At 64.2% G+C, this 46,230-nt stretch carries 40 protein-coding genes and 1 pseudogene (1 of these 41 cut by a window edge); 23 read left to right on the forward strand and 18 right to left on the reverse strand.

The window, feature by feature from the left end; all coding sequences use genetic code 11:
• A protein-coding gene (locus AC21LY_RS13240; protein WP_489046952.1) for an NAD(P)/FAD-dependent oxidoreductase crosses the window boundary here: on the forward strand, positions 1 to 1,046 show its 3' portion. Its footprint begins 142 nt before the window's first position; the window shows 1,046 of its 1,188 coding nt (coding positions 143–1,188); its start codon lies beyond the left edge, outside the window; it ends in the stop codon at positions 1,044 to 1,046.
• An 86-nt stretch (positions 1,047 to 1,132) separates the two neighbouring features.
• Here AC21LY_RS13240 and AC21LY_RS13245 read toward each other — a convergent pair whose 3' ends face one another.
• From AC21LY_RS13245 to AC21LY_RS13265, 5 genes are read right to left on the reverse strand one after another with little or no spacing between them, the layout of a single operon-like run.
• The gene (locus AC21LY_RS13245) at positions 1,133 to 2,692 is read right to left on the reverse strand and encodes an ABC transporter substrate-binding protein (protein WP_489046953.1); all 1,560 of its coding nucleotides are present in this window, start codon (positions 2,690 to 2,692) and stop codon (positions 1,133 to 1,135) included.
• On the reverse strand, positions 2,689 to 3,573 hold the full coding sequence (locus tag AC21LY_RS13250; protein WP_489046954.1) for an ATP-binding cassette domain-containing protein: 885 nt from the start codon (positions 3,571 to 3,573) through the stop codon (positions 2,689 to 2,691). The genes AC21LY_RS13245 and AC21LY_RS13250 overlap by 4 nt, the downstream gene beginning before the upstream one ends.
• Entirely contained in the window at positions 3,570 to 4,568 is a 999-nt protein-coding gene (locus AC21LY_RS13255) for an ABC transporter ATP-binding protein (RefSeq protein WP_489046955.1), read from the reverse strand. Before AC21LY_RS13255 ends, AC21LY_RS13250 begins: the two co-directional genes overlap by 4 nt.
• Positions 4,561 to 5,478: an ABC transporter permease gene (locus AC21LY_RS13260; protein WP_489046956.1), complete on the reverse strand. Its 918-nt coding sequence runs from the start codon at positions 5,476 to 5,478 to the stop codon at positions 4,561 to 4,563. Before AC21LY_RS13260 ends, AC21LY_RS13255 begins: the two co-directional genes overlap by 8 nt.
• A gap of 21 nt (positions 5,479 to 5,499) precedes the next feature.
• Positions 5,500 to 6,651: an ABC transporter permease gene (locus AC21LY_RS13265; protein WP_489046957.1), complete on the reverse strand. Its 1,152-nt coding sequence runs from the start codon at positions 6,649 to 6,651 to the stop codon at positions 5,500 to 5,502.
• A gap of 243 nt (positions 6,652 to 6,894) precedes the next feature.
• Between AC21LY_RS13265 and AC21LY_RS13270 the strand changes: the two genes are divergently transcribed.
• From AC21LY_RS13270 to AC21LY_RS13305, 8 genes and pseudogenes are all read left to right on the forward strand, one after another.
• Positions 6,895 to 8,097, forward strand: a complete 1,203-nt coding sequence (locus AC21LY_RS13270) for an acyl-CoA dehydrogenase family protein (RefSeq protein WP_489046958.1) — start codon at positions 6,895 to 6,897, stop codon at positions 8,095 to 8,097.
• 53 nt (positions 8,098 to 8,150) lie between these two features.
• The gene (locus AC21LY_RS13275) at positions 8,151 to 9,299 is read left to right on the forward strand and encodes an acyl-CoA dehydrogenase family protein (protein ID WP_489046959.1); all 1,149 of its coding nucleotides are present in this window, start codon (positions 8,151 to 8,153) and stop codon (positions 9,297 to 9,299) included.
• 32 nt (positions 9,300 to 9,331) lie between these two features.
• A complete protein-coding gene (locus AC21LY_RS13280; RefSeq protein WP_489046960.1) occupies positions 9,332 to 10,915 on the forward strand; it encodes an AMP-binding protein in 1,584 nt (527 codons plus the stop codon).
• Between the two features lie 59 nt (positions 10,916 to 10,974).
• The gene (locus AC21LY_RS13285; protein WP_489046961.1) at positions 10,975 to 11,718 is read left to right on the forward strand and encodes an alpha/beta fold hydrolase; all 744 of its coding nucleotides are present in this window, start codon (positions 10,975 to 10,977) and stop codon (positions 11,716 to 11,718) included.
• Positions 11,719 to 11,783: 65 nt separating this feature from the next.
• On the forward strand, positions 11,784 to 13,511 hold the full coding sequence (locus AC21LY_RS13290; RefSeq protein ID WP_489046962.1) for an N-acyl-D-amino-acid deacylase family protein: 1,728 nt from the start codon (positions 11,784 to 11,786) through the stop codon (positions 13,509 to 13,511).
• Positions 13,512 to 13,870: 359 nt separating this feature from the next.
• Positions 13,871 to 14,380: a helix-turn-helix domain-containing protein gene (locus tag AC21LY_RS13295; RefSeq protein ID WP_489046963.1), complete on the forward strand. Its 510-nt coding sequence runs from the start codon at positions 13,871 to 13,873 to the stop codon at positions 14,378 to 14,380.
• A gap of 60 nt (positions 14,381 to 14,440) precedes the next feature.
• Complete coding sequence (locus tag AC21LY_RS13300) at positions 14,441 to 16,084, forward strand: IS1634 family transposase (protein WP_489046964.1); 1,644 nt, start codon at positions 14,441 to 14,443, stop codon at positions 16,082 to 16,084.
• Between the two features lie 20 nt (positions 16,085 to 16,104).
• A pseudogene (locus AC21LY_RS13305) lies at positions 16,105 to 16,788 on the forward strand (IS630 family transposase); the annotation flags it as partial.
• Here AC21LY_RS13305 and AC21LY_RS13310 read toward each other — a convergent pair.
• The 9 genes from AC21LY_RS13310 to AC21LY_RS13350 form a co-directional block, all read right to left on the reverse strand.
• Positions 16,785 to 17,909 carry an NDMA-dependent alcohol dehydrogenase gene (locus AC21LY_RS13310; RefSeq protein WP_489046965.1) on the reverse strand — a complete coding sequence of 375 codons (1,125 nt, stop codon included), beginning with the start codon at positions 17,907 to 17,909 and terminating at the stop codon, positions 16,785 to 16,787. The pseudogene AC21LY_RS13305 and the gene AC21LY_RS13310 sit on opposite strands and share 4 nt — an antisense overlap.
• A 29-nt stretch (positions 17,910 to 17,938) precedes the next feature.
• Complete coding sequence (locus AC21LY_RS13315; RefSeq protein WP_489046966.1) at positions 17,939 to 19,450, reverse strand: aldehyde dehydrogenase; 1,512 nt, start codon at positions 19,448 to 19,450, stop codon at positions 17,939 to 17,941.
• Positions 19,451 to 19,493: 43 nt separating this feature from the next.
• The gene (locus AC21LY_RS13320) at positions 19,494 to 20,345 is read right to left on the reverse strand and encodes an alpha/beta fold hydrolase (protein WP_489046967.1); all 852 of its coding nucleotides are present in this window, start codon (positions 20,343 to 20,345) and stop codon (positions 19,494 to 19,496) included.
• Between the two features lie 132 nt (positions 20,346 to 20,477).
• The gene (locus AC21LY_RS13325; RefSeq protein ID WP_489046968.1) at positions 20,478 to 21,800 is read right to left on the reverse strand and encodes an aromatic ring-hydroxylating oxygenase subunit alpha; all 1,323 of its coding nucleotides are present in this window, start codon (positions 21,798 to 21,800) and stop codon (positions 20,478 to 20,480) included.
• Between the two features lie 49 nt (positions 21,801 to 21,849).
• Complete coding sequence (locus AC21LY_RS13330) at positions 21,850 to 22,563, reverse strand: dienelactone hydrolase family protein (RefSeq protein WP_489046969.1); 714 nt, start codon at positions 22,561 to 22,563, stop codon at positions 21,850 to 21,852.
• A 107-nt stretch (positions 22,564 to 22,670) separates the two neighbouring features.
• Positions 22,671 to 23,477, reverse strand: coding sequence for an SDR family NAD(P)-dependent oxidoreductase (locus AC21LY_RS13335; protein WP_489046970.1), 807 nt, complete (start codon positions 23,475 to 23,477; stop codon positions 22,671 to 22,673).
• Positions 23,474 to 23,995, reverse strand: a complete 522-nt coding sequence (locus AC21LY_RS13340) for an aromatic-ring-hydroxylating dioxygenase subunit beta (RefSeq protein ID WP_489046971.1) — start codon at positions 23,993 to 23,995, stop codon at positions 23,474 to 23,476. The genes AC21LY_RS13335 and AC21LY_RS13340 overlap by 4 nt, the downstream gene beginning before the upstream one ends.
• A 129-nt stretch (positions 23,996 to 24,124) precedes the next feature.
• The gene (locus AC21LY_RS13345; RefSeq protein ID WP_489046972.1) at positions 24,125 to 25,732 is read right to left on the reverse strand and encodes an AMP-binding protein; all 1,608 of its coding nucleotides are present in this window, start codon (positions 25,730 to 25,732) and stop codon (positions 24,125 to 24,127) included.
• Positions 25,729 to 26,787: an amidohydrolase family protein gene (locus AC21LY_RS13350; RefSeq protein ID WP_489046973.1), complete on the reverse strand. Its 1,059-nt coding sequence runs from the start codon at positions 26,785 to 26,787 to the stop codon at positions 25,729 to 25,731. Before AC21LY_RS13350 ends, AC21LY_RS13345 begins: the two co-directional genes overlap by 4 nt.
• A 341-nt stretch (positions 26,788 to 27,128) precedes the next feature.
• Here AC21LY_RS13350 and AC21LY_RS13355 point away from each other — a divergent pair, with 341 nt between their 5' ends.
• Positions 27,129 to 27,854: an SDR family NAD(P)-dependent oxidoreductase gene (locus tag AC21LY_RS13355; protein WP_489046974.1), complete on the forward strand. Its 726-nt coding sequence runs from the start codon at positions 27,129 to 27,131 to the stop codon at positions 27,852 to 27,854.
• A gap of 18 nt (positions 27,855 to 27,872) precedes the next feature.
• Here AC21LY_RS13355 and AC21LY_RS13360 read toward each other — a convergent pair whose 3' ends face one another.
• Both AC21LY_RS13360 and AC21LY_RS13365 read right to left on the reverse strand, forming a co-directional pair.
• Positions 27,873 to 28,682, reverse strand: a complete 810-nt coding sequence (locus AC21LY_RS13360) for an IclR family transcriptional regulator (RefSeq protein WP_489046975.1) — start codon at positions 28,680 to 28,682, stop codon at positions 27,873 to 27,875.
• Positions 28,683 to 29,118: 436 nt separating this feature from the next.
• On the reverse strand, positions 29,119 to 30,600 hold the full coding sequence (locus AC21LY_RS13365) for a hypothetical protein (protein WP_489046976.1): 1,482 nt from the start codon (positions 30,598 to 30,600) through the stop codon (positions 29,119 to 29,121).
• Between the two features lie 193 nt (positions 30,601 to 30,793).
• Between AC21LY_RS13365 and AC21LY_RS13370 the strand changes: the two genes are divergently transcribed.
• The 5 genes from AC21LY_RS13370 to AC21LY_RS13390 all read left to right on the forward strand — a co-directional run bounded on the left by AC21LY_RS13370 (position 30,794) and on the right by AC21LY_RS13390 (position 35,231).
• Complete coding sequence (locus AC21LY_RS13370; RefSeq protein ID WP_489046977.1) at positions 30,794 to 31,459, forward strand: vWA domain-containing protein; 666 nt, start codon at positions 30,794 to 30,796, stop codon at positions 31,457 to 31,459.
• 161 nt (positions 31,460 to 31,620) lie between these two features.
• Entirely contained in the window at positions 31,621 to 32,598 is a 978-nt protein-coding gene (locus AC21LY_RS13375; protein ID WP_489046978.1) for a protein phosphatase 2C domain-containing protein, read from the forward strand.
• A 35-nt stretch (positions 32,599 to 32,633) separates the two neighbouring features.
• Entirely contained in the window at positions 32,634 to 33,227 is a 594-nt protein-coding gene (locus AC21LY_RS13380) for a CD225/dispanin family protein (protein WP_489046979.1), read from the forward strand.
• A 247-nt stretch (positions 33,228 to 33,474) separates the two neighbouring features.
• Positions 33,475 to 33,966 carry a hypothetical protein gene (locus AC21LY_RS13385; protein WP_489046980.1) on the forward strand — a complete coding sequence of 164 codons (492 nt, stop codon included), beginning with the start codon at positions 33,475 to 33,477 and terminating at the stop codon, positions 33,964 to 33,966.
• A gap of 56 nt (positions 33,967 to 34,022) precedes the next feature.
• Positions 34,023 to 35,231 (forward strand): DUF7373 family lipoprotein, encoded by a 1,209-nt coding sequence (locus tag AC21LY_RS13390; RefSeq protein ID WP_489046981.1) that lies wholly within the window; start codon positions 34,023 to 34,025, stop codon positions 35,229 to 35,231.
• 90 nt (positions 35,232 to 35,321) lie between these two features.
• Here AC21LY_RS13390 and AC21LY_RS13395 read toward each other — a convergent pair whose 3' ends face one another.
• Together AC21LY_RS13395 and AC21LY_RS13400 are read right to left on the reverse strand one after the other, a co-directional pair.
• Positions 35,322 to 35,702: a DUF4189 domain-containing protein gene (locus AC21LY_RS13395; RefSeq protein WP_489047153.1), complete on the reverse strand. Its 381-nt coding sequence runs from the start codon at positions 35,700 to 35,702 to the stop codon at positions 35,322 to 35,324.
• A gap of 56 nt (positions 35,703 to 35,758) precedes the next feature.
• A complete protein-coding gene (locus tag AC21LY_RS13400; RefSeq protein ID WP_489046982.1) occupies positions 35,759 to 36,544 on the reverse strand; it encodes an SCO4651 family lipoprotein in 786 nt (261 codons plus the stop codon).
• Positions 36,545 to 36,819: 275 nt separating this feature from the next.
• Between AC21LY_RS13400 and sucC the strand changes: the two genes are divergently transcribed.
• The 8 genes from sucC (at position 36,820) to AC21LY_RS13440 (ending at position 46,138) form a co-directional block, all read left to right on the forward strand.
• The gene (gene sucC, locus AC21LY_RS13405; protein ID WP_489046983.1) at positions 36,820 to 37,983 is read left to right on the forward strand and encodes an ADP-forming succinate--CoA ligase subunit beta; all 1,164 of its coding nucleotides are present in this window, start codon (positions 36,820 to 36,822) and stop codon (positions 37,981 to 37,983) included.
• Positions 37,984 to 37,999: 16 nt separating this feature from the next.
• Complete coding sequence (gene sucD, locus AC21LY_RS13410) at positions 38,000 to 38,902, forward strand: succinate--CoA ligase subunit alpha (protein WP_489046984.1); 903 nt, start codon at positions 38,000 to 38,002, stop codon at positions 38,900 to 38,902.
• Positions 38,903 to 39,113: 211 nt separating this feature from the next.
• Positions 39,114 to 40,355, forward strand: a complete 1,242-nt coding sequence (locus tag AC21LY_RS13415; protein WP_489046985.1) for a DUF5336 domain-containing protein — start codon at positions 39,114 to 39,116, stop codon at positions 40,353 to 40,355.
• A 58-nt stretch (positions 40,356 to 40,413) separates the two neighbouring features.
• Complete coding sequence (locus AC21LY_RS13420; RefSeq protein ID WP_489046986.1) at positions 40,414 to 41,859, forward strand: cell division protein PerM; 1,446 nt, start codon at positions 40,414 to 40,416, stop codon at positions 41,857 to 41,859.
• Positions 41,860 to 41,941: 82 nt separating this feature from the next.
• Positions 41,942 to 42,556, forward strand: coding sequence for a phosphoribosylglycinamide formyltransferase (purN, locus tag AC21LY_RS13425; protein ID WP_489046987.1), 615 nt, complete (start codon positions 41,942 to 41,944; stop codon positions 42,554 to 42,556).
• On the forward strand, positions 42,553 to 44,100 hold the full coding sequence (gene purH / locus AC21LY_RS13430; protein ID WP_489046988.1) for a bifunctional phosphoribosylaminoimidazolecarboxamide formyltransferase/IMP cyclohydrolase: 1,548 nt from the start codon (positions 42,553 to 42,555) through the stop codon (positions 44,098 to 44,100). Before purN ends, purH begins: the two co-directional genes overlap by 4 nt.
• Positions 44,101 to 44,270: 170 nt before the next feature.
• Positions 44,271 to 45,059 carry a class II aldolase/adducin family protein gene (locus AC21LY_RS13435; protein ID WP_489047154.1) on the forward strand — a complete coding sequence of 263 codons (789 nt, stop codon included), beginning with the start codon at positions 44,271 to 44,273 and terminating at the stop codon, positions 45,057 to 45,059.
• 215 nt (positions 45,060 to 45,274) lie between these two features.
• Complete coding sequence (locus AC21LY_RS13440) at positions 45,275 to 46,138, forward strand: DUF559 domain-containing protein (protein WP_489046989.1); 864 nt, start codon at positions 45,275 to 45,277, stop codon at positions 46,136 to 46,138.
• The last annotated feature ends 92 nt before the right edge of the window (positions 46,139 to 46,230 follow it).

Raw genomic sequence — 46,230 nt, forward strand, 5'->3', positions numbered from 1 at the left:
CGCTCGCAGTGCGCGATTCGACAGAGCCTCCGGCACTCTTATCTTCCGACGAAATGACCGAACTGAAACTGACAACTCACCTGGGCTCCCGGGCGACAGGTCTGGACCCGGTGCGGTGCCTCGTAACGCTCGACGACTCCACCGGTATCGAGTATTCGAACCTAGTCATTGCGACAGGTGTTCGCCCGCGTAGCCTGGGCGAGGCGGAAGGTTTTCGCGGGGTCTACACGCTGCGGACTTGGGAGGACGCACGGGCGATCCGAGCGGAACTCGCGGCGGCGACCCGTGCGGTCGTGATCGGCGCCGGCTTCATCGGCGCAGAATTCGCCTCGGCGGCTCGCAAACATGGAGTTCAGGTGACCATTGTCGAGGCCCAGGAGGTGCCGCTCGCGCACGTGCTCGGCGAGACGGTTGGCCGCGAGATCTCGAAACTTCACGGGATCAACGATGTTGATCTGGTGACCGACGCGCATTTCGTACGATTTATCGGTGACGCTCGGGTCGAGGCGGTTGCACTCGCTGACGGGCGAATCTTGCCTGCGGACCTGGTAGTCATCGGGATCGGAACAGTGCCGGCAACAGAGTGGCTAACCTCGTCCGGATTGCCGATAGCTGACGGTGTCCGGTGCGACGAAGACCTCCGGGTATACGGGCACCGCCACATCTTCGCGGCTGGCGATGTTGCGCGGTGGAGTCACCCCTTCTACAAGGTACCGCTCCGAATCGAGCACTGGACCAATGCGAATGAGCACGCAGCGCTGGTCGCCTCGGGCATTACGGGTGTCGACCGTCCTCAGACGCAAGTTCCGTACGTCTGGTCAGATCAGTATTCGCGGCGCATCCAGATCGTCGGCTTGCCTCGGTTGGGTCAGGCGGCGGTGATGTCGGGGAGTGCCGAGAGCGATACCTTCTTGGCGGTCTACACGGATCAATCTGACATCGTGGTCGGCGCTGTCGCCATCGACAGCCCGCGGGACGTCATGCGCTGTCGCCGGGCCGTTGCGGCTAGATCGGTGCTTAGTGAGCTAGCGAACGGGTTGGTATGAACGCTGTTTCGCTCCTCGGATGAAAGGACTGTGCCCCACTCGTCTTCCGCCGAGACGAGTGGGGCACAGTCGTTTGGCCCGTCGGACTAGCCGGCAACTCCGACCCGGCGCACGTCAAGTACCCCAGCGGTCTGACGGCCGTAGGATATCGCGTCGATACCGGTGACCTTGCCAGATGAACCAAGGGAGATCGGCATATTGGCGAACGGAACGTGCGCGGGCTGTTCGGCGAGAGACTTGGACAGCGCGCGGTATCGCGCGTCGCGTTCAGGTCCGATCGGAGTGGCCGCCGCCCTGTCCGCCGCCTCCTGAAGATACGCCGGAATACCGAACCCGCGACCCGGGGTGGCCAAATTCGCATCAATACTCGTCTGCGATTCGATGGCGGGTACCAACGAGGTGAGAACGCCATCGGTTTTACCCTCGACGAAGTCCTGTGATTGCTGCGAAGACGGCACTGCTTGGAAATCCATCGTGATGCCCGCCCGTCCTAGCTGCTGTTGGATGATCTGACCGGCATTGGCCAAAGCCGTTGTGCCAGCGCCGTAGGTCACGTTCAGTCGCAGGTTGGAACCGACACCTGCTTCGCTAAGGAGACGCTTGGCCTCGTCAATATTGGGCTTTAGTGTGCTGGGGTCGTCTAGAGAGTCCACCCATCCACCCACGCGGGGCGGAAAGAGCTGCTGGGTGGCTCGCCCCAGCCCGTCGAGGGCCCCTTGGGAGATCGCGCCGCGGTCGATGGCAAGGCTGATCGCCTTCCGCACCCGAGGATCAGCGAGCTTACTCTTCGTGTAGTTCAGCGCGAGGGCAAAGATGTAAGGGGTTTCGTTGAACGAGATCAAAGTGGCCGTCGATTCCACATCTCGCCGCTGGTCTGGACCGATATAGATAAGATCCAGTTGGCCCGACCGCAACCCGTTCACACGCGCCGCTGGATCGGCGATGGTACGCAGCTCAATGCGCTTCGCCTTGCCAGCTGATACATCCCAATGATGATCAACACGCTCGAGCGCGACCGCGGATGAAGACGCGCTGATCAGCGAGTAGGGCCCGGATCCCTTAGGGGCCGTGCTCAGTCCGGCATCGCCGAAGGCGCGGGGGTCGACGATGGAGGACGCGCGAGGGTCCTGTGCCAAGAGAAAGGGCAGATCGAACGTGGGCTGTCTGAATCTGACAGTCACGCTAGTCGGTCCCTGAGCGCTGACGTTTGACACGGCCCGCAGGACAGTATCGATTCCGGGCGCCCGACGCGCCCGGTCGAGGTTCGCCACAACAGTCGCGGCATCGACCTTGGTACCGTCGGAGAACTTGGCATCATTGCGTAGCTCAAACGTCGTCTGCATTCCGTCGGCAGCGGTGGTCCAACTCGTGGCTACCGCGGCCTTCGGGGTCATATCGGGTCCGAGCTCTACTAGCTGATCGTAGACCAAGGTAAGGAACGGAGCTGCCGTTACTGAGGAGGCGTACTTCACCGGGTCCCAGGTGGTAGGTGCCAGCGTGTGCCCGACTCGCAACGTCTTGGACGTATCTGGCGTTCCGCCTTCGCGTGCGGTGCGCTCGGTACCTCCTGAACCGCATGCAGAAAGCGTCAGCGTGACGGTTGCGATAGCCGCCATCGCTCCGATTTGTATTGCCGTCTTCTTCACTTATTTCCTTTCAATGTCGATTGCGCTGCGATCTGCGCGTCCGATTCGCTCGATTGCGCCGGGTTTCGGCCAACGGCGAAAGTGCGTCTCCGCGGATCTGGGTTCGGCACTGCCTCGAGCAGGGTCTTGGTGTAGTCCTTCTGCGGGCGCTCGAATACTTCGGACGTCGATCCTGACTCAACGATCTGTCCGCGGTGCATGACCGCCACGCGGTGCGCAATCATCCGAACCAGGGACAGATCGTGCGTAATGAAAAGCAGTCCGAGCCCGTGCTCTTCCTGCAGGTCACGCAGCAGATTGATCACCTGGGCCCGAATCGACATGTCCAGGGCGGCGACCGGTTCATCACAGACAATCACCGAGGGATTCGTTGCGAGCGCGCGTGCAATCGCCACCCGCTGAAGCTGGCCACCCGACATCTCGCGTGGATACCGACTGAACTGGTGGTCGGAGATGCCCACACGATGCAGCAGACCGCCGGCATGCGCTCGCCGAGCGGCCTTGCCACGGACCAGGCGATGAACCAATAGCGGCTCGGCGACCTGGTCGACAATCGAAATTCGGGGGTCGAGCGAGGTGAACGGGTCCTGGAAAATCATCTGCGCGGAGCGCCGAAAATTGCGTTTGCGGCGGCGATCGAAATCCGCGACATTGCGCCCCGTAGAAAGTACCGAACCCGAGTCCGGCTTGATTAGGTCCAGTAGTAGCCTCGCGAGCGTCGACTTCCCCGACCCTGATTCACCAACGACGGCCACGGTTTCGCCGGCGGCGAGGGAAATGCTGACATTTTCGACGGCGTGAAATCGAGTCGTTACTCGCCCGACGATGTCGCGTGAGGTCGGATACGACTTCGACAGGTTGACCCCCTCTAGAAGTGTCATCGGAATCCCTCCGCTAGTTCCAAATCGTGGAGTCGCAGACACCGGGAGTACTGATCGGATCCGGTATCGATCAGCGGTGGGTGATCCTGGTCACACAAGCCGATCGACCAGGTGCAGCGAGGACCGAACCGGCAACCCATTGGCCGGTCGTGGGGGGCAGGGACTGTCCCGCGAATCGACCGCATGCGGCGACTCTCCGATTGTTGATAAGCAGCGCCGAGCAGGCCAGCCGTATAGGGGTGCCGCGGCTGTCGGAAGACGTCGAACACGGAGCCGTGTTCAACGACTTCGCCGGCATACATCACGTTGACGCGATCGCATGTCTCAGCGACGACCCCTAGGTCGTGTGTCACGAGCAGGACCGTAAGGTTCATTTCGCGACGCAGCTCGTCCAGGAGGCGAAGTACCTCGGCCTGGACCGTGACGTCGAGCGCCGTGGTTGGCTCGTCGGCGATGATCACCCGCGGGCGGCAGACCAACGCGATGGCCAACATGACCCGCTGACATTGACCGCCGCTGAACTGATGCGGATAGTCCGAGGCCCGCGCGGCGGCGCTCGGGATCCGTACTCGGTCAAGCATCTCAACGGCCGTGCGCCAAGCTTCCTTCCGAGAGACGGAACTATGAGCCCGCACAGCCTCGGCGACTTGATCTCCGATCGAGAAGCACGGGTCAAGGCTTCGACGCGGTTCTTGGAAGATCATGCCGATGTCATTACCGCGGACTTTACGCATCTCTTGCGGGGTAAGCGAGTCGAGGCGTCGGCCGTCGAGGACGATCGATCCACGAGAAATTCGACCGTTCTCCGGTAGCAGCCCGATGATCGATAAGCCAGTAACTGTCTTGCCAGAGCCTGATTCCCCGACTAATCCGACAATCTCTCCCGGATATAGGTCGAGATCGACACCGTCAACGATGGTCGTTTGTCCGCGCTTGGTGGTGAAATTGACGGTAAGGTCACGCACCTGGAGCAGGGCCTCGGACGGGTCAATCATCGGATGCCCCTTTCGCCAGGGCGTCGCGCAGGGCGTCCCCAAGAATGAACAGTGCAAGCACTGTGAACGCGATCATTGCACCGGGTGGGATCAGCTGAAAGGTGTTTCGGGAGAGAGTGTCGAACGCCGTTCGGAACATGCTTCCCCAACTGGCGTCGGGGAGTTGTACGCCGAAGCCCAGGAAGCTCAGACTTGCCTCGGCGCTGATCACCACGCCGATGGCAAAGGTTGCTTGTACGAGTAACGGTCCGCTGGCGTTGGGAAGAACATGACGCCAGATGATCCGGAACTCGGAGACGCCGGTGGCTCGACAAGCCTCAATATAGTTCTCATGCCGCACGCCTTCGGCGGCGACACGAGAAACGCGAAAGAAGCGCGGCGCGATCACGATGCCGATCGCTAGCATCGCGTTGGTCAAGCCAGGGCCCAGGATACCGATGATCGCGATCGCAAAAATGATCGGAGGTAAGCTGAGCAAAGCGTCGAAAACACGACTCAGTACGCTGTCGATTACTCCACCGAAGAAGCCGGCTATCAGCCCCACGGGCACACCCAGAAGCAACGCGACGCCCAAACCTTGGGAAGCTGCTAGCAGCGTAATGCGTATCGCATACAGCAATCTGCTCAATGTGTCCCGACCGAGCGCGTCTGTGCCAAGCAAATGCGCAGAGGCGATCTCAGAGTGCGCGTTGGCCGTGTCAAGATGGTTCGGATCGTAGGGAGCGATGACGGGGGCGAAAGCGGCTGCCGTCACAAGTAGGATCAAAAATACCGAAGAAGCGAGCACCGCCTTGCTCTGCGCGATCGATTTGAGTCGCAGGTTCCATTTGTGACGTTGCGGTTTACGCGCGATCGAATTGTGTAGTTCTACTGGCGTCGTGTTCATCTCGTCTTCTATACCGATGATCATCTTCATTCTTTCTGGGCCCGATTACTGCGCCCGGAGCTTCGGGTTGAGGTAGCCGCAGACCACGTCTACGATGAGATTGGTCGCAATCACAATTACGGCCGAAACCAGTACTATGCCTTGAATAAGAGGGAGGTCGTGAGCCGTCACAGCGTTCACAGCGACCTGGCCAAACCCGGGAAGGGCGAATACGACCTCAACAAGCACCGCACCGCCGATGATCCGGCCCACCTGGAGGCCGAGAACGGTGACGACGGGAACAGCGGCGGTTCGAGCCGCATGCTTACCTAAAACTAGGTGGTTTTGGACGCCCTTCGCTCGGACGGTTCGAATGAAGCTCTGATCAAGAACATCAATCATTCCTCCGCGTATCTGCCGTGTTAGCTCGGCTGCCGATACGATGGCCAGCGTCGTCGCTGGAAGCACGAGATGAAGAACCCACTTTCCAGGATCGTCAGCGAGTGGCGTGTATCCCGTCGCAGGGAAAACTGATGTTTGGATCGCCAGCGGAACCACGAGCACCAACGCCACTAAGAATGGCGGGAGAGCAATGGCGAGCGCAGATGCCGAGGTGATCAAATAGTCTTGCCATTGTCCTTTCCGAACAGCCGAGACCATGCCGGCCGGAACGGATAGGAGGACGGCGAACGCCAAAGCGAGGATTCCCAGCGACAAAGTTACTGGAAGCGCCTCGGCTAGAATGTCACCGACCGGACGGGAGTCTTGCAGCGAGGTGCCGAAATCCAACCTCGTAACGTTGCCGAGGAATGTGCCGTACTGCTGAATAAGCGATTTGTCCAGACCCAATGCTCGCCGGACCTCATCCACATGCTCCGCTGACGCGCTCTCACCGGCGATCATTCGCGCAGGATCGCCTGGGGTGAGGTGGATCAAAAAGAAGCTCAGCAAACTGACCAGTATCAAAACCGGAATGGCAAGAAGTAGGCGGCGGACCACGAGTCTGAGCATGATTTCAGGGCTCCATCGTTGATTGTATGAATGGCCTCGGAGGCCAATTTGCTTCGAGTCTGCCGCAACCTCGGTCGAAGTACCTGCGGCCGTCGCGCGCAGTATCTCCGTAGCCTGCTTCGCGCCTCCGAAGTGGCGGTCGTTACCGTTGCGCCGCTGGCCCGTGGGAGACAAGTAGGTGTTCCATCGGCTGGAATCTCGGGTCACGGCACTTCGTCGTCGAGATGACACGTGACCCCTTCGGCTTCGCCAAAGCGAAGGAGCTAGTCGGGATTTCCGGCCCATGGAACCGCCGGTTGCCTCCGCTCTCCGACGCTCGCACGATGGTGCATCTAGGAATGCATAGCGCCGAGGGTAAGGCGATATCGCCCTTCGGCTATTGCTGTACGCGAGATGGTTTAGGCATGTATCAGTTGAGGCCGCTTCGCCTTACCGGATAAGGATGGGGATATGACGCAGACGTTCAGGGTCTCCGATGAGACGCAGAATCTGGTCGACGAGGTTCGTAATTGGGCACTCACCTATGGCCGCCCTCTGGCTAGGACCGCTGACACGATCGGTGGACTCCCCGAGGGCTGGAAAGAGGTATCGGAGAAGTGCCCGCTCCAATCGAGTCCACTTTCCGGCCATGCGTATGACCCGGTCGAGAAGGTAGCGATCAAGGACAAGTACGGCGATGGCGCGACCGTAGTTGCCGGAGCGGTGATGGAGGCGGTCACGTACGGCGATGCATGGCTGCAGGAATCGTTTACTGGAAACGGTATCGGTGCGAAGGTTGTACGGCTCATGGGTACCCGCGAACAGATCGACCGGTGGGCGGGTGACGCTCTCAAGTCTGGCTCCATCCGTTACACGGCGTTCGCTCTGACCGAGCCTCAGTCTGGATCTGATGCGTCCGCATTGCGGACCACCGCGGTGCGTGACGGTGATCACTGGGTGATTAATGGCGCGAAAGTCTTCTGCTCTGGCGGCGCCTCCTGCGATTACGCGGTGGTATTCGCTACGGTCGACCGGGCCCGGGGGGCCGACGGGATCCGGGCCTTCGTCGTGGACCGGGACACCCCTGGGTACCAGGTGGTTCGTGCAAACGAAGCCAAACTCGGCCTCCGCTCCTGGCAGACCTCCGCGCTCGCTTTCGAGGACCTCCGAGTGCCACTAGATCACTGTCTCGGGTACGGCTCCGACAAGGAGGCCGGATATCGCGGTGCGATTCATTCGCTCGCGAGTAGCCGACCGATCGCCACCATGATGGCGAACGGCATTGCCCGCGCCGCCGTCGACACCGCGCGCGAGGTCACCGAGCAGCAACAACTGTACAGCGGCCATAGACGGCGCGCGGTTGCGCGTGAGTTCGACCGACTGGATGCTGCGCTGGGTCAAGTACGAATGATGGCGCTCCATGCGTGTCAACTGCTGGATCAGGGATCGAGGGCGCGGCTAGAGTCTCCGCTGACAAAGGCATTCGGACCACCTCTTGCCGAGCGGGTAGTGCTCCGCGCCATGCAGCTGATGGGGTCTGCGGGCTATTCACAGGAGTACCTGGTCGAGAAATACTACCGGGACCTGAAGATCTTCGACATCTTCGAAGGCACCGGAAACATTCAAAGGATGATCGCTTCTCGCCATCTCGCTGGCGACTCACACCGGAATTGATGGGTTTCGGAAACTAGCCAGTTGGCGGCCCTCTTGACAGACGGGAACTCGAAATGTTCGACCTCACGATGACAACGGATCAGGAAGACGTGGCAAAGCTGTGCGCATCGTTCGCACACAGCCGGCTCCGGCAAACCGCGGCCGAGGCGGAGCGCGACGAGGGGCTGGCAGAGCGGCTGCTGGACGAGATCGCCGACCTCGGTATGACCGCCCCGGTCTCCGAGAAGTTCGGGGGACAGGGGTCGATGGACCCAATCACCTATCTGATCGCGGTGGAAAAGCTGGCGGCCGGAGACCCGGGGCTCGCCTACGGTGCGGTTGCCGCGGGCCATGCGGCCATGGTTATCGAGGCGTGTGGATCGCCAGAACAACGATCGACGTTCCTTCCGCGACTGATGGATCGGAGAATGCGTGGAAATCTTCTGGTCCAGGAGGCGGGTGGTCGGGGCTTCCTAGACACGGAGGCCGTGGCTGCGCGAGTCGACGGAGGATGGCGGTTGCACGCTCACAAGGTGAATGTGATCAATCCGTCTACCGCCGATGTGTCCCTGGTGATCGCGAACGAGTCTGCGTCCGGGACACTGATGGGCTTTTTGGTCGCCGGGCCGAGCGGCGCCGGCATCCGCGTGACACGTGACGATCGGGTGTCGGGAAAGATCGGGGCACGGGCAGCTGCAACGGGCGAGGTCACACTGCGGGACTGCCCAGTTGCTGACTCGACGGTGCTCGGCGGCAGCGACGCCGACCCTGCAGCGCTCACACGAGCGCTAGCCACGACATACTTGGGTGTTGGCGCCGTAGCTCTGGGTACCGCCCAGGCAACGGTTGAATACGCCACCGCTTATGCCCGGGATCGGGAGGCATTCGGGCAATCGATCTTCGATTTCCAGAGCGTATCGTTTAATCTTGTCGATCGCCAGATCGAATGCGATGCGACGCGCTTTGAGCTGTGGCGCCTGGGTGATGAACTGTCTGCATCGCTGGGGGCGTCGCTCAACGCGGTGACGGAACTCGCCCGGGCTGTGCAAGGGGCAGTAGCCCGGGCGACTGATCTGGCGTCGTCGTCGATCCGGCATGGGATCAATATCCTTGGCGGTCATGGATTCTTGGAGGATCACCCGCTGGAGCGGTGGTATCGAGCGGCGGCAACCCTTTCTGTGTGCTACTTCGATCCGCTCGCGGTCGATCTTCGTCTGCTGTGACAGAACTTAGAATATTAAATGGAGGATAGAAAATGGAAGCGATTCCACTCAAAGATCGAACCGTCACGGCCACACTACGGAAGGCTGTGTCGGCGCGTCCAGCGCATCCGGCGTTGTGCGATGAGAACATGTCACTGAGCTATGCGGAAACCTGGCAGCGCGCATCCGAGTTTGCCGGTGGATTCTCGGCGCTGGGGGTCGAACGTCAGGAGCGGGTGCTGTTGATGCTCGACAACCATGTCGAGGCAGTGCTGAGTTGGCTCGGACTCAGTTTTGTTGGGGCTGCGGAGACGCTGATCAATACGGCGTATCGAGGCAGCGTACTAAGCCACGTTATCAACGACTCAGGAGCGAAAGCCGCGGTAGTCGAAGACCGTTATCTAGATCAGTTCCTTGAGGCAGCCGGGGAGACGGTGACTACCGTCGTAGTACGGTCTACATCGGGAGTTGCGGTCACCGAGCACGTGCGCGAGGGACGTCTAATTCTGCCCTTCGGTGCAGTGGCGGAAGGCAACCCGATAGAGCCTGTAGACGTGGCACCCCACGAACTGGTAGCGGTCCTCTACACCTCGGGTACGACGGGCCTCGCCAAGGGAGTACTGTTGCCACATGCGGCCGCCCACGCGACAGCGGAAACCGTAGGTAACACGACGGCGGACGATATCCGTTTCGTCGTCCTTCCGCTGTTTCATGTCGCCGGCCAGTGGGGTGGGGTGTACCGCGGCCTAATCGCTGGGGCCACGGTGTTTATTGCCAGTGCGTTCCGAGCGTCGTCGTTCTGGGATGAGATCCGGGCGGTCGGTGCGACTACTGTCCAAATTGTCGGTGCCATGGCTGACTTTCTGATGCGGCAGGAACCGAAGCCGAACGACATCGACAACCCCATCAGGGAAGTTCACATGATCCCCGTTCTCGCGGACCTCGAGGGTTTCCGTAATCGATTCGGGGTATCCGTCGTCACCGCGTGCGGTAGTACGGAAGCTGGAACCACCTTCCTCGACTCGGATCCGGAGAAGGTGAAGTCGGGGCGAGTCGGCGAGCCGCACCCGCTGTTCGAGGTGATGCTGGCAGATGCGAACGACATGCCGGTGAACGACGGTGAGATCGGTGAAGCGCTGGTCCGTCCGCGCGAACCCTGGCTGGTGGCGGTCGGCTACCAAGGACAGCCTGAGAAGAGTCTTGAGGCATGGCGAAATGGTTGGTTTCACACCGGCGATGCCTTCTATCGTGGCGCCGACGGAGCATACTACTTCGCCGACCGTATCGATGATGCCCTGCGACGTCGCGGAGAGAATATCTCGTCGGTAGAACTCGAGCGTGAGGTAAACACACACCCTGACGTTATTGAATCAGCAGCCGTTGGTGTGCCCAGCGAGTACACCGAGGACGAGATCAAGATCGTGGTCATCCGGCGACCGGAGTCCACTCTCACCGAGGAGGCGTTGGTCAGGTATCTGATTGATCGCTTGCCCTATTTCATGGTTCCCCGGTACGTGCAATTCTCCTCTGATCTGCCGCGTACACAGACGACAAAGGTGCAGAAGTACGAACTGCGCAAAGCGGGCATCGCCGACTGCTGGGACCGTGAGTCGGCGGGAATCGTAGTCACCCGATGAGGCTTGCACGAGACCGCATCGCGGTCCACGACCTCGGAGGAGCCGGACCCGCACTGCTCATGGCCCACGCAACCGGTCTGCATGGTCGATGTTGGTCGGCCGTGGCTGAGCGACTCGGCGAGTACTTTCACTGCTGGGCAATGGATTTTCGTGGACATGGAGATTCGTCGGCGCTCACCGCAGACCAGCACACCTGGCAAGCGCTGGCCGATGACGTAGCCGCTGCAGTAGACGTGATCGGTGACGGTATGCCGTATGCGGTCGGTCACTCGCTGGGCGGGGCGATGATGGCTCAAGCTGCCACGGTCCTCGGTGTCGAGTTTGCGGCGATGTTTCTGTATGAGCCGGGGATCGTCTCCGATGAGACCAAGCAGTTCCGGGGCCCTTTCGTGGAGGCAGCCGCTCGCAGGCGGGGTCGGTTCGCGAGCCGTGCCGAGGCCCTTCTGACCTACCAGAACAAGTTCCCGACCTGTCTGTGGGACGACGCCGTCCTGCGGAGCTACGTTGAGTTCGGGTTCCGAGACACCGTAGACGGCGCTGTAGCGCTGAAGTGCTCGCCGGCAACCGAGGCCGAAATCTACGCCCAAGGGGTCACCGAAGACGAGGTCTTCGGTCGGATCTCCTGCCCCCTCACGATCGCGCGGGGATCCGAATCATCGATCTTTCTTGACGAACAGGCGCGGCGATTGTCTGAGCGGCTCGGAGCCGAGAACTACCTCGTGATGGAAGGCCTGCAGCATTGGGGGCCGCTTGAGGACCCAGGACGGGTAGCGGAGCAGGTGATCGACGCGCTGGTCCGCTGAGTATGGCCGATGCCTACGGCCACGAGACCTTTCCGTATGTGGGAAGAATAGAAAGGGAGAATCAAATGAGCGAAGCGCTCTACGACCTGGTGATTCGCGGCGGAACCGTTTATGACGGCACGGGCGAACCGGGCACCATTGCAGATATCGCTGTATCGAATGGAAAGATCGTCGAAGTTGGTACTGTAGCTGGAACGGCCACCGAGGAGATCGACGCCTCCGGCCGCATCGTTACGCCCGGATTCGTCGATATTCATACCCATTACGACGGGCAGGCGGTCTGGTCGGATCGCATCACACCTACCTCGTGGCACGGAGTCACTACCGCGGTGATGGGCAACTGCGGTGTCGGCTTCGCTCCATGCAAGCCTCAGGACCGTGAGGGTCTCGTCGCGCTGATGGAGGGCGTCGAAGACATCCCGGCGGCAGTCATGGACGAGGGCTTGACCTGGGAGTGGGAGTCGTTCCCTGAGTATCTGGATGTGGTCGACTCGATCCCGCGTGACATCGACCTCTGCGCTTTGATTCCGCACGCCCCGATCCGGGTGTTCGTCATGGGTGAGCGTGCGCTGCGACTCGAGCCGGCCACCGCCGCCGACGTCGAGCAGATGCGCACGATCGTCGCCGAGGCGATCGCGGCGGGCGCTTTCGGGGTCTCGACGTCGCGCAGCACGGCACACAAGAACCGGGCTGGCGACTTCACCCCAACCCTCCTCGCGCGCGAACGGGAGATCTCGGCGCTGATCATGGGCATGAAAGATTCCGGTCGAGGCGTGTTCGAGCTGGTCGCCGAGACTGGTGACCCTGATGTCATCGGTGAGTACGAGATGGTCCGCCGAGCGCTGGAGAAGTCCGGGATGGCCGGAGTGTTCAGCCTCATCCAAAGTGGTGAGCAACCAGAGAAGTGGCGCGAGCTGATGGCGTTCGCCGACAGCGCGATCGACGACGGCATCAATCTGCGGCCCGTCGTGGCACCGCGAGCCATCGGCCTACTGCTGGGCCTGGAAGGCAGCCAGAACCCATTCTCTGGTACCGCGACGTACCAAAAGATCGCGGGCTTGCCCCTAACGGATCGAGTAGCAGCAATGAGGGATCCCGCAGTCAGAGCAAAAATCTTGTCGGAAGACCCCACTGAGTTCAGTACTTTCCCCCTAATGAGCCGGATCGAGTACACAAACATGTTCCGGTTCGGAAACCCGCCCGACTACACGCCTGCGGCCAGTTCTTCAGTCGCGGCGATCGCCGAGCGAGAAGGCCGTAGCCCTGCGGAGATCGCCTACGCTATCATGCTCGAATCGGATGGAATGGGGTTCATTTACGTCCCATTCGCGAACTACGCCTCAGGCGATCTGTCAGAGTGCGAGGAGATGCTTGCTAACCCGAACACGATCATGGGGTTGGGAGACGGCGGCGCCCATGTAGGCTTTATCCTTGATGCGGGCTTCCCAACATGGCTCCTCACCTACTGGGTCAAGGAGAGGCAGCGATTCAGCCTGGAAGAGGCGATTCGTCGGCTCACTTCCGACACGGCAGATTCGTTTGGACTGTCCGACCGCGGAAGAATCGCAGAGGGACTCCGAGCTGATCTGAACATCATCGACTTCGAACGCCTTGAGTTCGGCGCACCGTTCGTGGCTTATGACCTGCCGAACGGCGGCAGACGGCTGCTACAGCAGGCTACTGGCTACGAGGCTACGATCGTCGCCGGCCAGGTGGTCTATCGTAATGGCGAAGACACAGGTGCTCGGCCGGGACGGTTGGTTCGGTCAGGATCTCTTGCCCCTGTCGGTTGAACTTGAGGCTTGACCTCGCGGACGGAACCGTACCCGATACCATCGGCGCAGTCCATGGACCGTCGCGACAAGTTCGTCGGTAAGACACAACCGATCCGCGTGTCAGGCGACCCGAGCGTGCCGTGGCAAATCGACTCACCTGGGTGACGGGTGATGTTAGCTTCGTTTCGAAGTGCATAGCGATGGTCGATTCAGGCAACACGCTACTCGATCATCCCGGTTGCACCCGCGACGACGGCAGGCAGCGCTTGCCAGCTTGGTCGGAGTCCTAGTGTCGCGCGTCGTAACTATCTGAACGGTTTCCGTGCTGCGACAATGAGGCATGGCGAATCGTCCTGCTGCTGCGTTGACGTTGCGTGATGGGTGTCCGTGAGGTGCTTGAGTCCTGGACGCGGTCGGGGTCGGTGCAGGCCTCGGCGGCGAAGCGGGCGCGGATGATGCTGCTCGCTGCTGACGGGGTGGCGAACCGGCGGATCGCTGAGTTGGTGGACGCATCGCCGACGACGGTGATCGCGTGGCGTGAGCGCTACCTCGAGCGTGGGCTCGACGGCTTGACCGGTCGTGCCCGCTCCGGCCGGCCGAGGCGGCTCGACCGGGACGCGATCATCGTCGCGACGTTGACGCCGCCGCCGAAAGGCCTTGGCGTGACGCATTGGTCGACCAGGCTGCTGGCGAGGCGGTTGAAGATCTCCGACGCATCAGTCGCCCGAGCGTGGCGGGAGTACGGGATCAAACCGTTCAAGGCCGAGTCCTTTCGGTTTTCCACCGACCCGGAGTTGGTCGGCAAGGTCACCGGCATCTGCGGGCTGTACTTGAACCCGCCTGACTTCGGACATGTCGCCGAGGGTTCGCCGTTGGTAAGCCTGTGACCTGCTGGTTTGCGGATGCGTGAGGGTGTTTCAGCACACTAACCGGGTAGGTTCGGGGGTGTGTTCGTGTGGAAGGAACGGACCGCGTCGGAGGCCGTCGCGGTGCAGGTGGCAGAGAAACGCGCAGGTCGCGATCACGTGATCGAGCATCTGGGCTCGGCCCGGACGGATGCGGAGTTGGGGATCTTGGTGGCGAAGGCGCAGGCGATCGTCGATGCCGGGCAGGAGTCTCTGTTCGAGGTGCCGACGCTGGTGGCGCGGATGGCGGATGTCGCGGACTGGACCCGCGGGCGGTTGCCGCTGCCGGCGCCCGCACCGATCCCGGCGCCGCCGCGGACCGCGGGGGCGGGTCGCACGCTCGGGACCTGCTCGCAGGTGCTGTACCGGGTGGTCGGGCGGGTGTACGACCAGTTGGGGTTCGACGTCCTCGGCGACCGGGTGTTCCGGGATCTGGTGATCGCGAGGGTGGTGGAGCCGACATCGAAAGCGGACTCGATCCGCGTCCTGGCCGACCTCGGCGCGCAGACCTTCTCCTACCGCACCGTTCAGCGGCACCTGCAGGCGGCGCAGCAGCACGACTATCGAGATACGTTGTCCACCAAATGCTTCGCCTACTCCGCGGTGCACGGCGGCCTGTCGCTGATCCTCTACGACGCAACGACGCTGTACTTCGAGGCGGAGAACGAGGACACGCTACGGAAGGTCGGATATTCGAAGGAGCGGCGCGTCGACCCGCAGATCGTCGTCGGCCTGCTGGTGGACCGGAACGGATTCCCTTTGGAGGTAGGATGTTTCGAAGGTGATACCGTGGAGACGACTACCCTGGTGCCGATCATCGAGGCGTTCCGGGCCCGTCACCGGGTCGAGGACACACAGTTGGTGGTCGCCGCTGATGCGGGGATGCTGTCGCAGAAGAACCTGACCGCGCTGCACACCGCCGGCCTGGGGTTCATCGTAGGCTCCCGCTCGACCAAAGCGCCGAAAGACCTTGAATCGCATTTCCATTGGAACGGCGAATCTTTCAGCGACGGTCAGATCGTGGACACGGTCACCCCACGCGACGCCCGGTACCAGGTCAGCGACACCCGGCAACGCCGGGAGCCGGTGTGGGACAGTGAAGTCGACCGGCAGGTGTACGACCGGTCGTGGCGGGCGGTGTGGCAGTACTCCGCGAAACGCGCCCGCCGCGACACCCGGACCCTGGACGCGCAGGAGGCGAAGGCTCGCGCCGTCGTCGACGCCGGGAAGAAGGTCAAGACAACACGATTCGTGAAGATCGACGACGAAGAGATCACCCTCGACCAGAAGACCCTCGCCCGCGCCCGCCGGCTGATCGGGCTGAAAGGTTATGTCACCAACGTCCCCGCCGCGACGATGCCCGCCGCGGAGGTGATCGCCAAGTACCACGACCTGTGGCACGTCGAGCAGTCCTTCCGCATGTCCAAGACCGACCTCGCCGCCCGCCCGATCTTCCACCGCACCCGCGACAACATCGAAGCGCACCTGACCGTCGTGTTCGCCGCCCTCGCAGTCTCCCGCGCCATCCAGGACGCCACCGACCTCGCGATCGGCAACGTCGTCAAACAGTTGCGCCCGCTACGCACCGCGCTGATCGCGGTCAACGGCGTGACGCAGGAGTTCCCACCACAGATACCTCGTGAGCAATCCGAAATACTTCAGAAGCTGGGGATCCCGGCACACTAAACCGAATGTCCTAAGTCAGGTTCAAGGCCGAGTCCTTTCGGTTTTCCACCGACCCGGAGTTGGTCGGCAAGGTCACCGACATGTGCGGGCTGTACTTGAACCCGCCGGAGAACGCGATCGTGCTGTGCGTGGATGAGAAGTCGCAGATCCAAGCCCTGGATCGGACGGTGCCGATCCTGCCGATGCAACCAGGCAGGGTCGAGCGCCGGTCCCACGACTACTACCGGCACGGCACCACCACCTTGTTCGCCGCCCGGGACATCGCGACCGGGAAGGTCACCGCCGCCCTCAAACCCAAGCATCGGCACCAGGAGTTCCTGGCGTTCCTGCGCCAGATCGAGCGCGTCTACCGCGACGTGCTCGACTCCGACGGGAACCCGGTCGTGCTGCACCTGGTGATGGACAACTACGCCGCTCACAAGCACGCCGACGTCAAGGCCTGGCTCGCCAAGCATCCCCGGATCGGCGTGCACTTCACCCCGACCCACGCTTCCTGGATGAACCTCGTCGAGGCCTGGTTCGGGATCGTCGAACGACAGGCCATCCGCCGCGGCGTGTTCACCTCCGTCAAGGACCTCAATGCCAAGATCCGGGCCTTCATCGACGGCTGGAACCCGAGAGCGCAGCCGTTCGTCTGGACCAAGACCGCCGAGCAGATCCTCGAGAAGGCGAACCGTCCAACAACTTCAAACCCGCGCCACTAGGTGGTCGCGATGCCGAAGTCGATGACACCGCGGATGTTCAACCCGGAATGAAGATCGGCGTACGCATCGTTGATCTCGTCCAGTGCGTAGCGTCGGGTCACGAGCTCATCGAGCTTGAGCTTCCCGGCACGGTACAGGTCGATGAGAGCTGGGATCTGATCACGCGGTCCAGTGTTGCCGAACATACACCCCTGGATGCGCTTTTGGTACATGCTCAGCTCAAACAGGTTTACCGGAATATTGACGGCATCGTTCCGGCCGATACCAGTGACAACGACCGTCCCAGCCTTACGGATGGTTCGGAAAGCATCGGCGATGTGATCACCAGTTGTGACACCGACAGCGACTATCGCAGCCGCAGCTCCCTGGCCGTGGGTGATACTGTGAATGAGCTCGAGTGCCTCTTCGACGGTCGGGAAGGCATCGGTCGCGCCCAGGTGAAGGGCAGATTCACGTTTGAATTCGACCGGATCGATGACGACGACTCGGGAGGCTCCGGCGTGGGCGGCGCCTTGAACAGCGTTGATTCCGATGCCACCGGATCCGATGACAGCAACCACGTCGCCGGTGCGGATGTTCGCCGCATTGGTAGCGGAGCCCCAGCCGGTGGGAACGCCGCATGCCAGCAGGCAGAGGATATTGAGCGGGAGATCCTTTGGCACTTTAACGCACGACAGCTGGTCGAAGACTTGCCATTCAGAGAAAGTGCCGAGCATCCCGGTCGTCGCGATATCGGTCCCGTTCGTGTGCATCCGGCAGGCTCCGTCGAGTTGACGGCCCTGCCCGACGAGGGCGCCGTTGTCGCAGAGATGCTGGAGTCCCGCGGCACACGGCGTGCACCTCCCACAGGAAGGAATAAATGAGGTAACGATGTGGTCGCCTTCGGCTAGTCCTACGACGCCGGGACCGAGGGCGCGCACGATGCCGGCGCCTTCGTGGCCACCACAAAACGGGAGTGTCGGGAGGGGAGCGTCGTTCATCGCGTAGTGGTCGTCGGAATGGCAGAGGCCACTGGCGACCATCTCTACGAGTACCTCACCCTGACCAGGATTATCGAGGTCTACTTCGCTTACCCGCCACTTTCCCGGCTGCTCGCATAGCAATGCGGCCCTGGTTCTCATCGATATTCTCCTTGCGTTTGTGTTCGTTCTTATTGGAGGCGCAGTTTCGCAGACTCGGCCCAGAACAATGGATCGGTATCCAGGACGACGGTCTTGGACTCGAGAAACGCCAACAGTCCTTCGCGCCCGCCTTCCCTACCGATGCCGGACTGCTTGAATCCGCCGAAGGCGATGCCGAAATCAACGCGGAAGCCGTTGTGGCCGACTGTACCGGACTGCAGGCGGCGGGCAATAGCGTAGGCGCGATCGGCGTCGTGGGTGAATACCGACGCGTTCAGGCCGTAGATCGTGTCGTTCGCGATCTCGACGGCCTCATCGTCGTTTCTCGCCCGAATCACGCTCACTACTGGACCGAAGATTTCTTCCTGCGCGATCACCGACGAGCTGTCAACGTTGGCGAAAACCGTCGGCTCGACGAAGTATCCGCGCTCCATCCGGGACGGGCGAGACCCACCGACTGCCAGCCGCGAACCCTCAGCGATTCCCTTCGCGATATAGCCTTCCACGCGACTGCGCTGGGTGTCGCTGACCAGCGGCCCCATGGCGACGGCTGAATCCCTCGGGTCCCCCACCTCCAGGCTGCCGAGTTTGGCCGCCAGGGCCTCAACGAAGTCGTCATACATACGTTGATGCACCACGACCCGGGTTAGGCTCGCGCATACCTGGCCGCTCATATGGCACGCCTGTCCAGCGATACTTTCCGCGGCGAGGGTGGCGTTGTAGTCATCGAGGACCACGGCGGCGGATTTGCCTCCGAGTTCCAGTGTGCATCGTGCAATCCGTTCGCCGCACAGGGAGGCTATACGTCGCCCCGCTGTCGATGATCCGGTGAACGTCACCTTATCCACGCGCGGGTCTCGCACCAGGAGTTCGGACGCTTCGCGTTCCGTCGTGACGACGTTCAGCACGCCTGGCGGCAGCCCGATCTCTTCGGCGATCTGCGCGAAGAGATACGCCTCTCCCGGTGCCTCGGGTGATGGCTTAAGAACCACCGTGCACCCGGCGAGGAGGGCCGGCGCGACCTTGTGGGTAATCATGGAGAGCGGTGCATTCCACGGAATAATTGCTGCGACTACGCCAACCGGCTCTCGGACGAGAAGCCCAGTCCCCGAGCCCGTCGATGTCGGCCGACGTTCAACGAACTCGAACTCCTCCGCTAGCGTGGCATAGGCGTCAAAGTTCGATGGAGTTCGTGACACGGAAGCGTTCGCGAGCGACCTGAGGATACCCATCTGGCTCGTCCAGATTGTGCTGAACTGCTCCGTGCGAGACCGGATCGAAGTGGCGAAACGCTTGAGGTAGTCAGCTCGCGCGGCGTGCGATAGTCGAGGCCATACGCCGTGGTCGAACGCGTGCCGAGCGGCCGCGACAGCAGTCGAGATATCTTCGGCTTTTCCCTCCGCGACCCGGAAAATCACACTTTCGGTCGTCGAGTCGATCACGTCGAATTGCTCGCTAGTCGATGGACGGATCCACTCGCCGCCGATGAACAGCTTGTCCGGATGGCGAATGGCGGCGCCAGGTCCTGCGCTCTGCGTCATCGTGGCCCCCTTAGGTCGAGTGTCTGACGGCTGGATTGTTGTGTCATGCCGTCTCACTCATGAAGAGCGCGATCTGCTGCTCGAACTGCCTCGCTACTTCCAGTTGGCACCAGTGGCCGCATTTGGGAAAGACGACCAGTCGTGCGTTCGGCATCTGGTGCAGCATGTGCAGGCTGCTGTCCAGCGTGAGGACAAGGTCCTCACGTCCCCACAGCAACAGCGTCGGATGCTTGATCTCGTGAACCTTTTTCCAGTGCGCGGGCCCGAGGTCTCCCCACTGCCCGAACATCCGCTTGTGATACGCCATCGCGGCCGGGTCCAGCGATGCTTCGTATCGTTCGTGCAGAGTCTCGTCGGGAACGCCTGCGGCATCGTACGCCAAGGCCTCGAACAGCGCCCGGGTCCGGTCAAGGCTCGGCCCGGGATCGGCGTAGTAGTTGAACAGGATCTTCGCTTCGGCAGACAGCTGGGACGTTATTGGGAGTGCGCCACCTGCGGGTGCCATCAAGACCAGCCGGTCAACCCGCTCCGGATGGGTAATCGCCAGCTCCAAGGATGCTGCTCCACCCATAGAATTGCCGACGGGTGTCGCCGTTTCGATCTCTAGTTCGTCGAGAAGTGCGACCAAGAGCTCAGCGGTGAACTCGTGCTGTGGTCGGTCGTGTACGGGCTTGTCGCTCAAGCCGAAACCGGGTTGGTCCACCAGAAGAAGGCGGAAGTTCTCGGCCAACGCCGGAACGTTCTGTTTGAAGTTGCTCCAGGCGCTGGCGCCCGGTCCACCGCCGTGCAGCATGAGAAGTACGGGGCCGGTTCCGATATCGTGGAAGTGAATGCGAACGCCGTTAAGAACTAGGTAGCGCGAGGTGGCCTCAGTGGACAACGCTGGTGTGGTCAAGGGAATGCTCCTTTTAGGTAATAGTCGGTGTTTACGGGAGACGATATGGTGGTACGCGAACTGCGCATGCGCGGCGAAGATTAGGTCGACTTCCTTATCCCGACACGGTGAGGCGAGATACGGCCGCAGTGATCACTTTTCGATGGCTTCATGTTTTCTGTGATCGGTCTTCTTCTGCCCTACATAGACCCCATTGAGCGGAGCATGTTCTTCTGGTGACAGCACGTCTCCGGTGACGAATTCGTTCCAACGCCGCCACCACGTTCGCATCTGCAGTTCGTCCGAACCAGCTACGACGGACTTGTGCATCCCCCGCGAGATGTCAGACCAGGCCAATTCGCGCGCCGCTGCGTAGCTTTGCTGACAGGTCTCGAGGGCCTCGACATCGTCGGGCGACGCCATCCCTCCTGGGCCCCAGAATGTTAGAAAGTTGTCGAGACGCTGCTGTCGGAGTTCTGGATCTTCCTCCGGTGGCGCCAGTTCCCACGCAGTGACCTCCATGTAGTCAGCGCTCACGGGGTCGATCTTGCGGATGACCACTCCCATGACCAGGTCGATGATCACTAGATTGGGGAATATCACAAGATTCCGTGACCCAGCCATACGGTCGACCCAGGCGTCGCCATAGAGCTCCCGGAGCGCCTCGAATCGCTTTGCCCGTTCGGCCGCCCCGGCGCCTGAGAGAGGGCGGCCGAAAAGGCCCTCGGTGGTCGGCTCCCCAGCGATCACAGCGTGTCCATTACCCAGGTCGATTCCTCGTGAGTCGCCGATGGCGCTTGTATCCAGTGCGCCGCGGGCCGCCATGACCATCTCGAAGTAGCGTTGATGGACCGACGACGCATGGTATCCGTCGATGCTGTTCTCGACAAGAAGCTTCCAGTTCGCCTTCACGGAGTACTCGTGGCTGCCTGACAGTACCTGCATACCGATGGTCGACTGATCGCAAACCAGGTCGAGGTACTCCGTCGCTCCGGCGAGGTAGGTCTTCAGATCGACGATGTCTGGGTCGAAGCTCACAAAGACGAAGCCGTTGTAGGAATCGATCTGAGGCGCCGCGGTAAGTTCGGGACGATTGAACTTTTCGCTGTAGGCGTCATCTCCCGGAATGGAAACCGGGTCGCCAGAGGTGCTGAAGCTCCAGCCGTGGTAGAAGCAGGTCAGAAACCGGGCATTCCCTGAGGGTTCCCGGCAGAGCATAGCGCCGCGGTGCGGGCACGAGTTGATCCAGGCGTTGATTCTTCCCTTTGAATCTCGGGCGAAGATCATCGGTCGACCGCCCACTCTTCGCGTCTTGTAGTCGTTCGGCTTAGGCAACTCAGTCTCGTGTCCGATGTACAACCAGGTGTGGTTGAAGATCTTGTCTTGTTCCAGAGCAAAGACGTCAGGACTGGTCATTGCGCGGCGGTTCACCAGGAAACGCGGCATCTCACGATCGTCGACAATGTAATTAGACATGGGACCTCAAATCAAGACTAACGGGATTTGAAAAGCGGATAATCGTCGGTCATGTTCCTGCGAGCATCCGCTTTCGCTGTTCATCAAGGAGAGATAGGGGAGTTTGGCGATGCAGAATTCGTAGGTTCATCCACTCGATCACGCGTTGCCAGCAGTCGAAACTGGCACCCGACTCTTGCGGGCCCGTGCCGCCCCCTCGGTAGAAGCGGTCCGTGACGCCGGCGTAGGCCACAAGAGAGGCGAACTCGTCGGAGTGCTGGTCCAACTCAAGCTGAGATCTCCGGTAGGCAGCCCAGTTCGAGTCTTGTGCCGAACAACTGAAGATTCCGAGCCACGGAGTGCGTACCGACCGGGCGATCGGGATTTCGGCATCGCCATCGTCGATAACGAACCCCTCGCCGCCGTTGCCGTATCGGGAGCATCCGCGCGTAATGGTCACCGCCGCGCCGAACCGCAGCTCTTGCGCTGCCAGCATCGCCAAGGCGCCGGCCTTCCCGTAGCCGATGACTCCGACCTGGTCGCCGCTCCATTCTCGTGCTTCGAGAGTGGCGCGCGCGGCAATGATCTGCTGGATTGCGCGCGAGTATCCGTTCCGCTGGTGGAATCGGTCGAGATGTGCCGCGACAGATTCGTAGCCGTGCTCGGCTATGGTGTTCATTAATTCTACGGTGAAGTCGTCGATACCCTCATCGTCGACGAGAACCAACACCGCGCCGCGCGGAACGCCGGGTAAGGCGATTGAGGCCCCCGGAATGCTCTCCATCCCGACTCCGATCGATATACGCTGCGGAACGATGAGAAATTCGGCACCTGTTGGCTTGTCTGTCTGGGTAGATATCATTCGGTTCACCTGAACTTGTCGCGAGAGATTTACCGAGATTCGGCCGGATTCCACGGCCAATACTTTGCGGTGACTCCGCCGTCAACGGAGATGTTGCTTCCGGTGATCATTCGGGAATCGTCGGAAGCGAGAAGTACTACCGCCGGAACATAATCGGCAGGCGTGGGGAGCCTGCGAAGTGGTGCGTGTTCGAGGTACTTCATTTGATATCGGGAACTGGCGCCGAGCGTTGCTTCCATGCGGCGAATCGCTTCGGAGTCGGTGGGTTGAGTTGCGGTCGGGGTGAATCCATTGACCCGAATTCCATAGTGAGCGAGCTCCATCGCTGCTGAGCGTGTGAAATTGATCAGGCCGCTCTTGCCGGTCGAGTATCCGATGTTTCCCGGCTCACCCTGCCATGCCGCGGTTGACAAGACATTGATCACACTGCCCTGAATTCCGCCTCCGATCATGGCCTGAGCCGCGCCGCGTGTGAACAGATAGGCGCCGCTGAGAATTACGTCGATCTGTCGGCGATAGTCCTCAAGCGTACCGTCCAGCAGGCCCTTCTTATTGAACCAGACTGCATTGTTCACGAGGATGTCGATCCGACCCCACCGCTCGAGCGTTCGTCGGACAACGGCTTCCGCATGGTCAGGGTCCGTGACATCACCATGGAAGGAAAGCGCTTCTCCGCCAGCTGCATCGACGCGTTTGGCGGCTTCAGTCGCGGTGGAATTGGAGATGTCCGTACAGGCCACTCTCGCCCCCTCTGCTGCCAAACCTAGCGCCAAGGTACCGCCGATGTTCGGACTCGCGCCAGTGACAATTGCGACTTTCCCCTCTAGTTTTCTCATAGTAGAATACTGACCTTGCCGTGCGGTCGCAATGAGTCGAGGTCCAGGATGGACTTCCGTTCTTTGAAAAGAAATCTGCCCTCTGCGGACTGAATAAGAGAATGTTGGTAGTGACCGACGTATGTATCGAGTAGCCCGCGATGGCTTCGGAAGATCACAAAATTTGCGCACACTTGAATCGAATGATCGCGCGGCGTTGCACGAATATTCGAAACGATTCGTCGCGTGCGCGAGTGTGGATACTCCGCGTGCGCTGCCCGGGTCATCAGTGAGCGTACCCGCTGTTCGAGGAGAAACTTGTCGTCATGGACCAGGAAGAGGTCTTGAGCGGGGTCACCGTCGGGTAGGTCGGTGGTGGGAACCTCGTAACGGCCGTCCTCAGTGAACAATTCCAGCCATTCGTGGAGGCGCCACTGATCCAGCAACTCTGCCTCGTCAAAAAGAAACTGTTCAACATCATGTACTAGCTGTACTTCCGCCGGTCGCTGAAGTTCGGTCAGCCCTGACGAGTTGATCACTGTGGGTCCTCCTATGGTGTGGCTCTCGTCAGTGTGTGCGGCGCAGACGGCGATGGCTAGTCCGTGTTCCAGACGCCGGAATCGGGTCGATACGTGATGCCGTCTCCGCTGTTTCAGCATGTCGACGAGCTAACCGCGGGGGAGGCGTCGGTACTGGTCTCGGAGGACTCGCCGGTATAGTTTGCCCGTCGAAGTGCGGGGGAGTTCCTCCACGAAATCGATACTGCGCGGACATTTAAATTTCGCGATTCGCTCGCGACAGTAGCCGATGAGTTCCTCCTCCATCTCCGGTCCGGCACGCTCGGGGGAGTTGAGCGATACGACTGCTTTGACTTCCTCGCCGAAGTCCGCGTTTGGTACTCCGATCACGGCGACGTCGTATACCTCTGGGTGTAGGCTCAGGAGGTTTTCTGCCTCCTGGGGATAGATATTTACGCCACCACTGAGAATTAGGTCGGCGCGCCGATCGCTCAGATAGAGATAGCCGTCGTCGTCCAAGTATCCTATGTCGCCGATTGTGGTCCAGCCGCGACTGTTCCTCGATTGTTCTGTCTTTTCGGGATCGTTCAGATACCTAAATGAAAACCCGCCGTCGGACCAGATGGTGCCGGGCACACCGACTGGCAACTCGTTCCCGTCGTCGTCGCAAATGTGCGGAGTTCCCAAAACGGATCTGCCAACTGATCCAGGTCGTTCCAGTGCTTCCGCGGAGGAGATGATTGTGAACAGGTTGTTCTCGGTCGATGAGTAGTATTCATCGATGATAGGCCCTAGCCAGTCGATCATCTCTTTTTTTAGTTCGGCTGGACAGGGCGCGGCTGCGTGGATGAGCGCCCGGAGGGAACGGAGGTCCGCGGACTGCCGCTCCCGTGCTGGCAAGCGCAGCAAGCGCTTCATCATCGTGGGCACCATCTGTGTATGGGTAGCGCGATAGCGAGTCAGCAGTTCAAGCGCCTGTCGGGGGTCGAAGTTCTCCATCACGACCACCGTTCCGCCGAGGCGATGGACGGTCATCGAGAACCGCAGGGGAGCGGCGTGGTAGAGCGGTGCCGGCGAAAGATACACGGAGTCTTCGTCAAAGCCCCATCTATCCTCGAGTAGGTTCGCCACACCCGGGGGAGTGCCGATCGGCGCGAAGGTGAGATCGGCTTCGACGCCTTTCGGTCTGCCTGTAGTGCCGGAGGAGTAGAGGAGGTCGACACCTTCGCACTCGTCATCGAGAGGTGTGGCGGCGAAGTCCTCGACGGCGGGCCATAGTTCCGGGACCCCATGAGGGTTTGGATCGACTGAGAACACTGGTATTGGAGTGCCGCACTCACTGACGGCGCGCACTGCGGTGTTGGAATTCTGGGCACTGGTGAACAGCGCCGCCGCCTGCGAGTTACCCAGGATGTATGCGACCTCTGAAGAAGTGAGGTGGGTCGAGATCGCGACATACCGGAGACCCGATCGCTGGCAAGCCCAGGCGCACTCGAAGAAGCCGACGGTGTTCTCCATGAGGATCGCGACCGCGGCGCCGCGTGCAACCCCCCGAGATCTCAACAAGTGTGCGATCCGGCGGGATCCGTCGACAAGTTCTCGGTATGTGACAACTGCGCCAGCGCGCGCTAGAATATATGCCGCGCGGTCGGGGGTGTCTGTTGCAATGCTGTCGGGGAACTTAGTTTTCAACGGCGAGCTCCTGTGTGGGGTCGGTGGTAGATCGGGATGAACGGTGCCCGACAGTTTCTCGGTCAAGCCGTGGTTCCGAGGAACGATAATGCGTTCTGGGCGCGCACCGAAGCCGCAAGCGATGGGTCGAGCAGCTTCTTCTCTGCAGCTTTGTGAATGAGCGAGATTGACTCTTCGGGTTGCCCGGGAAGGAACGGGTAGTCGCTGCCGACCATGATCCGGTCGTGGCCGAATCGTGCAATCAGAAGTGGAATGTGAAGCGGGTCGAAGACCAAATTGTCCACCCATAGCCGTTTGACTATAGAGTCAAAGGCGGGATATTCCGATGTAGCGTACGTCGTAGCGGCTTTGCGGACTCGCGGGTAGACCCACGGGAAGCTGCCGCAACCGTGAGCCATCCCGATGCGGAGACGGGGGAACTCTTGTAGCACGCCGCCGAAAACTAGTGCGGTCGCTGCGAGCGCGGTGTCGGTCAGCATGCCGACGCCAAATCCGTAAGGGTGCTCCGATCGGCGGGTCACCTTAGCTCCGCCATCCATCGGGTGGACGAAGAGAGAGACGCCAGCCTCCTCCGCAGCTGCGAAAACCGGACGGAGGACTGGATCGTCAAGCTCGCGTCCGTCGATGTGAGCGCCGATCTCGAACCCGGCAATCCCGGACTGAGCCGCCCGGGCAAGCTCGTCAGCGGCTCGCTCTGGGTCTTGGAGAGGAAGGCCACCAAAGCCGATGAGGCGCCCGCGGGCCTCCCGGACGGCCGCGGCGATCGTATCGTTCTGTGCGGCCGCAAAGCGTTGAGCGAGGGCGGAATCTGCCCAATAGGCCAGGGTGATCGGAACCGGAGATATGACCTGTGTATCGATTCCGCATGCATCCATATCGGCAATCCGACGTTCGGTGTCCCACAAAGCAGATCGGACATTGCGAAACAATCGATCTCCGAGAACGATACGCCCCGATTCGTCGTCGTCAACGATCAAACGAGGCCAACGAGCATCCTGACAGATGCGCGCGAAGTCGGGTAGCTCGGGAGACATGTAATGAGCGTGTACGTCGATGACCCCGAGCCCGTTCGAGGAACAGGTGGAGGGTTCCGATGAACCATCGGGTATATCTTCATTCATGTGCCTAAATCTCCCACGAGCTAGTTGAAGCGCGCCATCAGGTTCGTGAGACTATGACAGGGTGACGGCGATGGGGAGGGGCGATTCCGATGGTTGGAAACGCCGCTGGTGGGCGCGTTGTCGGCGGGCTACGCTGAGGTGAATAATTCGGTGTACCAGGGCGGATCGGTTTCCGCATCCGCGCAAGTTTCAGGATGTATTGTGCCGTCCGGGCGCCGAGTTGTGAAGCGATGTGTTGTTCCGAAGCGCTTCGGTATCAGACTGTTCTATGGAAGGCGAGTGAATCGATGCACGGGTCCAGCAGGAACGGAAGTTCCGGAATATTCGATATTGCAGGCCGTGTGGCAATTGTGACCGGGGCTTCGAGCGGGCTAGGACTGCGCTTCGCCCAGGTGCTTGGAGCGGCAGGCGCTAAGGTCGTCGTCGCCGCCCGCCGTGGAGACCTCCTGGAGGAGGTTGCGGAGAGTCTGCCGGACGCATTCGCAGTCGTGTGCGATGTGACGACGGAAGCGGACCGCCAGCGGTTGGTGGATCTCGCCGTGCAGCGGTTCGGACGCGTGGATGCCCTGATCAATAATGCTGGTATCTCGGATCTCGCTCCCGCAGAGTCGGAGTCGATCGACGAGTTCGAGAACGTTCTCGCAGTGAATCTCGCGGCGTCGTTCGGATTGTGCAGGATCGCCGGCGCCCAGATGTTAAAGCAAGGTGCCGGCACGATCGTCAATGTGGCTTCAGTTCTCGGTATCGTCGGGTGTGGAAAGTTCCCTCAGGCGGGTTACGCGGCAAGCAAAGGCGGATTGATCAACCTCAGCAGGGAACTCGCTGCACAGTGGGCACATCGTGGGGTTCGGGTCAACACCTTGTGCCCGGGGTGGTTTGCCTCCGAGATGACCGAGCCGCTCTTCAACAGCGAGGCCGGCGGAAAGTGGCTACGACGATCAATTCCGATGCGGAGGCCCGGTCTCTCAGGCGAGTTGGATGGCGCGTTGCTCTTTCTCGCCTCGGACGCTAGTGCGTACTGTACCGGCACGACGTTGACTGTCGACGGAGGCTACACCGCCATCTGAAACGGCAACGACACCGAACTATAGTACCGGGTCTCCTGGAAACCACGCCTGGTGGCCGCCTGACAAATCGGCCTCCGTTTCGCGCGCCAAATTCGCGACGGTAGATCTCAGGGCATTCGCGAGGTTAGTCGGCGGTCCCTCCGAGGTCGGAAATACGACGGACACAGCGCCGACAGGCTTGCCACGAACGAGAACTGCGGCGGCCATGGCTGAAATCCCCAGAGCGAACTCGTCCTGTGCGATAGCGATGTTCTCTGCTCGGGCCCGACGTAACTGGGATTCCAGAACGTGAGGGTCGATAATTGTTCGTGCGGTCATCCGACGGAGGTAGCCGCCCTGATCTTCCTTGGCCTGGCTCCGATCGTGAGCGAGGATGATCTTCCCCAGGGCGGTTGAGTGAGCCGGTACGCGGACACCGATCGGCTGATCGTGCTGCATCGCCGTCGGCGCCGAGAATCTGTCGATGAGGACGACGCTTGGAAAGCGGAGCACACCGAGTACAACGTTGTGGCCAGACCATCGATGGAGGGCGGCGAGATACGGAAGGGCTACTTCACGCAGGCTCGACGCTGGGCTGGTGGCGGCGAGATGGAGCAAGCTGATCCCAACGCGATAACGCGAAGAGTCGTGACGTTCGATCACGTCCAATTCGATCAAGCGTGCGAGCAACCGGTGCACGGTAGATTTGGGGAGACCTGATGCCAACGCTATCTCGCTGAGCGACAACACGCGGTTCTCGTGATTGAACGCTCTCAACAGTACGAATGCCTTCGTCAGAATTGACGGTGACTCCTGGGCTGCGCCTTGCAGCTTCATCTCAGTAGTCATAGTGCCGCTCCGCCCAACCTCATCTTCTGCCCGGGCTTCACGCGTGATGCCCTAGCTCGTCTCAAGTGTAGCATCACTTTTGTTAGATTTGTCACTGTTGGACCTGTCTATGTCGGGGCTGGATCCCCGGCCGCTTGTCAAACGACTTGTCGCAAGACACCCGGCGAGACCCTGCAGCGCGTCAGGTCAAGGAGGGTGATCACAAGAGCAAACTCAGGCTAGGCGTGCGATGCCTCAGCAGCGAGGCCAGTCGTGGGCATGACGACTCTTGCCGCTTGTACGTCGCCCGCGGACCGGATCACAGCCATGACGGCCCAGGAGGACGGGGACCGTCGCACGGCCGAGCGGGGGAGGGCTCCGTGTACGGGTCGAACTGCCCCACCGGCTCGTGGGGCCGCGGTGGACTCACGTCGTACTCCTCGGCGCCGGCGTGACGTCACGGGATGTACACGACGGCATCGTCACCCCCGGTGCAGACGACCAGCTCCGACGTCGAGCTGGTGTAGCGGCAGAACATGTCGAAGGTGCGGTCGTTCCGCGCGGGGCTGACGATGCCGGTGTAGACCTTCGGCAGTTCACTTTTCGACAGGGCCAACCAGACGTTCCTGGCGAACCCGCACGTGGTGACACTGTTGACGTAGTAGTTGACGATCGGGCACGGGGTGACGCTCGACGGTGGAGCCTCGAAGGTGCGGGCCGCGGTGGTGGTCGTGGTCGCGGTGGTGCGGGTCGTCGTCGGGTACGCGTAGGTGGTGGTCGGATAGCCGTATGTGGTCGTCGTCGCGGCAGAGGATCTCGTGCCATCGCCGGAGTCCGAGCTCGTCGCGATCAGGGCCCAGACGATCGCCACGACGGTCACGGCGATCGATCCGAGGACCACCATGGTCGATGCGGACGGCCCCGTCTGCTTCGGTGCGGGCGGCGTTGTGCTGAACGCGGGCTGCTGGGGAGCGGGCGGCGGCGGGGCGGTGCGCGGGGCCGATGGCCGCGTCGCCGCGGCGACCACGACGGTCGGTGGTGCGGGTGCCGGACGCAGATCCGCGGCCTGCGCCGCGGCGAGCGCCGGAGGTGTCCAGTCCGACGGGGCCGGGCGCACCGTGGGCTCGGACATCAGCGACCGTCGCACGAGATCGGTGATGGGTGGTGGGGTCTGGGCGGGCAGGGCGGCGGCGTCGGAGACGTCGTGGTCGCCGGCCAGCAGGCGCAGCGCGAGGAGGCCCAGCTTGTACCGGTCGCTGAAGACCGTGGCCAGCTCTTCGCCCGCCGGGACCGCCCATCCCGGGCTCTCCATCTGCGGCGAGACGGACGCCCCGTGGACGCGCATGGCGTCGGTGTCGATGAAGTAGATCGCGGACTCCGGGTGCAGGCTGAACATCATGTTCTTCGGCGACATGTCGCCGACCACGATCCCCAGGGAATGCAGGAAGGTGAGCGCCGACGCGAGCGCGGCGAGCAGGCGGTAACGGTCACCGTCGGACAGCGGAATGCCGCGCTGGGCGAGGTATTCGTCACCGTTGAGGAGGTGCTGCACCTCGGCGGGCCGGCGTTGCGTACCGCGCACCGTCGTCATATCGACGCGGAACCGATCGGGAATCTCCGGCATCACGAAGCCGACGGTGCGGTCACCGTCGGCCACCATCGCGCAGGGCCAGGCGCAGATGGTGACCAGCTTGAGCGCGGTGGCCCCCGTCTGCGCGAGCAGGAAACGAGGCATCTCCTTCAGCTGCGCGATATCGAGTTCGCTGAGGACGTGCGGCTTGTACTCCTTGAACACGGCGTTGGGAGCGAAACCGAGGTGGACCCCGGGCGCCCGGTACGCGGTTCCCTGGCCACCGGACGAGATCTTGGACAACTGGCCGAGCCGCGCACGCTGCAGAACCGGAGGCTCGTCGGTCCCTTCGGATACGTTGCCGTCCATGGTTCCCCTCCGTCGCTCATCGTGCTGCGGCACTCGTCCTGGCCCGCTTGGCCTGCGCTTAACCGGTGGTTGAACCGCAGGAACCGAATGTCGCACTTACGCCCCCGTGTACTGCACAATACGTTATGCACCAGTCGTGAGTCGATCGCTTCGGCGAGGACTCAACCGACGTCGGACACGAGGAGGAACTGGAATGGAACCGAGGGGCGCGCTGCTGCCGATGTACTTCGTCGCGGACGAAAGCGGTTCGATGGGACCGTACATTCATGAGCTGAACGAAGGCCTGGTGTCGTTGCAGGCCGCGATGCAGGTCGAGTCCTTCGCCGCGGCCAAGATCCGGTTCTCGGTGATCGGCTTCGCCGACGACGCGGTCACCTATCTCGAGCCGGCCGATCTGCGGACTCTTCCGCACATGCCCGTTTTCCAGGCGCGCGGCCTCACCTCGTACCAGTCCGCGTTCGATCAGATCGGCTACCGCATCTCGGTGGACGTTCCGAATCTGAAAGCCCAGGGATACCAGGTACATCGTCCGGCTGTCTTCTTCCTGACCGACGGGGTTCCGAATCAGTACGAGGACTGGCGTGCCGCCCGCGACTACATGCTCGCGCAGCCGGCGGCGCCGAACGTGCTGGCGTTCGGGATCGGTGAGGCCGACGCCGCGACCATCGTCGAGGTGGCGACGCAGCCGCAGTTCGCGTTCGTGAGTTCGCGCGGAGTCGATACCGGCGTGGCGATCAGCGAGTTCATGACCCAGCTGACGCAATCGGTGATCGCCTCCGGCAACGCCCTTGCGGGAGGCGCCGGTTCGCTGCAACTCGAACGTCCCGAGGGCTTCACCCTGGCCGTGGACTACGTATAGCCATGGCGGAGGGCAAAGGGGGGCTTCGTCGTTGGCTCGGTCAGCGCCGCGACGAGGAGACGACCGACCGGTTCCATCCGGTGTACGACGGGTCGTGGGGTGCAGGGCGGTATTGGGCGCCGCCCGATCCCTGGACGGCGGCTCCGGCTCCGGGGCATGCGGTGGCGCCGAGCGCGCCGTCGCCGCTGGCGGGGGTCTCGCCCGGGGCCGTTTTCGGATCGCCCGCCGATGCCGTCGTCGGTGCCGCCGTGCGGGGCAGCGTGCGCATCGAGCAGGTCGTCGTCGGTGAGCCCGGGCCGAGCGCCGAGCCGCGGCCCACAGCGGAGCGCTTCCGCTCCGTCCCGTTCCGGCCGGACACCATAATCGACGGATGGTCCACGCGCGCCGCGACGGTGCGTGCGGCCTCGTTGCGCGGGCATCTGCACCGGTTCGACGGTGCGCCGCGGCAGGACGACGTGGCCGTCCACGCGGCACCGTCGGGACGCATCATCGCCGTGGTGGCGGACGGTGTCTCCGCCGCGCTCCACGCGCACATCGGAGCGTCGACGGCCACGACGGTGGCGGTGCAGTGGCTGCTGGCCTCGGCGCCGGAGGTCGGCGATCCGGTCGAGTGGCTCGACCTGGTGCGCGCGATCAGTTGGCAGATGGCGGAACGGGCGCGGGGGATTCTGGGGGACGAGATCGACGGCGAGCAGGTCGAGCGGTGCTTCGCGACCACCATGGTCGCCGCGGTCATCGATCCGCATCCCGACGGTGTCCTCCAGGTGCAGTCGATCGGGGTCGGGGATTCGAGCGCATGGATCCTGCGCGGCGGGGATTTCATTCCCCTGCTCGGAGGTAAGAACCAGGACGATGGCGCGATCGCGAGTTCCGCGGTCGTCGGGTTGCCGCGGACGCCGGCCGAGCTCGCGCCGGTCGACGCGGTGGTCTACCGCGACGACGTTCTGCTCCTGGGTTCCGACGGCGTGGGCGACCCCCTCGGCGCGGGACAGGGCGGCGTGGGCGATCTCCTGCGATCGGTCCTCGGCCCTCCGGTGCCGTCGTTGATCGAATTCGGCAATGCCGTCGACTTCTCCCGCGAGACCTTCGACGACGATCGCTCCCTTGTGGCCGTGTGGCCCACCGAGTCTCGTCGCTGACTGACGTTCAGACCTCAAGAAAGTGGTGTACTGAGATGAATCAGCCCAAGCCCTATCGCCCTAGCTACGGCGCCAACGCGCAGTCGGCCGCTCCGCAGCAGGCTGGTCAGCCGGCGCCGCAGCCGCAGCCCGCGTCCCCTGCGCCCCAGGCCTTTCCACCCGCGCCCGGCTACCAGGACCCTGCGGGGTACGGGCAGCCCGGTTACGCCGATCCCGCCGGTTACCCGCAGGCCGGTGGGTACGTGGATCCGAACGGATATCCGCCGGCGGGCGGTTACATCGATCCGAACGGGTATCCGCAGGCCGGCGGGTTCGCGCAGCCGGGCCCTGCCGCTCAGCCCGGCGGCCCGCAGATGCCCATCGCGCCAAGTGGAGCCCCGGGGAACGCCCTCCCGCCGCACAACTACATGGCGTTCGCGATCTGCACCGTCTTGCTCTGCGGCAACCCGGTCGGCATCTTCGCGGTGGTCAAGGCCGCCAACGTGAACAAGCTGTGGCAGCTCGGCCACGAGACCGAGGCGCGCGCCGCCGCGGAGAGCGCGAAGACGTGGTCGCTGATCGCCCTTGCCGCGGGACTGGCCTGGCTCCTGATCTGGATCTTCCTGTCCGTGCTCATCGGCGGGGCGTGAGGAGTTCGCCGCGCCGACGGATCGCTCCGCTCCTGCTGGCCGTGATGATGATCCCCGCGTGCACGACGGTGCTGCTCGGCACGGCGGTTCCCGATCCGAGTGCCGGACGACGCCGCGGCGAAGGGCGCGGTCGAGGACTTCCGGAAGTACGCCGGTGCAGATGCGGTGTCACTGCCGGGCCTGACCGATGCCGCCGTGATCGAGCGGAAGGTCAAAGGCAAGGGACTACTTTCCGGACCGGACGCTCGTGTGGGCGGTCGCCGCGGCGGGCAGTCATGTGATCGTCACGGCGGCGATGGCGAACGGCTTCGACGTGGCGAAGCCGCGCGACTACGTGACGAAGGCGGTGACGGCCCAGCAGAATCAGTTGAAGGGCTACGTCTCGCCCGGGGCGGCTGGTCTCACGTCGCTGCCCGCCGATCGGGATGGCATCGTCGCCCGCACCGTCGCGCCGGAAGTCGTTGCGGACGGTACATTCTTGTCCGACTTCGGTTTCCGGGAGCGCAGAGCCGAACTGGTGTGGGAGGCCGATCCGATCGAGACGGCGAAGAAGTTCGAGGAGCTGGGCGTCGACCTGGTGGGCGTGGGCCGCACTCGGGTCTATCGCACCGCGAACGAGGCGACGGCGGTGAGGTGGGCCGACCGGGCGAGCCGGGTGAGCGGACGCGGCCCGAACCGCCACAGCAAGGGCATGCCGGCCGGATGTCGTGCGGGTCGACGAGCATGTACGCCGCGATGACGTGGCGCGCATGACGGTCGCACGGGGCAGCGGAGTTCTCGAATGATGGAGGAACGATGATCGGACCGACCCGCCGACAGCCATATCGACCGAGGTACGGTCTCGTTCTGGTCCCGTCCTTGGTGGCGGCGCTGACCGTGGGGTGCGCGGTCGCAGTCCCAGGCGTACCCATCGCAGATCCCAGTGCGACACCGAGCCTGGCTACTGGGAACTTCACCACCGCTCCCCGCGACGTTTCGGTCGGCGTCGCTCAGCGGCGGGTGCTCGCCGGCAACGTGCTCGCAGACCACGTGGTGTTCCCATGGGACATCGATCCGGAACTGGTCGACGGGCGGTACTACGGTACCGTCCGAGCGCTGGTGAAGCCGAGCAATCTGACCGAGTTCGACCCGACTGTCACCGACGTCCTCGAGCAGCGCGGCATGGTCTACGGCTTCCTCACCAGCCGGCGGGGCGGCACCGGTGATGCGCGACGAGCGGTGATCATCGCGGTGCTCCGCATGCCCGACGACGGTGCGGCGCGCGGCGCGGTCGGTGACTACCTCGGCCGTACGCCGGTCGGCAGCCGGGTGGAGATCGACGGGGATACCGCTGCAGCGGCGGTTACGATCCCTGATGGGATTCTTCTCAGTATCGGCAGTGGACCGGCTGTGTACGGCATGACCGCAGTGGGTTCTCACGTTGTGCTCGTCGGGGTGTTGTCGGGCGACGGTGGGGTGCGTCGCGAGCTCATGAGCAAGGCACTTGCGGCTCAACGAGACCTCCTGCGCGGCGTGGAGTCACCGGGGCCGGCGGATCTGCCGGGGTTGCCGACGGACAAGGACGGGATCGTGCGGCACACCGTGGCACCGGAGCCGGTACCTGAAGGGACGTTCGAGTCGTACTTCGGTTTCCACGGGCGGCGCGCTCACCTGCACTGGGAATGGGAACCGGTTGAACTGGCGCAGCAGTACGCGTCCTTGGGCGTCGACCTGTTCGGCATCGGGCGCAACGTCGTCACTCGCGCGCGCGATCCGGAAGCGGCGGCGTCCTTGGCGCGGATAATCGCCGCGTTCCCGGATCGAAAGTTCAAGGACGTAAGGAGCTTCCATGTGGCCGGGCTCCCCGGCGCGCGGTGTGTGAGCTACCTGGACGACTTCGAGATACGGAAGAGTGACTGCGTTCTCGCGGTCGGGCGGTACGTCTCCGAGGTCTCCGAGACTCAGCAACAGGCGGCCGAGCAGGTCACAGCTGCGGCGTATCTGACTCTCAGGCAGGCGAAGTGAAGGATTGTTGTGCTGCGATCGTGCGGTGTCCGATAGCGGAAGGGGCGGCACCGTCGAAAACGGTACCGCCCCTGGGCTTCCTGGCTCGGATCAGAGGTGGCCGGAGGTGCAGACCCAGACCTTGATGTACCCGCCGCCGGCGAGGGAGGTCGCGCTGCGCTGCGCCGCGTAGAGCGAGCGGCCGGTGCCGCCCTGGAAGCGCGTGCGGGTCTCGGCGACGGCGCCGCAGCCGTTCACGAACGAGGCGAGGACCCGGCAGCTGCCCCAGCCACAGGAGTTGAGGGCGGCGCGCTCGGCGGCTGCCCGCGACGGGTAGTCCCAGGACCGGCCCGACGCGCCGTTGCTGGCGACGGCGATGGCGCCGTAGTTGAAGTCGGCCGCGTTGGCGGCGGGCGCCGCGGCGACCTGGATGCCTCCGGCGACGCTCGCGGTGGCGAGGGCGGCGACGAACGCCTTCTTGGTGAACGTCATCATGATGGATCTGCCTTTCGGGGAATGCGGGGGAGACGGGCTGGGGGAGTGCAGGATCAGCGCGGAAGGGCCTCGCCGGCTTCGGGCTTGTCGGTGGCCTCGATCGGCGTCACGGTCGGCTTGGTGACGGTGACCTTCTCGCCCCACTTCGAGAACGTGAGCGTGATGGTGCCCTCGGTGGAGGGCTTCACCTCGATGCGGACGAGCTGCTTGTCTCCGGAGTTCTGGACCCACAGGGTCGTCGGGACCGGCACGCTCTTGTCCGGGTCCACTCGCGAGCCGGAGATCGCCGCGATCTCGGTGGCGGGGACGGTGCCGGTGATCTTGGTGGTGGACTGGCCGTCGACGGTCTCGGTGCCGGCCGCCTTCGCTCCGGTGACCTTGGTGAGGATGTTCGGGATCCCCTTCTTCTCGTCGAAGAGCGCGGAGACGTCGTAGATCGAGGCGCCGTCGCCGTAGTCGACGTACTTGTCGCCGAGGATCGCGGCGTACATCTTCCCGTCGATGTAGGTGAACTTCCCCTCGGAGGTGCCGCCGATGTCGATCGTGGCGGTGCCGGTGGCCTGCGTGACGGGCTTGACCTGGAGGTCACCGTCGACCTTGGTGATGGGGAGGTTGGGCACCTTGCCCGCCACGGCGACCGTGAAGTGGGTGCTGGTGACCTTCGTGGCGGCGTCCGCGGCGGCGCGGAGCAGCGCCGGAGCGTCGACGTCGGAGGCGGTGGCCGACGGGGTGGTGTCGGAGGAGGTCTTCGACGATCCCTTGTCGGCGCAGCCGGTGAGGGTGACGGCCAGTGCCGTCGCCGCGGCGGCGGCGATGAGGACGGGGCGGGAAGGCTTCATCGGGGTGTTTCTCCATTCGCTTCGGGCTGCGGTAACCATCGCCGCCGACGCTTAACCTGTGCTTGCCATCGCCTGAATTCGGTCATAAGGGTGCGATACGCAGGGCGGATCGAAAGTTACCGGCGGGTAGGTTGCGTGGGTCGGATAACCGCAGGTCACGTGATATACGTCATTTGTCAAGGGTCCGCGTCATGGCGGAGCGCAGGAGGCATAGAGTCGACCTCGGACCCGTGATGAATGCGGGTGGACCGAGTAACCAGACAGATGGTGAGCTGATGGATCTCTTCGAATACCAAGCGAAGGAATTGTTCGTCAAGCACGGCGTGCCTACCTCGGCCGGCCGTGTCACGGACAATGTCGCCGACGCCCGCGCGATCGCCGAGGAAATCGGCAAGCCGGTGATGGTCAAGGCGCAGGTCAAGGTGGGTGGCCGCGGCAAGGCGGGCGGCGTGAAGTACTCCGCCGACGCCGATGCGGCACAGGCCAACGCCGAGGCCATCCTGGGCCTGGACATCAAGGGCCACGTCGTCAAGAAGCTGCTGGTCGCAGAGGCGAGTGACATCGCCGAGGAGTACTACATCTCCTTCCTGCTCGACCGCGCGAACCGCACCTACCTGGCCATGTGCTCGGTCGAGGGCGGCGTGGAGATCGAGGTCACCGCCGAGGAGAACCCGGACGCGCTGGCGAAGATCCCCGTCGACGCGACCAAGGGCGTCGACCTGGCCTTCGCGCGCGAGATCGCCGAGGCCGGCAAGCTGCCCGCCGAGGTGCTCGACGCCGCGGCCGTGACCATCCAGAAGCTGTGGGAGGTCTTCGTCGGCGAGGACGCCACCCTGGTCGAGGTCAACCCGCTCGTCCGCACCCCGGACGACCAGATCCTCGCGCTCGACGGCAAGGTCTCGCTGGACGAGAACGCCGACTTCCGCCACCCCGATCATGAGGCCTTCGCCGACGCCGGGTCCACCGACCCGCTCGAGCTCAAGGCCAAGGAGAACGACCTCAACTACGTCAAGCTCGACGGTCAGGTCGGCGTCATCGGCAACGGTGCGGGCCTGGTCATGTCGACGCTCGACGTGGTCGCCTACGCCGGTGAGAACCACGGTGGCGTCAAGCCCGCCAACTTCCTCGACATCGGCGGCGGCGCGTCCGCGGCCGTGATGGCCGCCGGCCTGGACGTCATCCTCGGTGACGATCAGGTCAAGAGCGTCTTCGTCAACGTCTTCGGTGGCATCACCGCGTGCGACGCGGTCGCCAACGGCATCGTCGGCGCCCTCGAGACCCTGGGCGACGCGGCCTCCAAGCCGCTCGTCGTACGCCTCGACGGCAACAAGGTCGAGGAGGGCCGGGCGATCCTGGCCGCCGCGAACCACCCGCTGGTGACGCTCGCGCAGACCATGGACGAAGGCGCCGACAAGGCCGCCGAGCTGGCGAACAATTAAGGGAGACAACGACAACATGGCTATCTTCCTGACCAAGGACAACAAGGTCATCGTCCAGGGCATCACCGGCGGCGAGGGCACCAAGCACACGGCGCTCATGCTCAAGGCGGGCACCAATGTCGTCGGCGGCGTCAACGCGCGCAAGGCGGGCACCACCGTCAAGCACGTCGACAAGGACGGCAACGAGATCGAGCTCCCCGTCTTCGGCTCCGTGGCCGAGGCCATGGAGAAGACCGGCGCCGACACCTCGATCGCGTTCGTGCCGCCGGCGTTCTCCAAGGACGCCATCGTCGAGGCCATCGACGCCGAGATCCCGCTCCTGGTGGTCATCACCGAGGGCATTCCCGTGCAGGACTCGGCGTACGCCTGGGCCTACAACGTGGAGAAGGGGCAGAAGACCCGCATCATCGGCCCGAACTGCCCCGGCATCATCACCCCGGGCGAGGCCCTCGTCGGCATCACCCCGGCCAACATCACGGGCACCGGCCCCGTCGGCCTCGTGTCGAAGTCGGGCACGCTGACTTACCAGATGATGTACGAGCTGCGTGACTTCGGTTTCTCGACCGCCATCGGCATCGGCGGCGACCCGGTGATCGGCACCACCCACATCGACGCCATCGAGGCCTTCGAGAAGGATCCGAACACCAAGCTCATCGTCATGATCGGCGAGATCGGCGGCGACGCCGAGGAGCGCGCCGCGGCGTACATCCAGGCCAACGTCACCAAGCCCGTCGTGGGCTACGTGGCCGGTTTCACCGCTCCCGAGGGCAAGACCATGGGCCACGCCGGCGCCATCGTCTCCGGCTCCTCGGGCACGGCCGCCGCGAAGAAGGAGGCCCTCGAGGCCGCCGGCGTCAAGGTGGGCAAGACCCCGTCCGAGACCGCCGCTCTCGCTCGCGAGATCCTGCAGTCGCTGTAAGACACCAGCACATTCGGTCCGCGACCCCGTCTCCCATCAGGGAGGCGGGGTCGTCCCGTATCCGGAGTGCGTGCGCCCGACGGCCCAGGCGCTCTTGGCTGTCGTGGATCATCACACTCACTGAGTCGAATCCTGTTGGTGTCGGAGTCGATGTATAGGGTGGTGGCGTACTGGCTCCATCGGAGCCGCGTCGACCTTCGGGGAGCAGAACATGACCTACTCAGGTGGAGGGTACGGACAGCAGCCGGGCCAGGGGGGCTACGGGCAACCGGACTACTCACAGCAGGGCTACGGCCAGCAGGGATTCGGCCAGCCGGGCCAGCAGGGCTACGGTCAGCCGGGCCAGCAGCCCGCGCAGCAGGGCGGTTACGGCCAGCCGGGGCAGCACGGCGGCTACGGGCAGCCCGCGCCCCAGGGGTCGCAGGGCTACGGCCAGCAGCCGGATCAGGCGCAGCCCGACTACTCGCAGCAGGGCTACGGCCAGCAGGGTTATGGTCAGGGTTACCCGCAGCAGGGATACGGCCAGGGCTACCCGCAGCAGGGGTACGGGCAGCAGGGCTACGGCGGCTACCAGCAGCAGGCGCCTGCCAAGCCGGCGAAGCCGCTGGACCTGGCGCTGGTGCTCTCCATCGCCACCGCCGCGCTCGGTGTGATCACCTTCCTGCTCGGCTTCCTGAACTTCTACGAGCGCACGGTGTCGGCCGGGTCGTTCTCGGCCAGCGCCTCGGCGTCGGGCCTGGAGAGCCCCACCCAGCCGCTCCTGGTGCTCTTCCTCGCGGCGGGTATCGCCGCCGGCCTGAGCCTGGTGTCGAAGGGCTCGACCGGCCGCACGCCGGCAGCCGCCCTCGCAGTCGCGGGCTTCATCGCCTTCGCGTTCGGCAGCTTCATCTGGGAGAACCAGGCCTACGGGTACTGGATCGCCCTGTTCTTCGCGCTGCTCACCGCGGCCGCCGCGGTCGTGCTGGTGCTCGTCGACGCCGGCATCGTGAAGAACCCGGCCGCCGTGGCCGCTGCCGCCGCCGCTGACGCCGAGGCGGCGTCCGCGTCCGCCGATGCCACCGCCACCGCAGCTCCGGCCGCCGGCGAGGCCGCACCGTCGAATCCCGCGGTCCCCGCCGCGGGCGCCGAGCAGCAGGCCGGCGCGCCCGCGCAGCAGGAGCAGCAGGCACCCCAGTCGCAGTCGCAGTCGCAGTGGCCCTCCTACGGCGGCTACCAGGCCCCGGCCCCGTCGAGCTACCAGGCGGCTACCCCGTCGACTCCGGCCGCCCCGGCCACCACGGGCTTCCAGACGCCGGGCGCACCGTCGAACCCGGGTGCCTCCGCGTCCGGCGACGAGGTGACCACCGCCTTCGGCCAGGCTTCGTCGCCCGCCACCCAGGCCTTCGGCGCCCCGTCGACTCCGCAGCACGCCACGCCTTCGAGCGAGGACGAGAACAAGCCGCAGGGGCAGTAGCTCTCGCTCGCGGCGCGCCTGAGCCGACATCGACCACCGCGATGTCACAGTAGTGAAGATGACTGTCTCAGCGCGCGCCGCCGGGCCGGGTCCCAGCGAGACCCGCCCGTTGTTCGTCATGGCCTTCGGGCCCTCGTTCGTGACCCTCGCGTCCACCCTCGTGGTGGCCGCTCTGGTCCTGGTGACCACGTCGACGGGCTTCGGCGCGATCGCCCCGACCGTCGCCGGGATCTGGCTGGCCGTGCACCAGGTGCCGGTCACCATCAGCGACATCACTCTCGGCGCCCTGCCCCTGCTGCCCACGATCGCGCTGGTCGTGGGGGTGGCCCGAGCCGCGCGCCGCGCCGGCGGCGAGGGGCGCGCGCTCGCGGACCTGCGCTCGGTGCTGCTGTGCGCCATCGCCGGGCCCGCCCTCTTCACCGCCATCGCGCTGGCCGTCGTCAACGACGCAGCCGGGCGGTACACCATCGGCACGCCGCCGCCGCTCACCGCCTTCCTCGGCACCGTCGCCGTGCACCTCGGGGCGGCCCTCGTCGGCCTCGCCCCCGCGTACTGGCGCGCCGTCGCCAGATTCCTGGGCGTCCCCACCTGGGTCGACGACGGTGCCCGCCTGGCCGGCCGGGCCCTGCTCGCGTTCGGCGCCGTGGGGCTCGCAATCGTGGTGGTCCGCCTCGTGATCCGGTGGGAGACCGTCGTCGAGCTGATCCGCTCCGGCAACGACGGGGTCGGCATGGTCTCCCTGGTCCTCCTGTCGTTGCTGTACCTGCCCAACGTGGTGATCGCGGCCGCGGCGCTGCCCCTCGGCGCGACCGTGGACGTCGGCCCGATCTCGATGAGCGTCTTCTCCGCGGTCCCCGGCCGCGCCCCCGGCGTGCCGATCCTCGCGGTCCTGCCCCAGGGACCGTCGCCCTGGTACCTGCTGCCGCTGCTCGCGGTTCCGGCCCTCGTGGCGGTCCAGGTGGGCCGACGGTGCGCCGCCCGCTCCCTGGACCTCGGGCCGACGGTGGCCGTCGTCGCCGCGACCGCCGTGCTCACCGCGACCGGCTTCGTCGCCGCGGCGTTCGTCGCCGGCGGCGAACTCGGCGGTTTCGGTCACGCCGGCGCCGACCTGCTCCAGGTCTTCGGTTTCACCCTCGGCTGGATCGGCCTCGTCGGGGTGCTCGCCGCGCTGGTGCTGCAGCAGGCGGGCGAGTCCCGCGCCGTGCGCGCCGCGCGCCGGGCCGAGGAGGAGGCACCGTCGGGCTACACCACGTACCCCGACGAGGCCGACGTGATCGACGACGGCGTGACCGTCGAGATCGAGCCGGCGCCGCGTGGCGAGCACGACGACCTGCCCGAACCCGAGGGCGATGCGGCGGACACCGGCGACTTCGACGCCGTCTCCGAGCAGCCGACCGAGGAGGTGCGGCCGGTCTCCCGGCAGGCCGTGGGACCCGCCGCCACGAAGCGGGAGCGCGACATAGCAGACATCGAGGAACTCGACAGCTACACCTTCGGGCAGTAGCCCCGGGGGGCGGCGCTAGGCTGATGCGCGTATCGCCCCCTGCCGAAAAGAGTGCATCCTGACCACGCCCAGTCCCACGGTCGTGCCGCCGTGCGCGCCCGCCCGGATCGTCGTGCTGGCATCCGGCACCGGTTCGCTGCTCGAGGCGCTGCTCGCGGCCTCGTCGGCTCCGGGGTACCCCGGAGCAGTGGTCGGCGTCGTCGCCGACCGGCCGTGCCGTGCGCTCGAGATCGCCGCGGGCGGGGGCGTCGCCTGCGCCGAGGTGCCGCTGAAGGCCTACGAAAGTCGCGCGGAGTGGGACGACGCGCTCACCGCCGCCGTCGCCGAGCTGGAGCCGCACCTGGTGGTCGCGGCCGGATTCATGAAGATCCTCGGCCCCGCGTTCCTCGGCGCATTCGGCGGTCGCGTGATCAACGCGCACCCCGCCCTGCTGCCCGCCTTCCCGGGCGCGCACGCCGTTCCCGCCGCCCTCGAGCACGGAGTCAAGCTCACCGGCTCCACCGTGCACCTCGTGGACGCGGGGCTCGACACCGGACCGATCCTCGCGCAGGAGGCGGTCGCGGTGCAGCCGGGGGACACCGAAGAGACCCTGCACGAACGGATCAAGGTCGTTGAGCGCCGGCTTCTGACAGAGGTCGTCGCGGCAGTCGCCCGCCAGGGCTATTCCGTGGATGGACGAAAGGTCACCATTTCATGAGCAGCAACATCCCGATCAAGCGCGCCCTGATCAGCGTGTACGACAAGTCGGGCCTGGTGGAGCTCGCCACCGGCCTGGCGCAGGCCGGCGTCGAGATCGTCTCGACCGGCTCGACCGCGCGGACCATCGCCGACGCCGGCGTCGCCGTGACCCGCGTCGAGGACGTCACCGGGTTCCCCGAGTGCCTCGACGGCCGGGTGAAGACGCTGCACCCGAAGATCCACGCCGGGATCCTCGCCGACACCCGCCTGCCCGAGCACCTTGAGCAGCTGCGCGAGCTGGACGTGAAGAAGTTCGAGCTCGTCGTGGTGAACCTGTATCCGTTCACCGAGACCGTCGCCTCCGGCGCGACCGAGGACGAGTGCATCGAGCAGATCGACATCGGCGGACCGTCGATGGTGCGCGCCGCCGCCAAGAACCACCCGTCGGTGACGGTCGTGGTCTCGCCCTCGGACTACGGCGACGTGATCGACAGCGCGCGGCGCGGCTTCTCGCTGGAGCAGCGCAAGGCGTTCGCCGCGACGGCCTTCCGGCACACCGCCGATTACGACGTGGCCGTGGCCTCGTACATGACGAACGTCGTGGCGCCCGAGCCCGACCAGACCTTCCCGTCGTGGATGGGCGGCACGTGGACGCGGGAGGCCGTGCTCCGCTACGGCGAGAACCCGCATCAGGGTGCGGCGCTGTACGTGGGCGGCGCGCGGGCCGGGCTGGCGCAGGCGCGGCAGCTGCACGGCAAGGAGATGAGCTACAACAACTACACCGACGGCGACGCGGCGTGGCGCGCCGCGTACGACTTCAACGAGCCGGCCGTCGCGATCATCAAGCACGCCAACCCCTGCGGCATCGCGATCGGCAAGGACGTGGCCCAGGCGCACCGCAAGGCGCACGCCTGCGATCCGGTCTCCGCGTACGGCGGCGTGATCGCCTCGAACCGCGAGGTCAGCCTGGAGATGGCGGAGCAGGTCTCGGAGATCTTCACCGAGGTGATCATCGCGCCCTCCTACGCCGACGGTGCGCTGGCGGTACTGCAGCGCAAGAAGAACATCCGGGTGCTGCTCGCCGAGCCGCCCGTGCTGAGCACCGAGATCAAGCAGATCACCGGCGGCCTGCTGGTGCAGCAGTCCGACGCGATCGACGCCGACGGCGACGACCCCGCTTCCTGGACCCTCGCCGCGGGAGAGCCCGCCGACGAGGCGACTCTGGCCGACCTCGAGTTCGCCTGGCGCGCGTGCCGGGCGGTGAAGTCGAACGCGATCCTGCTCGCCTCGCGCGGCGCGTCCGTGGGTGTGGGCATGGGGCAGGTCAACCGCGTCGACTCGGCGCAGCTGGCCGTGACCCGCGCCGGGGACAGGGTGCTGGGCTCGGTCGCCGCGTCCGACGCCTTCTTCCCGTTCCCCGACGGCCCGCAGATCCTCATCGACGCGGGCGTCAAGGCGATCGTGCAGCCGGGCGGATCCATCCGTGACAAGGAGGTCATCCAGGCCGCCGCGGAGGCCGGCGTGACGATGTACTTCACCGGAACTCGGCACTTCTTCCACTGATCCGTACCGCCTGACGGCGCGGTTCTCGCGAACTCGCCGTAGCGAGCGCCCCCGAAGGGAATCATGGTCCCTGAAGGGGCGTTCGCCGTCGAGCGCCCCGTCGACCCGAGCGCGACGATCGCGCGGACGCGAGGAGATGAAGGATGCAGGTGCCGCCCGAGATCCGACCGATGCTGGAGGCCGCCGTCGGGCCGATGCCCGAGGATGCGGACATGCCTCTGCCGCCGATGGGGCTGTCGGTGGAGGAGGAGCGCGAGCAGCGCAAGCGGGATCTGGCGGTGGCCTTCCGCGTCTTCGGCCGCCTCGGCTTCTCGGAGGGGGTCGCCGGGCACATCACCGCGCGCGACCCCGAGGACCAGGGGCTGTTCTGGGTGAACCCGTTCGGCATGAGCTTCAACCAGATCCGCGTCTCCGACCTGATCTGCGTGGACCACAACGGCGTCGTCGTGCACGGACGCCGGCCCGTGAACCGGGCGGCCTTCGTGATCCACGCCCAGGTGCACGAGGCCCGGCCCGATGCCGTCGCCGCTGCGCACGCGCATTCCGTCCACGGCAAGGCATTCTCGTCGCTGGGGATCCCGCTGGCGCCGCTCACGCAGGACGCCTGCGCCTTCTACGAGGACCACGGCATCTACGACGATTACACGGGCGTGGTCAACGAGACGATCGAGGGCAAGCGGGTGGCCGCGGCGATCGGCGACTACAAGGCCGCCATTCTCAAGAACCACGGCCTGATCACCGTGGGCGGCTCGGTGTCCTCGGCGGCGTGGTGGTTCGTCACCATGGAGCGCTCCTGCCAGGCGCAGCTCCTCGCGATGGCCGCGGGGCGGCCGCAGCCGATCGACCACGAGACGGCGCTGCTCACCCGCTCGCAGGTCGGCGGCGACATCGCCGGCTGGTTCCAGTTCCGCCCGCTGTGGGAGCAGACCGTCGCGAGTTCGCCGGACGTCTTCGACTGATCCGCAGCAGGTGCGGGCGCCGGCGCGCTGCGCATGATTTCGTTCGTCATCTTCGTGCCCGCCATGCGTCCCATGCATAGCCCGCCTGGCTCTGGAATGCGTCGCTCAGTCCGCCGGATCTGTGCGAGTGCGGTCGTTTTCCTGCGCTTCTCGTGGGAAACCGACCGCACTGGCGGCCGGTGGAACCGGCGGCCGGGCTGGTGCGTCCAATTGACATGTGGAGTGATGCGGCGGATGTCTTCGCGGAGCATGACGGGGTCGCCACCCTTGCGCAGCTCCGTGCCATCGGCGTGACGGGGCGGATGATCGCCTCCCGGTTGGCGACGAAGGAACTGCATCGAGCGGGCTGCGGAATCTATCGCTCCGCCTTTCATCCGCACTCGGATCGCGCCGGCGTCCGGATACCCGTCCTCGTCTCGGGCGGTGCGGCCGATCGGTGGACCGCGCTGTACTGGCACGGCCTGACCGATGTCGTCCCAGAGCGGGTGACCGCCACCGTGCCGGCGGGGCGCCGGGTGCGTCAGGCGACCGGCTATGCCCTCGATACCCGGCGGAGAGACCTTGACCCACTCGACGTGGACATCGTTGACGGACTTTCCGTCACCGCGAAGCCGCTCACCGTCCTCGAGGTGAGGAGTGCGCGTGAGATGGATCGCGCGCTGCAGACCGACGCGGTGACGGTGGAGGACATGGCGGCCGCGCTCGACCGGAATCCGCGTGCTCATGGAATGTCGGAGGCGCGGAAGATCTTCGATGTGGCGTGCGGAGATACGGAGTCCGAGGCAGAGCGGCTGTTCGCCGACATGCTGACCCTGCACGGGATCACCGGCTGGCACCCGCAGCTGGCATTCCGGGGCTATGCGATCGACTTCGCCTTCCCGGAGTTCAAACTCGCGGTGGAGATCAACGGCTGGGCCTTCCACCGCTCGCAGAAGCGGTGGATGAGCGATCAGAACAAGTCGAACGCCCTGACCGCAGCTGGGTGGTCCGTGCTGAACTACTCGTGGCACCACCTGACCGAGGACCCGGAGGCCGTGATCACCGCGGTCGCCGAGCTGATCGGGCAGCTGGCTGCGTGAGTGCGGTCGGTTTCCGACCAGAACCGCAGGAAACCGACCGCACTCCCCGCGGCATCGTTGAAATCATCCCCAACCCCGGGTTGGGGCGTCCA

The organism is Tsukamurella sp. II2bb (assembly GCF_057815145.1).

What these genes read in the sequence shown, in the direction of transcription:
- AC21LY_RS13290 (WP_489046962.1), top strand. Translation starts at nt 11,784, where the DNA reads ATGAGCGAAGCGCTCTACGACCTGGTGATTCGCGGCGGAACCGTTTAT.
- AC21LY_RS13360 (WP_489046975.1), bottom strand. Translation starts at nt 28,682, where the DNA reads ATGACTACTGAGATGAAGCTGCAAGGCGCAGCCCAGGAGTCACCGTCA.
- AC21LY_RS13435 (WP_489047154.1), top strand. Translation starts at nt 44,271, where the DNA reads ATGCTGGAGGCCGCCGTCGGGCCGATGCCCGAGGATGCGGACATGCCT.
- sucC (WP_489046983.1), top strand. Translation starts at nt 36,820, where the DNA reads ATGGATCTCTTCGAATACCAAGCGAAGGAATTGTTCGTCAAGCACGGC.
- AC21LY_RS13395 (WP_489047153.1), bottom strand. Translation starts at nt 35,702, where the DNA reads ATGACGTTCACCAAGAAGGCGTTCGTCGCCGCCCTCGCCACCGCGAGC.
- AC21LY_RS13420 (WP_489046986.1), top strand. Translation starts at nt 40,414, where the DNA reads ATGACTGTCTCAGCGCGCGCCGCCGGGCCGGGTCCCAGCGAGACCCGC.
- sucD (WP_489046984.1), top strand. Translation starts at nt 38,000, where the DNA reads ATGGCTATCTTCCTGACCAAGGACAACAAGGTCATCGTCCAGGGCATC.
- AC21LY_RS13250 (WP_489046954.1), bottom strand. Translation starts at nt 3,573, where the DNA reads ATGACACTTCTAGAGGGGGTCAACCTGTCGAAGTCGTATCCGACCTCA.
- AC21LY_RS13310 (WP_489046965.1), bottom strand. Translation starts at nt 17,909, where the DNA reads ATGAGAACCAGGGCCGCATTGCTATGCGAGCAGCCGGGAAAGTGGCGG.
- AC21LY_RS13255 (WP_489046955.1), bottom strand. Translation starts at nt 4,568, where the DNA reads ATGATTGACCCGTCCGAGGCCCTGCTCCAGGTGCGTGACCTTACCGTC.
- AC21LY_RS13270 (WP_489046958.1), top strand. Translation starts at nt 6,895, where the DNA reads ATGACGCAGACGTTCAGGGTCTCCGATGAGACGCAGAATCTGGTCGAC.
- AC21LY_RS13280 (WP_489046960.1), top strand. Translation starts at nt 9,332, where the DNA reads ATGGAAGCGATTCCACTCAAAGATCGAACCGTCACGGCCACACTACGG.
- AC21LY_RS13330 (WP_489046969.1), bottom strand. Translation starts at nt 22,563, where the DNA reads ATGGAGAGCATTCCGGGGGCCTCAATCGCCTTACCCGGCGTTCCGCGC.
- AC21LY_RS13390 (WP_489046981.1), top strand. Translation starts at nt 34,023, where the DNA reads ATGATCGGACCGACCCGCCGACAGCCATATCGACCGAGGTACGGTCTC.
- AC21LY_RS13260 (WP_489046956.1), bottom strand. Translation starts at nt 5,478, where the DNA reads ATGATCATCGGTATAGAAGACGAGATGAACACGACGCCAGTAGAACTA.
- AC21LY_RS13380 (WP_489046979.1), top strand. Translation starts at nt 32,634, where the DNA reads ATGAATCAGCCCAAGCCCTATCGCCCTAGCTACGGCGCCAACGCGCAG.
- AC21LY_RS13415 (WP_489046985.1), top strand. Translation starts at nt 39,114, where the DNA reads ATGACCTACTCAGGTGGAGGGTACGGACAGCAGCCGGGCCAGGGGGGC.
- AC21LY_RS13275 (WP_489046959.1), top strand. Translation starts at nt 8,151, where the DNA reads ATGTTCGACCTCACGATGACAACGGATCAGGAAGACGTGGCAAAGCTG.
- AC21LY_RS13315 (WP_489046966.1), bottom strand. Translation starts at nt 19,450, where the DNA reads ATGACGCAGAGCGCAGGACCTGGCGCCGCCATTCGCCATCCGGACAAG.
- AC21LY_RS13370 (WP_489046977.1), top strand. Translation starts at nt 30,794, where the DNA reads ATGGAACCGAGGGGCGCGCTGCTGCCGATGTACTTCGTCGCGGACGAA.
- AC21LY_RS13350 (WP_489046973.1), bottom strand. Translation starts at nt 26,787, where the DNA reads ATGAATGAAGATATACCCGATGGTTCATCGGAACCCTCCACCTGTTCC.
- purH (WP_489046988.1), top strand. Translation starts at nt 42,553, where the DNA reads ATGAGCAGCAACATCCCGATCAAGCGCGCCCTGATCAGCGTGTACGAC.
- AC21LY_RS13440 (WP_489046989.1), top strand. Translation starts at nt 45,275, where the DNA reads ATGTGGAGTGATGCGGCGGATGTCTTCGCGGAGCATGACGGGGTCGCC.
- AC21LY_RS13400 (WP_489046982.1), bottom strand. Translation starts at nt 36,544, where the DNA reads ATGAAGCCTTCCCGCCCCGTCCTCATCGCCGCCGCCGCGGCGACGGCA.
- AC21LY_RS13365 (WP_489046976.1), bottom strand. Translation starts at nt 30,600, where the DNA reads ATGGACGGCAACGTATCCGAAGGGACCGACGAGCCTCCGGTTCTGCAG.
- AC21LY_RS13325 (WP_489046968.1), bottom strand. Translation starts at nt 21,800, where the DNA reads ATGTCTAATTACATTGTCGACGATCGTGAGATGCCGCGTTTCCTGGTG.
- AC21LY_RS13285 (WP_489046961.1), top strand. Translation starts at nt 10,975, where the DNA reads ATGGCCCACGCAACCGGTCTGCATGGTCGATGTTGGTCGGCCGTGGCT.
- AC21LY_RS13295 (WP_489046963.1), top strand. Translation starts at nt 13,871, where the DNA reads ATGGGTGTCCGTGAGGTGCTTGAGTCCTGGACGCGGTCGGGGTCGGTG.
- AC21LY_RS13335 (WP_489046970.1), bottom strand. Translation starts at nt 23,477, where the DNA reads ATGAGAAAACTAGAGGGGAAAGTCGCAATTGTCACTGGCGCGAGTCCG.